The sequence below is a fragment of the Microcoleus sp. Pol12B3 genome, from assembly GCF_036701355.1.
In the GTDB taxonomy this organism is placed as follows: domain Bacteria; phylum Cyanobacteriota; class Cyanobacteriia; order Cyanobacteriales; family Microcoleaceae; genus Microcoleus.
In genome coordinates, this window is sequence record NZ_JAUBQS010000016.1 from 57672 (window position 1) to 115342 (window position 57671).

Consider the following 57671-nt stretch of genomic DNA (forward strand, 5'->3'; position numbering starts at 1 on the left):
ATGCGCTTTACAGCCGACACATCGGCGTTTTATAGCGCTTTTCAATTTGGTGAGCGTAGGTGAGGCTTTTCAATACCAGATCTGATTTACATAGGGTCTTTTTTCTGATTTTCTGGATTTCTCAAAGAGGTGTTATTTTTTTAACTGCAGATGGACGTAGATAGGTTAGCTTTTTGGGCATCGGATTTGGTATAGTTTTCTATCTCTCCATAAAATGGCTTTAAATCCTCGGCGTTTTGTTCGTGCAGCTTATTTAAAATGCCGTTATGTCTCATCAGTTTAACCCTAGCCAATTAAATTCCAGTGTTTCTAAAACTAAAAAAACAAACCCGACGGATTGTCTCGTTATTAATGAGTTTTATTTTAGTTTTGCTCCTCAATAATGGGCCTCGCTCCGCGCCTGAAATCGGCAATCAAATTCTTTGGGATACCTATGGAATTCCACACATTTACGGAGAGAATATTAAAAGCCTTTTCTACGCTTTTGGGTGGGCGCAGATGCAAAGTCACGGTAATCTGATTTTGCGTCTTTACGGGCAAGCTCGCGGGCAAGCTGCCGAGTTTTGGGGCGAAGATTATCTGGAATCCGATCGCTGGGTGAAAACTATGGGAATTCCTAATCGCGCCAATGCGTGGTATGAATCACAAAGTCCCATTTTTCGCAACTATCTCGATGCTTTTGTTGGCGGAATGAATGCCTATGCAAAAGAACACCCAGAGGCGCTCACCGAAGAATTAAAGATAGCATTGCCGCTCAAACCTGCAGATGTATTGGCACACGAGCAACGTGTAATCAATTTTACTTTTATAGTCGAGCCAGATAGCGTTGAAAATCTCGCTGAAAATGACACCCCTAAAGGCTCTAATGGTTGGGCGATCGCTCCTTCCCATTCTCAAAGCGGCAATGCTATGCTATTGGCAAATCCTCACCTTCCTTGGTCGGATTTATATTTATGGTACGAAGCGCAACTGATTGCCCCAGAAATTAACGCTTACGGAGCGACTCTCGTCGGATTTCCTGTATTAACGATCGCCTTTAATGACAACTTGGGATGGACTCATACTGTCAACACTCACGATGGCTGGGATGCCTACGAATTGTCCCTCGTTAACGATGGCTATCGCTTCAATGGCAAAATCCGAAGTTTTGACAGGGAAGAGAAGGTTTTAAAAGTCAAAGAAAAGAATGGGAATTTGCGCTCGGAATCTCTAGTAGTGCGACGTTCTGTTCACGGGCCGATTCTCACAGAAAAACAGGGCAAAGCGATCGCCCTGCGCGTTGTCGGACTGGATAAACCAGCAGCCCTCCAGCAGTGGTGGGATATGGCCCTCTCAAAGAATTTTTCTGAATTTGAAACCGCTTTAAAGCGCTTAGAAATTCCCATGTTTACCGTCATGTATGCCGATCGTCAGGGGCATATCATGCACTTGTTTAACGGTCAAGTTCCCATACGCAAAAATGGAGATTTTAAATACTGGTCAGGCACGATCGCAGGCAATACTTCAGAGACTTTGTGGAGCAAAAATCATCCCTATGCGGATTTGCCGCGCGTTGTCGATCCGCCCAGCGGTTGGTTGCAAAATACCAACGATCCGCCTTGGACGACGACGTTTCCCAGCCCGATCGCACCGGATAATTATCCCGCCTACATGGCACCGCGCGGCCCGATGGATTTGCGATCGCAGCGATCGGCAAAAATGCTCTTAGAAGATGAAAAAATCTCTTTCGATGAATTGATGCAATACAAACATTCCACTCAGTTAGAACTCGCCGATCGCCTCCTGGATGATTTAATTCCCGCCGCACGGCAAGGCAGTGAAAAAGCGCGCCGCGCTGCGGAAGTTCTCGCCACTTGGGATCGCAAAGTCGATGCTGACAGTCGCGGTGCGGTGCTGTTTGCCTTGTGGAAACAAGCGATGGATGCCGATCGGTTATTCGCTAAACCTTGGAGCGAAGATGCGCCGCTAACGACGCCAGACGGGTTGGCAAATCCTGCGGAGGCGGTGCAGGTGCTGGAAGCGACAGCAACCAAAGTTGAGGTAACTTATGGCGCGTTAGATGTGGCATGGGGGGAAGTCTTCCGATTGCCTGGGGAGGCGAATCTGCCTGCAAATGGAGCTGACGGTGATTTGGGTGTATTTCGCTCAGTATGGTTCGCTCCTGGGAAAGACAATCGCTTTCAAGCGGTTGCAGGCGATTCTTTTGTCGCTGCGATTGAGTTCTCGAATCCTGTGAAAGCGATGGCGCTAAACAGTTACGGCAACGCCACTCAACCTGGTTCCCCCCACGCAGGCGATCAGTTGCAGCTATTTGCTCGCAAGGAATTGCGCCCTGTATGGCGATCGCGATCGGAAATTGAAGCTCACCTGAGTTCGCGCCAGAAACTATAGCAGAAGGAAGAAGGAAGAAGGAAGAGGGAAGAAGGAAGAGGGAAGAGGGAAGAGGGAAGAGGGAAGAAGTTAAAAGACCTCTTTCCGTTTCCGCTTTAGCCATCGCGCAGCAGTCGGGAAGCATACCCACCGACTGCTACGAGCAATAAGCCTAGCGCGGAGATAGCGTATAACAAAGCCATGCCAGCACCGGCACCTGTCCCGATAATTGGGCCAAAAATAGCTGCTAAAAAACCGGACGGTTGCATGGCGGGTTCAAAGACGCGATCGGCAAGTGGCCCTGCGATCAATAAACCGATCGCTGACGCTAATTGCACGATAACTGCTCTGGTAGCAAAAACGCGCCCCTGTACCTCTGGTGGGACTTTCGCCAACCAGATCGCCTCGTTGGAACTGCCGAGGATGGGGAAATTGAAAGACGAACAAAATTGAGCGGGAATCCAGATGGAAAGCGCCTGACCGAAAGCAAAGACTATTTTACTCAAGCCCGCGCCTGCCATGCCGAGCAGGAAGCCCTGGATTCGGCGTTTGGGCCCGCCCCAAATACTGACGATCGATGCTCCTAAAACGCCGCCTGCGCCGGCGGCTGAAAGGATAGTACCTAGGATTCTGGCATTATTCCCGGTGCGTGCCAGAATCATCGGTGAGTAGAGGGCCGCGCCGATGTCGTGAGCAAACCAGAATAGCGAAACCGATACCAGCAAGGCAAGCAGGCTGGGACGCTCCACGATGTAGCGGAATCCGAAGCTGAGTTCTTGCAATAGGTGAAAGCGAGTCGGCTGGGGATTGGAGGCGATATTGCTCCGCAACGCTGGCGCGATCGCGGGCTGGGGTATTTTGACAGATACTAGCGTGGCGATCGCTATTGTAAAAGTTGCCAGGTCGATCGTAAAAATCCCGCTCAACCCGATCGCAGAATAGAGAATCCCCGCCAGTGTCGGAGCAATAATACTCGCACCGTAACTTGCCAAAAAACTTAAACTGCTAGCGCGGCTGTAATGCTTTTCTGGCATCATTGTGGCGATGGCTGCCGAGTAAGCTAACTGCTGAATTTGGTCAAAAATTCCGTTAATCGCAGCCGCTACATATATATGCCATATTTGCAGGTTTTGGCTGATATAAAGTAAGAGGATAGTGAGCGTTAACAAAGCTGAAACTGCATCACCGATTCCCATCAAAAATTTTCGATTCCAGCGATCGACGAGAATGCCAGCAACCGGAGCGAGAAAGATGCGCGGCAATTGAGTAAAAAACATCAACAAAGCCAAAGCTGTGGCTTGACTGGTGGACTCCCAAATCCAAATAGTCAGCGCAAACGCGGACATAGCGCTGCCAATCATCGAAGCCGTTTGTCCCAGCCATAGTTGAAGAAATTTTTGCATTAAATAGGCGATCGATAGGATTTAAAATTCAGAGAATCGGAGTTTTTAGGCAGGAGAATGACCGAAATCATCCAGGATATAAGCCCCCGGATTCATTCCGAAAGCAGACTCAGGACCCAGAAATAAAAAACGTGTATCCGAGAAACTTGCCCCCCGAATTTATCCGTGGGGTCAATGCTTCAATCTAAAATCTAAAATCGATTGACACCCGCATCAAACCGCTCGCAGCTCTCATTAAAACCAAGGCCATTGCTGGCTAAGGGGAGATAATTCTTCATATTGCTGTCTCGCCTCCTTGCGGTAAAATTTCGCTAAATGCCGCTGCCGCGACATCATTACACCCGTAACAAACAGTACAATTGCTGCTAATCCTGCGATCGCGTGTGCCAGCCGCAAGTAAATTCCGCCATAGCTGCCAATATGTAGCGGATAAAGCGAGTTGAGAATTCGATTTGCTACAGAAGCTGAATTTACACTGTCAGCCTGCAATATTTCGCCACTGTATTGGTCGAGATAAATGGTGCTAATCCCGTTTGGGTGCGGGTCATCGAGAAATTTTTTCCGTACCTTAAAAGTTTCTTCAGGTGTCAAAGGCAGAGAAATAAAAGTGGTTTTAGCTTCTGTCCAAACGGTATTAGCTTGCTGTAATATTTCGTCAAGGTTTTGCCTCGAACTGCTAGATTGGGGATGAGAAGTCAATGCTGGCTGTGGCTTTTCATTTGTTAGCCAATACAAAGCCGCTTCAACCGGCGTGTAAAAAATTATCGCTGTCCCTGTAGCAGAGATTAGTATGAGGAAAGCGACCGATACAATGCCAGAAACGTTATGTAAATCAAATACAGTCCGCTGCCAGTGCGCTTGCCAATCAATAGAAAATCCGCGAGCCAAATTGCGCCAACCACTCCACAATACCAAACCCGTAAAAGTTAGTCCTAGCATTACTAGACCGCAAGTACCGACAACAAGATGACCGAATTCTCCTCCCGCTAATTCCGCGTGCAACGTCAAAATAAAACCTGTAAAAGTTTGTTTCCCAAGCCGCGTACCCGTAATTTTTCCACTGTAAGGATTGACAAAAACGCTAACTATTTCCTCACTCTTTGACAGCATCCAAACTTGGCAAACTTCCTTCACTGAGCGCGGCAGCAAGATACTAAGAGCTTGATTTTGCGGATAAGCTTTTTCGACAATTTGCAGGACATTTTCCAGCGGTATCTGTTCGGATTGAGGAATGACTTGCAGGAGTTGGGGATTGAAGAGTCGCTCGATTTCGGGGCTGAAAACCAGCAAGCAGCCGGTTAAAGCTATTACTGCTAGAAATATTCCTACCACCAACCCCAAATACAAGTGCAGTTTGAATGCGAGTTTACGGAAATTCATCTCGAAATTTTCCTCGAAACCGTTAACTTTTCTCATTAAGGTAAAACCGATAGTCCGACCGGGTTTCAACCCCTGGCGAACTGGCGGACTAGCGGGTGGCCGCGAGGAGTGGCAGACTAACAGCTTAAATTGACACCAATGGGTTCTTGGAGTGTCCCTACGAGGGATATTGAATCTACCTCATAAAACTGCAATCTGCTGTAATTACCAGTTAAGGCGGTAATTAACACTGAGAGTCAAACCTCTGCCTGCATAATTAGAGCTGTCCGCGCCAAATCCAGCTAAGTATTGCGACAGCACGGGAAAATATTGATTATTCAATAAATTCTCCACTTTGACTTGTAGCAGCCCTTTTCCCAGTTGAATTGTGCTGATGTAATCCACTGTGAGATAGCTGCTAATTGGACCGCTATCTGAGCCGTCTTTAAAGGCTCGATCGCGATTTCCAGAATATAAAAACTGTAACCGATTGTTCCATCCCTGCAAAGTTTCGTTTTGGAGATAAGCTGTTAGCTTGAGCGGTGGAATTCGGCTGCTATCAAGCGCGATGTAACGGCCATTTTCGTCATATTCGCCTTGAATGTAAGTAGCCGTCCCGCCGAGTGACCATGCTCGTGCAGGTTGCCAATCCACAGTCCCTTCTAAGCCGTAAATGCGTTCTGGGGCGCGGATTAGTTCCAGGCGACCCGTGTTGCCAACCGGTTGAAAATTAACTCCTAGATCTGAGGTATTGTAAAAAGCGGCAAGCGACATTTGTACGGATTGCCACCCTCCTCGAATGCCAATTTCGTAGTTGTTGACTTTTTGCGGTTGAGTTACTTCTAACGAAGATTCTATTCCGACAAAATTGTCCGGAGGTTCGCGGAGGATGCGGCCGAAATCTGGAACTGAGAAACCTTGAGAAAAGTTGCCAAATACGTTGAAGTTGTCATTGAGTTTATAGACAGCCCCTGTATTAAATAGGGTGGCGTTAAATTTGCGATCGCCTCCTTGGATCTGGCGATCGTTAAAAGTGGTATAATCATTGACTTCTAACCCGATACGTTCGTGACGTATCCCGCCACTTAGAATGACGATATCGTCAATATTCCATTCCAATTGACCGAAAAGGCCAAGGCTGTTGTAAGTGTAAGGAGGAACGAAAGGACGCTCGGAGATTTTCCGGTAAACCCGGCCGCCACTTGCGTCAAATCTCTCCGTGTCGTACAAGTCGAAACGCTGTCTGCTATCTTCAGTAACATAGTCAGAACCCCAAGTTAATCGAAGATTTTCGGCGCGGGATAAAGGAGTGGTAATCGCCAATCTACCTCCTATCTGTTCGTTCTCGGCTCGCGAACGAGTAACGCCGAGAAATGGACCAAAGAACTCGGACGTGCGGTAATCTGAAGGAACACCTGAATTGGAATTTGTTCGATAGTAGATTTGACTTTGAAGGCTGCTGCCAAAAAGGTTTTGGTTGGTGTAACTTAGGTTGACCTGTGTACTTTTATTTCCCGGTGTTTCCCCGTCAATATCCAAATTTCCGGTTCGGATGGCGCGGGCTTTTTGCCGTCCTTCCTGGTCGTCAACCCTAAAGTCTGGAATCACATTGGGATCTTGGGTTTCCCGATAGTGATTGACAGTTAGTTGCAGCCGCTGTTCGCTGTCCAAATCTACCCCGACTTTGCCCATCACGTTGAAGAGCGTGCTGCTATCTCCGCCGAGTTCAAAAAAGGGAATACGATCGCCTTTGGCATCGTAAAAAGCTCCACTTCTAGAGAGCGAGACAGTGCCCGTCAGATCGAAATTGCCGGTTCGGCCAGAAATCGTCTGCTGAGCGTTAAAGCCTAGAGCATCATCTGTGTTTGTTAAAGCGCTACTGACTCCCACTTCAGTAACAGCAGTTAGCCTTTCCTCAGTTGGCCGGCGAGTAATAATATTAATCACGCCACCCGTAGCCTGAGCGCCGTAGATTGCAGTAGACCCCCGCACTACTTCAATGCGTTCGATCGCACTGGGGTCTATGTTTCTAAATTCTCTGCCAAAAGATTGAAGATTAGTCGTTTGTGGCACGCCGTCAATCAGAACGGAAACGTCGCGACCCCGCAAAGTTTGTCCATAAGTGGCCGTACTTTGAGTCGGGGGCGCGAAACCGGGAACCTGATTTGCCAAAGCTTCCCCGGTATTTCTCGATGACCCAATCTGCTGCTGAATTTCTTGTGAGTCTACCACCGTTATAGAGCGCGGCACGTTCGTAACTCTTTCTGCAGTTCGCGTTGCAGTGACGACGATTTCAATCGGGTTTCTCCCCACCTCTGGCGTTGCGGGTGGCTGTATCGGTGTTCCTGGTGGCTGTGCTGTAGGCGGTAAGGGTTCTCCGGGCGTTCCTGGCGGCTGTGCTGTAGGCGGTAAGGGTTCTCCGGGTGTTCCTGGCGGCTGTGCTGTAGGCGGTAAGGGTTCTCCGGGTATCCCTGGTGGCTGCGCTGTAGGTGGCAAAGGTTCTGCCGGTATCTCTACCTGCTGCCCTGTCGATGGCAAGGGTGCTGCGGGTGTCCCCGGCCGCTGTGTTGTAGGAGCCGGTGCAGGCGGGCGAGCAGTCATCTCCGAAGTGGGTTTTAAGCTGAGAATCAGACCCGCAGCACCCGGAATCACCCGTGCCACTGGTTGGCCCCTTTCGCCAATGACTTTGATTCGGATGCTGTTGTTATCTAAAGGAGTAACGGTGACAGAAGCAATTCCCGCCGCCGGCTTGTCTTGACGAAACTCATTTCCCCCCGGCAATCGCAGTTGAGCGGTGATGACATCAGCTTGTAAAGTTTCGCCAAAGCTGGCGCTGAAAACTTGTAGGGGCCTTCCATCTTCAGTGTCTAGGATAATTTCAATGCCTTCTGACGTGGGATTGAGGCGAACGCCTGTCACCTGCGCGATGTTGGAAGCGCACGCCGGCTGAGCGACTAACGCCGACACGACTCCTGCCAGCCCAAGGCTGCTTAGTAATTTCTGCGATCTATTCATTACTCTTTAATCAACAATTAATCGAACTTCGGATATGTGGTTTGCGTTGCTTGCACAACATGATTTGTGGCAGCGTTGCTGCTGTTCTCTGGCTCCTAAAACTGACCTGCGGAAGATACGACCCAGTTGTCGGGAGCAGTTCGAGCCGATTCTCCCGTCGCTAGTGGCCTTTGTCTGGGAATGCAGGAGGCGCGTGAGGGCGATCGCCTCAGTCAGGTGGCGCTCTGGACGATCGCCCGCGGTTGGCATCTTCCTCGGTTAAAGTAAGTAGTCGCCGGACGCTTAATGAGAAAGTGCCTTAATTAGATAACAGAGCACTTGCATCTGTCAAGAGTTAACTAATGAAAACTAATTGCATTTCAATATAGGGGGTTAAACCCCTCACTCTAGTGAGGTACCACTTGATTATTATGGTTTTTTGTCAGGGCTAGACAAACTACCGCCTAAAATGCTATGGCAAAAGTTAGAAAATATTCTCATATAGGGAATGAGAGGAGTCAATAAATCTCTCAACTACTCTTGACAATTAATATCATCTAGCATAGGATGCTTAAAGTCGATAGCCGTAAAGCCCCTGAAGCTGATATCGAAGCTGGCTCGGACTGAAATCGCCCCGGAGCCATTGCCGAACAGCCCGATCGACAAAAAACGTGAAAACAAGCGCTAATACCCGGATTGAAGACTCAAACGCGCTGATGGGAGACTCGTAACGCCCGACAACTGTTCACAGAACGTCTATGTGGAAAGAATTTGGCGGAACTGGTTGGCGTACTGCAAACAAGATTTATAGGTAAAAAGAATCGATGAGCGACGCAAGCATTAAGGGAGACCAACTCACCGAAAGTTCTACGAATTTAGTAGAACTCCTGCAAAACAGAGCATTACACCAACCAGAGCAGAAATATACATTTCTGTCAGACGGAAAAACTGAAACCGCCAGTTTGACTTATCGAGAGTTAGACGCGATCGCCCGATCGCACGCCGTGCGACTTCAGACGTTGGGAGTCACTGGCGAACGAGCCTTACTGCTTTTCCCGCCAGGATTCGACTATCTCGCGGCCTTTTTTGGATGCTTGTACGCCAAAGCGATCGCGGTTCCCCTCTATCCGCCGAAGCTGAAACGGAATTTAGCGAAAATTAGCGCGATCGCCCTAGATGCAGGAGCAACAGTTGCGATCGCTCCCGCGCGACACCTGGAAAATTTAGAGCAGCTATGCGAGCAATCGCCGGAGCTCAAAGCTATGCGCTGGCTGAGTGCAGAGGAGCTTTCCGATGACGGGGAAAAGTGGCAGCAGCCACCCATCCATCCCGACGAAGTGGCTTATCTTCAGTACACTTCCGGCTCAACCTCCACCCCCAAAGGCGTAATGGTGAGCCACGCCAACGTTTTGTACAACATCGAATACATTCACCGAGGCTTCGATCACGATTCCGAGAGCGTTGCGGTAACGTGGCTCCCCCCGTTTCACGACATGGGGTTAATTGACGGATTGCTCAAACCTTTGTATCTGGGAATTCCCTCTTACTTCATGCCGCCAGCGGCGTTTATTCAGAACCCGATGTGCTGGTTGGAAGCGATTTCGCGCTACAAAGGTACCCACAGCGGCGGGCCAAATTTTGCTTACGACTTGTGTGCTAGCAAAATCAGCAAAATCTTGGGCGATGGCGAAAAAATGCTCGACTTGAGTAGTTGGCGCGTGGCCTATAACGGCGCAGAACCCATCCACAAAGAAACCCTAGAGCGATTTACCAAAGCTTTTGAACGCTGGGGTTTTCAGGCAGATGCGTTTTGTCCTGCTTACGGAATGGCAGAAACTACGCTAAAAATTGCCACGGTTCGCAGCGGAATAACACCGACTTTCTTACCTGTTGATGCTGGGGCGCTGGAAAATAATCACATTGTAGAAGTTTTGGAAGGCGAGGGGGGCGCGAGAACTTTAGTCGGCTGCGGTTTCCCTGAATTTGGCACTAAAGTTGCGATCGTCAATCCCGAATCTCTGACACAATGCCAGCCGCAGGAAGTCGGAGAAATTTGGGTAGCTGGCGAAACTGTGGCGCGAGGCTATTGGAATCGCCCAGAAGAAACAGAAAAAACTTTCCAAGCATATCTTTCAGATACCAGCGAAGGACCCTTTTTGCGAACTGGAGATTTAGGCTTTTTACGCGATCGCGAACTGTTTGTTACAGGGCGACTCAAAGATTTGATTATCATCCGAGGCCGCAATCTTTACCCCCAAGATATAGAAAGAACGGCAGAACGCAGCCATCCCAGTTTGCGACAAGGGGCGATCGCGGCATTCTCGGTGGAAGTCGCAGGCGAAGAACAGCTCGTTATCGTGCCAGAATTACAATCTCGCAAAGCGCCGGATCATGCCGAGGAAATTATCAGCGCCATCCGCGAACGCATTGCGATCGAATATGAAGTACAAGTTTATGGAGTAGTGCTGATAAAGCCCGGAAGCATTCCGAAAACCACCAGCGGTAAAATTCAACGTCGCGCCGCCTGTGCTGACTTTCTAGCTGACAATTTGGAAGTTGTCGCCAGTAGCATTTTACAGATATCTGATGTTGTTGAAATAGAGAATCGCCTGACGCGAGAAATGCTGCTGTCAGCCGAGTTAGAAGAACGGCAGGCACAGTTAGAAACCTATTTGCGACAGCAGGTAGCGAGGGTGCTGAAAGTCAGCCTTTCCCAAATCCAATCGGCACAGGCTTTTAGTAATTTGGGTTTCGATTCATTGGCGGTATTTGAATTTAAAAATCAGATCGAAACCGCTCTAAAAATAGCGTTATCAATAGAAGACTTATTCCAGGAACTAAGCCTTGCTCAACGGGCAGCAAAAATTTTAGAAAAATTGGCAGAAGCGCCTAAAACTGCGTCTATCCAGCCAGTTTCTCGCTTGCCAAACATCCCCCTGTCTTTTGCCCAAGAGCGCTTGTGGTTCTTCGACCAATTGGAACCGGGAAACCCCTTCTACAACCTCTGCGGTGCGGTTCGGGTGACGGGGCAACTTAATGCAGAAGCACTCAGGCAAAGTATTGAGAAAATTATCGAGCGACACGAGGTTTTGAGAACTGCGTTTGCTGGTGGGGAAAAAGAACAGATACAAGTTATTTTTGATGCGAAAATTTTTCCATTACCGCTGATAGATTTGAGCCACTGCTCCCCTGAGGAACGCGAGAAAGAAGCGCAAAAAATGTCTGCGGAAGAAGCCGATTTGCCCTTTGATTTAACTCAACCAAATCTGCTTCGTGCCAAGCTTCTGCGTCTATCACCAACAGAACATACCCTGCTTTTATCCGCCCATCATATCATTTTTGATGGTTGGTCTCTGGGCGTATTTTTACGGGAACTAGCGGCATTTTATGAAGTATTTACTAATAAGAATTTAGCCTTGCTTTCACCGCTGCCAATCCAGTATGCAGACTTTGCAACTTGGCAGCGCCAACAAATGCAGGGAGAAATATTAGAAACTCAACTTACTTACTGGAAGCAGCAGTTAAGTGGCCGCGCAGCGGTTCTAAATTTACCAACAGACTTTTCTCGTCCCGCTGTTCAAAGTTACAAGGGAGGTCGGCAATTATTTGAATTGCCAGAGCGCTTAACCGAGGCAATTAGGCAATTGAGTCGCAGGGAAAAAACCACTGTATTTATGACATTGCTGGCCGCATTCAATACACTGCTTTACCGCTACACGGGACAAGAAGATATCCTCGTCGGTTCACCAATTGCCAGCCGCAACAGCAGCGAAACCGAATCATTAATTGGATTTTTTGTCAATACTTTAGTCCTGCGATCTGACTTAACCGGAAATCCCACTTTTCGAGAGTTGCTGAATCGAGTGCGAGAGGTTGCATTAGGCGCTTACGCGCATCAAGATGTACCGTTTGAGAAGTTGGTAGAAGAATTGCAGCCGAACCGAGATTTAAGTCACTCGCCTTTATTTCAGGTGATGTTTGCATTTCAAAATGCCTCCGAATTCGCCTTAGAATTACCGGATTTGAGCCTGAACTGCCAACAGATTCACAGCGGGACAGCAAATTTCGATTTAACATTGGAATTAGAAGCCACAGGAACAGGTATTAGAGGGTGGTTTGAATACAGATTAGACTTATTTGAATCGGCTACGATCGCGCGAATGGCAGGACACTTTCAGAACTTATTAGAAGGCATCGTTGCTAATTCTTCCGCACGACTGTCTGATTTGCCCATGCTTGCAGAAGCCGAACGCCAGCAAATTCTATTTGAGTGGAATAACACTCAAACAAATAACTTTCAAAATGCCTGTATTCATCGCTTATTTGAAGCGCAAGTGGCGAAAACCCCTGATGCGGTTGCGGTGCAATTTGAATGCCAAACTTTGACATACCAAGAATTAAATAGTCGCGCGAATCAACTTGCCTATTATTTGCACTCTTTCGGCGTAAAACCAGATGGGATAGTCGGCGTTTATATGGAGCGATCGCTCGATGCGATCGTCGGAATTTTAGGCATATTAAAAGCAGGCGGCGCTTATTTGCCCCTCGACCCCATCTATGCTAAAGAACGCCTCGCCTTCATGTTAGAAGACGCGGGAGTTAGGGTATTGCTAACGCAAACAGAATTAAAAGCAGAAACGCCAGCCCACAATAATATTTCTGTGATTTGCTTGGATGCAGACTGGCAGACGATCGCTCAACAAAATAAGTCAAATCCTGATAGCGCCGTTGAACCAGAAAACCTCGCTTATATCATCTATACATCCGGGTCTACCGGCAAGCCAAAAGGAGTGATGGTGCAGCATCAATCTTTGGCGAATTATACGCAGGCTGCAAGTGTTGAATATGGCATTAAAGCAGGCGATCACATTCTCCAATTTGCTTCCTTCAGCTTCGACGCCAGCGCCGAAGAAATCTATCCCTGTTTAACGCGAGGTGCCACTTTGGTACTGCGCGGAAATTCCATGTTAGACAGCATTTCTTCCTTCCTGCAAAAATGCCGGGAATGGCAAATCACCGTCTTAGATTTGCCAACCGCTTACTGGCGCGAATTAACTGCCAGACTCAGCGCCGAAAAAGCAGAATTTCCCCCGTCAGTGCGCTTGACAATTATTGGCGGAGAAGCAGCGCTTCCAGCGTCGCTGAATCAGTGGAGAAAGTGCGTATCAGAAAAAGTGCGGCTCGTCAATACTTACGGGCCCACAGAAACAACAATTGTAGCGACTTGGTGCGAGTTACCTGGGAATATTCCTACTGCAAAATCGCTGCTGATCGGTCGTCCAATTCCAAATGCCCGCACCTATGTACTCGATGCTAACTTGCAACCCGTTCCCATCGGAATTCCCGGCGAATTATATATCGGAGGTGCCGGCATTTCCAGAGGATATATCAACCGTTCGGATCTGAATCGAGAAAAATTTATTCCCGATATTTTTAGCAACGTGCAAGGCGCTCGCCTTTACAAAACAGGCGATTTAGTCCGCTATCTTCCCGACGGGAATTTAGAATTTATCGATCGCACAGATCGCCAAGTGAAAATTCGCGGTTTCCGCATAGAGTTAGGAGAAATCGAATCCACACTCAGCCAACATCCAGACGTGCAAGAAGCAGTCATTCTGGCGCATGAGGAAGATTCAGGCAGTAAGCGCTTAGTTGCTTACCTCGTTTTAAACTCAGCAGTCGCGGGCGGGCACGGAGGCACCGCCCCTACGCACTCTGCACTGATTAAAAATCTGCGCTCTTTTCTCCGGGAACAACTGCCAGATTATATGGTTCCTGCCAGTTTCATGTTTTTAGAAGCGATGCCATTAACGCCAAACGGCAAGGTAGATTTTAAGGCACTTCCCGCACCGGAAACCAACAACTCAAACGCCGATTTTATCGCACCTCAAACTTTAGAAGAACAAGTATTAGCGGAGATTTGGGCGGAGGTTCTGGGTTTAAAACAGGTGGGAATCAATGACAATTTCTTCGAGTTGGGAGGTCACTCTTTGCTGGCAACTCAACTGATTGCCAAGGTGCGCGACCGCTTTCACGTCGAGCTATCATTGCGCTGCTTGTTTCAATCCCCTAGTGTCGCCAGTCTGGCAGTTGCGATCGCACAAGCTAAGAGCCAGCAGTCGCCCGAACCCCTGATTTCACTGCCCGCGATCGCCCCCGACCCTCACAATCGCTACCAACCATTTCCGCTCAACGAAATGCAGCAGGCGTACTGGATCGGGAGAAATAGCTTTTTTGAAATGGGCAATGTTGCCATTCACGGCTATGTAGAAATTGAGAGCGACGAGTTAGATTTAGAGCGGTTTAGCCTCGCGTGGCAGCGAGTTGTAGAGCGTCACGATATGCTGCGGGCGATCGTACTTCCGAACGGAAAGCAGCAAATTCTGGAAAACGTACCCGCTTATAAAATTGAGGTTTTGGATTTGCGATCGCTCGATTCAAAAGTTGCCGATGAACAACTCGAAGCAATTCGCGATCGCCTTTCTCACCAAGTGCTGCCGCTCGATAGCTGGCCGCTATTTGAAATTTGCGCTTCGCAAAGGGGCGATCGCCGCATCCGCCTCCACATCAGCATTGACGCCTTGTGCATAGACGGCTGGAGTTTTCAAATTTTGTTTGGCGATTTGGTAAAGTTTTACCGCAATCCCCATACTGCGATCGCGCCCTTGCAACTGTCTTTCCGCGACTGCGTGTTAGCCGCGATCGCCTTAGAAAAGTCCCCACTCTTTCAGCAATCCTTAGATTACTGGCGAAATCGCCTCAAAACCCTGCCACCAGCGCCGGAATTACCCCTCGCCAAACACCCGAATTCCTTAACGCAGCCGCGATTTAAACGCTGGAGCGATCGCTTAGACTTGCAAACCTGGCAGCGCCTCAAAACGCGCACAGCTCGCGCCAGCCTCACTCCTACGGGTTTATTGCTGGCAGCCTATGCGGAGGTTCTGTCTCTGTGGAGCAAAACACCTCGGTTTACCCTCAACGTGCCGCGCTTTAATCGGTTGCCTTTGCATTCTCAAGTTGAGGAAATTATCGGAGAATTTGCCTCGTTTACTTTGCTAGAAATAGATAACTCCAAGCGAGAGAGTTTTGAAATACGAGCCAAGCGATTGCAAGAACAGCTTTGGCAAGATTTAGAACACCAATATGTCAGCGGCGTGCGGGTTTTGCGAGAACTCGCTCAAGCGCAAGGTACAACCGCAGCGCTGATGCCAGTCGTGTTTACGATCGATCCGCAAAACGCGCCAGGGGAAGATTCCTCTATCTTTTCTCTGATTCAAGAATTGGGAGAACTGATTCACATTATCGGTCAAACTCCGCAAGTTTGGATTGACGCGCAATTTACCGAAACCGCTCAGGGGCTGTCTTTTAGCTGGGATGCGGTGGAAGAACTCTTCCCCCAAGGGCTAATCGACGATATGTTTGACGCCTACTGCCGCCTGTTGCAGCGCCTCGCTAACGAAGAGGAAACTTGGCAGGAAACCGTGTCGTTTCAGCAAGCTTTTGCTAACAGCATTGAAGCACCCATTCCCGATGGATTGCTGCACGAATTGTTTGCTGAGAAAGTCGCCTTGCGATCGCACGAACCCGCCGTCATTACGCGCGATCGTACCCTCACCTACGAGGAAGTATACCGGCGATCGAATCAAGTCGCTCACCGATTGCGGAAGCTGGGAACTCGCCCTAACCAGTTGGTTGCCGTCGTCATGGAAAAAGGATGGGAGCAAATAGTCGCTGTCCTGGGAATTCTAGCCTCTGGAGCCGCTTATTTACCTATCGATGCGGCGCTGCCAAAAGAGCGGCTTTGGTATTTGTTGGAAAATGGCGAAGTTGAGATTGTTTTGACGCAATCTCAGTTAAATCAACGCTTGGAATGGCCGGAAAATGTGCGGCGAATTTGTCTTGATACTGAGGAATTAGCAACAGAAAGCGGCGAAGCTTTGGAATCAGTGCAGGAAGCAGAAGATTTAGCGTATGTGATTTACACATCCGGCTCAACTGGCTTGCCGAAAGGCGTGGCGATCGCGCACCGCGGTGCAGTCAATGCGATCGCTCAGACCAACCAAGTGTTTAATGTGGCCGAGTGCGATCGCGCGATCGCAGTCACCGCACTGCACCACGATATGTCGGTTTACGATATCTTCGGCATCCTAGCGGCCGGGGGAGCGATCGTCATTCCCGATGCCGCACAACGGCTAGACCCCGCTCACTGGACTCAATTGATGGTAAAAGAGCGCGTCACCATTTGGAACTCGGTTCCGCCGATGATGGAAATGCTGCTCGATTACGCTGGCGGACGTTCTGAGGTGTTGCCGGAGTGCTTGCGCTGGGCGTTTCTCGGCGGTGACTGGATACCGATAACCCTGCCCCAGAGGTTAAGGGCGATGGTCACAGAATGTCGCGTTGTCAGTGTCGGCGGGCCAACCGAAACTACCCTTTGGAACATCTGGTATCCGGTAGAAACTGTTGACCCTTCTTGGAAGAGCATTCCCTACGGATCGCCGATCGCCAATACACGCTATTACATTTTGAATGAAAGGCTGGAAGACTGTCCCGTCTGGGTTGCCGGCGAGATGTGCTGTGCCGGAGTTGGGCTGACAAAAGGATACTGGCGCAATGAAGAAAAAACTCGCGCCAGTTGCCTCACGCACCCCGTCACGGGCGATCGCTTGTACCGAACGGGAGATTTAGGGCGCTTCCTCCCTGACGGCAACATCGAATTTTTAGGACGAGAAGATTTCCGCCTTAAAATTCGAGGATTCCGCATCGAAGCAGGAGAAATTGAAGCTGCTTTGAACGAGCACCCAGCAGTCAAAGCATCCATTGTCACCGCATTCGGAGAAAATCACAGTCAAAAGCGCTTAGTAGCATATATCGTTCCACAACAAAACGCGGCCCCTGCGGTTGAAGAATTGCGACAATTTCTGAGCGAAAAACTGCCAGATTATATGGTGCCGTCTGCATTTATAGTTCTGGACGCGCTGCCGCTTTCGGCGAACGGCAAAGTTAACCGCAAGGCACTGCCCGAACCGGATGCCGCAATTCCAGAAGCAAAGATTTTTGTCGCACCGCGCACGCCTATTGAGGCAATGTTAGCGAGAATTTGCTGTGAGGTTCTCGGCATCGAACAGTTAAGCATTGCCGAGAACTTTTTTGAACTAGGAGGAAATTCCCTGCTGGCAATTCAATTAGCAGCAAAGATACGAGAATCTTGTCAGATAGAATTGCCTTTGTGCGATATTTTTGCAGGACGATCGCTCGCCGTACTTGCAGAAAATATTTCTGCAGCCAAAAACAAAAACGCGACAGTTGAAGAACCCGCGATCGCGCCCGTTTCGCGATCGGCGTACCGCATGAAACTGTCATCTTTGCGCTAACCACAAATCAGTGATTAGTCATAGGTTAGCAGCCAATAACTCATAACCAATCCCTAAATATCGGCTGCAATCCCAATTACCAATTATCAGTTACTAATCCAATGACGGTGCATTTTTCCGAAAAACCTCCAACAGATACTCGCGATTCGGCAAATACTGCGGAAGAAGAAGTATTTGCATTTCCCACCTCTTTTGCCCAGCAAAGACTGTGGTTTATTGACCAATTTGAACCGGGAAACCCTTTTTACAACCTTCCGGCGGCTGTGTTACTAAAAGGCAGGCTAAATGTAGTAGTGCTAGAGCTAAGTTTGAAGGAAATTGTGCGCCGTCACGAAGCTTTGCGGACGACATTTGCCACTGTAGACGGTCAACCTGTGCAGGTGGTTGGTCAGAAATTTAATTTCGGGCTGCAAGTTTTAGAGTTGCAAAAATTGGCGAAAACTGAGCGAGAAGAAAAAGTAAAACAACTGGCGGCAGAAGAAGCTAGCAAACCTTTTGATTTAACCAAAGGGCCGCTGTTGCGAGCTAGTTTGCTACAGTTAGATGCTGAGGAATATGTCTTGCTGCTGACGCTACACCACATTATTTTTGATGGCTGGTCAATCGGAGTATTTCTGCAAGAATTAGCAGCACTTTACGAAGCGTTTTCTATTGGCAAACCATCCCCACTTCCCGAACTTTCCATACAGTACGCCGATTTTGCTATTTGGCAGCGGGAATGGCTTGCGGGCGATCACTTGCAAACTCAACTTAACTACTGGAAAAAACAGCTTAGTGGCGCTCCCCCCTTGCTGGAATTGCCAGCCGATCGCCCCCGTCCCCCGGTGCAAACCTATCGGGGCGCGAAAGAATCATTCCTCATCCCGAAAACGCTAACGGAAGCCCTCAAAAAGCTCAGCCGCCAGGAAAATGTCACCCTGTTTATGACGCTGCTAGCAGCCTTTAAAACGTTGCTCTATCGCTATACAGGACAGGCAGATATCCCCGTTGGCTCTCCCATCGCCAACCGCAACCGAGCGGAAATTCAAGGGCTAATCGGGTTTTTTGTCAATACTTTGGTATTGCGAACTGATTTGTCAGGCGATCGCACTTTTCGGCAGTTGCTCGATCGCATTCGGGAGGTGAGTTTAGAAGCTTACGCTCACCAGGATTTGCCGTTTGAGAAACTGGTTGAAGAGTTGCAACCCGAGCGAAATTTGAGCTACAATCCACTGTTCCAAGTCGCTTTTGTTTTGCAAACTCCACCTGTTGCTGCCGAGTCAATCGCCGGACTAAATCTCACTCTTTTAGATGTTGAGAATCAGACAGCAAAAGTTGACTTAACGCTGTATTTAGAAGAAAAGCAGGAAGAAATTAGCGGTCAGTTTGAATACAGTACGGATTTATTTGATGCGGTCACTATTAGGCGGATGGCGGGGCATTTTCTCACCTTGCTGGAGGGCATAGCTGCCAACCCAGAGCGGCGGATTGAAGAGCTACCGTTGCTGGGGGAAAAAGAGCGGCATCAGTTATTAGTAGAGTGGAATGATACCCGCGCCGATTATTCGAGCGATCGCTGCATTCATCAATTATTTGAAGCGCAGGTCGAGCGAACTCCCGATGCCATTGGAGTCGTATTTGAAGACCAAAAACTCACCTACCGCGAGCTGAATGAACGAGCCAACCAACTCGCGCATTACCTGCAACAACTCGGCGTTAAACCAGAAGTTTTGGTGGGAATTTGTGTCGAGCGATCGCTCGATACAATTATCGGCATTCTCGGTATTCTCAAAGCCGGGGGCGCTTACGTTCCCCTCGATCCAGCCAACCCGCGCGATCGCCTCGCTTTTATACTCGAAGACGCGCAGGTAAATGTGCTGCTGACTGAGGAAAAGTTGTTGCAAACCCTTCCCAAATGTAGCGCCCAAATCCTTTGCCTCGATGGGGATAAAAGTGCTTTCTCCCAACACAGCAAAGAAAATCCCGCCAGCGGCACCACTGCCGAAAATCTCGCCTATATCATCTACACTTCTGGCTCAACTGGCATCCCCAAAGGCGTTTTAGTTCCTCACTCAAACGTCGTCCGCCTGTTTACTGCTACCCAGTCGCGGTACAACTTCAACGAGCAAGATGTGTGGACGCTGTTTCACTCTTATGCTTTTGACTTCTCAGTGTGGGAAATTTGGGGCGCTTTGCTATACGGCGGGCGACTTGCGATCGTGCCTTATTCAGTCAGCCGATCGCCCCAAGATTTTTACAGCTTGCTATGCCAAGAAAAGGTCACAGTTCTCAACCAAACTCCTTCTGCATTTTACCAGTTGATAAAAACAGAAGAATCTGTCGGAATTGGCGAAGATTTAAGCCTGCGCTTAGTAATTTTTGGCGGGGAAGCTTTAGACTTGCAAAGCTTAAAACCTTGGTTCGATCGGCACGGCGATCGGCACCCTCAACTTGTCAATATGTATGGCATTACAGAAACAACTGTCCACGTCACTTATCAGCCGCTGACTGCCGCTGATTTAAGTAAAAATGCCAGCCTTATTGGCCGTCCAATTCCTGACTTGCAAGTTTACCTGCTCGATCGCAACTCCCAACCCGTTCCGATCGGCATCCCTGGGGAAATTTACGTTGGTGGTGCTGGCATCGCGCGGGGCTATCTCAATCAGCCAGAATTAACGGTCGATCGGTTTATTCCGAACCCTTTTAATGACAGTTTGAAAGCGCGCTTGTACAAATCGGGAGACTTAGCTCGCTATCTGCCAAATGGCGATATTGAATACTTGGGACGAATTGACCACCAAGTAAAAGTGCGCGGTTTCCGCATCGAGTTAGGAGAAATTGAAGCAGCGCTAGGACAGCATCCAGATGTCACCCAGGCTGTGGTTGTAGTGCGAGAAGATGTACCGGGCGATAAGCGCTTGGTAGCTTATATCATTGCTAACTCAGCAGCACAAAATAAGCATTCAATACTGATTCACGAACTCCGCTGCTTTCTGAAACAAAAATTGCCGGAATACATGGTGCCTGCTGCTTTCGTGACGCTGGAGGCGCTGCCTTTAACAAACAACGGCAAAGTCGATCGCAAGGCACTACCTGCACCGGATCGCGATCGGCCAGAACTCGAAGAGGCATTCGCCGCGCCCAGCACGGCTATTGAGAAAATTTTGGCAGAAATTTGGGCGCAAGTATTGGGGTTAGAACAAGTGGGAATTGACGACAATTTCTTTGAATTGGGCGGCGATTCTATCCTCAGCATTCAAGTCATTTCTCAAGCCAATCGAGCGGGGTTGCAACTTACACCAAAACAACTGTTTCAGCACCAAACCATTGCACAGCTAGCAGCCGTTGCCGATACAGATGGAACCCAACAATCGGAACAAGGATTAATCACTGGCGAAGTTCCGCTCACGCCGATTCAGCACTGGTTTTTTGAACAAAATCTCTCCGATCCACACCACTGGAATCAGGCGGTGCTTTTAGAGTTACAGCAACCTCTCGAACCTGCATTAATTGAGTCAGTTTTGCAAGAATTGCTGAAGCACCACGACGCGCTGCGCCTGCGTTTTGCGCGAGGAGAATCTGGCTGGCAGCAAGCAATTTCCCATCCAGAAAAGATTGCTCCGTTTACCTGCATTGATTTGTCGTCGCTACCTCCAGAGGAACGAGAAGCCGCTTTCCAAACCGCCGCCACTCAGTTGCAAGCTAGTTTGAATTTGTCAGAGGGGCCATTACTTCGCGCTGCCCTATTTGACTTGGGCAAACATCAGCCAAATCGCTTGTTATTGGCCATTCATCACTTAGCGGTTGATGGGGTTTCGTGGCGAATTTTAATTGAGGATTTCCAGACAGCTTATGAGCAAATTAGCCGCAGCGAAACAGTCGCCTTCCCGCCCAAAACAACCTCATTTAAGCAGTGGGCAGAACGCTTGCATGAGTGGGCGCGATCGCCCGAATTGCAGGGAGAGTTCGATTACTGGTTCGCCCTTTCTCACCAACCAACTTCTCGCTTGCCGGTGGATTTCCCAAACGCAGCCAATTTAGTTGCATCTGAAAAGACAGTATCCGTTGCTTTGAGTGTTGAAGAAACCAAACTGCTCTTACAAGAAGTACCTGCCGCTTACCGCACTCAAATTAATGATGTATTGCTAGCTGCTTTAGGCCAAGCATTTGAACGCTGGACTGGCAATAACTCACTTTTACTGGACTTAGAAGGTCACGGGCGCGAAGATATATTTGAAGGAGTAGATTTGTCGCGCACAATCGGCTGGTTTACAGCAGTTTTTCCCGTCCTGCTAAATTTAGAAAAACATTCCGATTTAGGGGGTACCATCAAATCAGTGAAAGAGCAGTTACGCGCAGTGCCAAATCGCGGTATGGGGTGCGGTGTTCTAGGATATTTAAACCCAGAATTTGCTACACAATTGCACAAATTGCCACGAGCAGAGGTAAACTTTAACTATCTCGGACAGTTTGACCAAGTGCTGCCGAAATCTTCTTTATTCATGCTGTCCTCCGAGCCTAGTGGCCCCATTCGCAGCCCGCGCGGAAATCGGCGTTATCTGCTGGAAATTAACGGATTTATTGCCAGCAGCAAGCTGCAATTAGATTGGACGTACAGCGAAAGCATTCACCGACGAGAAAGCATTGAAAATTTAGCAACGGGCTTTATAGAATCGCTGCGATCGCTAATTCAATACTGTCAGTCCCCCGACGCCGGCGGCTGCACTCCTTCTGACTTTGCAGAGTTTAAGTGGAGCCAGTGGAGCCAGGGCGATTTAGACAACATTACCGCAATTTTGGGAGAGCTTTAATATGAGCAAAGGCAATATCGAAGATTTTTATCCCCTCTCCCCAGCGCAGCAGGGCATTCTCTTTCATTCCCTTTACCAGCCAGAATCGGGCGTATATTTCGGGCAACTGCTGTGCGTTTTGCGCGGCGATCTCAATGTTTCTGGGTTTAGAAATAGTTGGCAAAAAGTTGTAGAGCGGCATCCCATATTGCGGACTTGTTTTTTGTGGGAAAAATTGAAAGATCCCGTGCAAGCGGTGCGTAAAGAGGCGGCATTATCTTGGCAGCAGATGGACTGGCGCTCGCTATCTGCATCCGCACAACAACAGCAGCTAGAAACGTTCCTAAAAGCCGATCGAGAGCAGGGCTTTGACTTGACATCAGCTCCCTTGATTCGCATTGCACTGGCGCAGTTAGAAACAGATACTTTTCAGTTTATTTTGAGCCACCACCACTTAGTTTTAGATGGGTGGTCGCTGGCGATCGTTCTTGATGAAGTTTTTGCATTTTATCAAGCCTTCTCCCAGGGGGAGGAATTGCACCTCAAACGCCCTCGTCCTTATCGAGATTACATCGCGTGGCTGCACCAGCAAGATTTATCTGCGGCTGAGTCATTTTGGCGGCAAACTCTCAAAGGTTTGGCAGCCCCAACTGCGATCGCCCGGGGCAATATTGTCGCGGGAAACCGTTTAGAAAGTAGTGGCGAACAGCAGGTGATATTTTCTGCAACAGCCACCGCCGCACTGCAATCCTTAGCGCGGCAGCATCAGCTAACATTAAATACCCTCGTACAGGCAGCTTGGGCGCTACTTTTGAGCCGATACAGCGGCGAGGAAGATGTGGTTTTTGGTACGGTTGTCTCCGGGCGGCCACCAGAGTTAATGGGTGCTGAATCGGTAGTGGGGCTGTTCGTAAATCCTCTGCCAGTGCGCGTAAAAATTGACCCACAGGATTCTATTTTATCCTGCTTGAAAGAACTCCAAGCGCAACAAGTTGAGGCGCGGCAGTATGAGTACAGCCCCCTCGTTGAGGTGCAGGGGTGGAGTGAAGTTCCTCGGAGTTTACCTCTATTTGAGAGTTTGGTCGTTTTTGAAAATTATCCTTCGGATGCTTCTTTGCAAGACAAGATTCAAAACTTAAAAGTAGAGAATATTCGCTCCTTGGAAACAACGAATTATCCTCTAACGGTGATGGCGATGCCCGGTGCCGAATTGACGCTGAAAATTATTTTCGATCGCAGCCGCTTTGAGGACAGCGCGATTGTGCGGATGCTCGGACACCTGCAAACTTTACTGGAAGGAATGACTGCCAATCCTCACCAAAAACTATCGAATTTATGCTTATTGAGCGTTGCTGAACAACAACAATTACTTGTCCAGTGGAACGACACCCAAGCGGATTACCCCAAAAATTCCTCAATTCACGAATTATTTGCAGCGCAAACAGAGCGAACCCCAGATGCAGTGGCTGCAATTTGCGAAAATGAACAATTGACTTACCGCGAATTGAATGCCAAAGCCAACCAAATCGCGCATTACCTGCAATCTCTAGGTGTAAAACCAGAAGTTTTGGTGGGAATTTGCTTAGAGCGATCGCTGTCGATGCTGGTGGCCATTTTGGGCATTTTAAAAGTTGGTGCCGCTTACGTTCCTCTCGATCCTGCTTATCCCCAAGAACGCCGCTCCTTCATGCTAGCCGACGCAAAAGTTCCGGTGCTTTTGACTCAAAAAAACCTCCTAGAAACCCTCCCCGAACACAGCGCTAAAGTCGTCTGTATCGACGCCGAATGGAAAGAAATTTCCCGCGAGAGCGATCGCAACCCCGCTGTTAAAGTAGAAGCTGAAAACCTCGCTTACGTCCTCTACACTTCTGGCTCCACAGGCACTCCCAAAGGGGTACTCGGCACCCACCGAGGCACAGTCAATCGCTGTTTTTGGAACCCCTACCCTTTTATCGAACAAGATATTTGCTGTCAAAAAACATCCTTAAATTTTGTCGATTCGGTTTGGGAAATTTTTGCTCCTTTGCTGCATGGGTTGCCGACTGTCATTATTCCCGATCGAGCCGTCAAAGATATTAACCAATTCCTTCAAACCTTATCAAAGCAAAATGTAACGCGACTGGTGCTAGTTCCTTCTTTGTTGCGCGCTATCTTAGATTCCTTCCCTGATTTAGACAGGCGTTTGCCTCAATTAAAATATTGGATTTGCAGCGGAGAAACTCTGGCGGTGGAACTTTGCCAGCAATTTCGAGAGCAGATGGCCCAGCGGGTATTAATCAACCTTTATGGCTCTTCTGAAGTAGCAGCAGACGTGACGTGGTACGATGCAACTCACTGTGTCGAGAAAGTTCCAATCGGTCGCCCGATCGCCAACACGCAAATTTATCTGCTCGATCGCAATTTGCAACCCGTTCCCATAGGAATTCCCGGCGAGATTTACGTCGGCGGCGATGGATTGGCACAGGGCTACTTAAACCGCCCCGACTTAACCTCGGAGAAATTCATTTCTCACCCCTTTGGGCAACAAAAATTAGATTCTCTCGGTAATACTCCTGAAAAACTTTTGTTCAAAACAGGCGATATCGGTTGTTACCTGCCGGATGGTAATATAGAATTTCTGGGTCGTGGCGATTGCCAAGTAAAAATTCGCGGTTTCCGGATCGAACTAGGAGAAATAGAGGCAGCACTTTCTCAACATTCTTCTGTATCCACCGCTGCTGTTTTGCTTCAGGAAAATACACCGGGCAGTCAACGCCTAGTCGCTTACTTAGTTGCTAACTCAGGGTTCAGAAATCAGTCAGAACTTATTTCCGAACTGCGTTCATTCTTGAAGCACAAACTGCCCGATTACATGATGCCTTCAGCTTTTGTGCTATTAGATGCGCTGCCGCTAACGCCCAACGGAAAAATTGACCGCCTCGCCTTATCTCAAAGGTGCGATCGCGTTTCTGATGAAACAGCCTTCACTGAGCCACAAACGCCCACAGAGGAAAAAATTGCTGAGATTTGGACGGCTCTTTTAGGGCTAGAAAAAGTAGGAACCAACCAAAACTTTTTTGACCTCGGCGGTCACTCTCTGATGGCAACGCAGTTAATATCGCGAGTGCGATCGTGCTTTGGAGTAGAGTTAGCGCTGTGCGATTTTTTTGCCGCTCCCACTATTCAGAACTTAGCTGAACTAATCGAGGAAGAAATTCTGGCAAACGCCGATTCTAACCAGATAGATGAATTGCTAGACATCTTAGAAAAAGTGGATGGAGAGTCAGCACAAACTGTGATGGCGTCTGAGCAAATAGCGCGTTTGTAAAAAAGCATAAAAAGCCCTATCTCCATAAAGCTTTGCTTGGGATAGGAATAAAAAAGCCATTAAAAAGGAGGGATTAGGGATGAGTAAACTAACAGTAAAGACCAAAGATTATCAAGATGTAATGGAGTCCGTAAAAGCCTCTGTTGCCCCACTTGAAGAAAAGTTGATGGAGCTATTCAGTGCCTCAGAAAAGTCATTTTTGGCAGAAGAAGCAATGGAGGAGCGAATTTCTGCCCTAGTTGAAGATTTTTTGTACGCAAAAACCGCTAGTACAGATATTGACTTAGAGTTAATTATTCAGGAGTTTACGGAAAACAAAATTCCCGCCCTTCCGGCAGATGTTGGAAATTATATCGATGATTTGGCCCAAACCCTCGTTGCCCATTCCATTCACACATCTTCCCCGCGATATATCGGTCACATGACGAGCGCACTTCCCTATTTTGTGCGCCCGATCGCGAAGCTGTTAATCGCGATGAATCAAAATTTAGTCAAGATGGAAACTGCCAAAGTTTTAAGCCCCTGCGAGCGCCAGACTTTGGCAATGATGCACCGATTAATTTACGATTTTTCTGAAGATTTTTATAACCAGCACATTCAAAAAAGCGATAGCACGCTCGGTATCGTGGTAACGGGCGGCACCCTAGCTAATATCACAGCCCTGTGGTGCGCTCGCAACGCTTCTTTAGGGCCAAAAAATAACTTTAGTGGCATTGAAAAAGAAGGCTTGTACGCAGCTTTAGAGTTTTACGGCTACAAGGGAATGGTGATAATCGGCTCCAGTTTGATGCACTATTCTTTTGAAAAGGCTGCCGGTTTATTAGGCATTGGCGATCGCAATCTCCTAAAAGTCCCCACCGATTCCAATCACCGCATGGATTTGGCAGCGCTGCGCCAAACTGTAGCCGAATGCCGCGATCGCAATCTGCACATTCTGGCAATTATCGGTATTGCAGGCAGCACCGATTCGGGAAGTATCGATCCGCTTCCAGAAATAGCAGCGATCGCGCAAGAAGCAAACGCTCACTTTCACGTCGATGCCGCTTGGGGCGGCCCCGTGCTTTTTTCCGAACGTCACCGGCACAAATTCGCAGGCATTCAACTAGCAGATTCCGTCACCATAGATGGACACAAACAAATGTATTTGCCAATGGGAATCGGTCTGGTTTTATTCCGCAATCCCCAAACCGCCAAAGTTATTGAAAAAAACGCGCCCTACACGGTGCGAAAAGACTCCATCGATCTAGGCAAGCGCTCTCTCGAAGGCTCTCGACCAGGTGCGAGTTTGTTCTTGCAAGCCGCCTTGAATATCATCGGCCATCAAGGCTATGAGTTTTTGATAGATGCAGGCATCCATAAAACGCAGCACTTGGCCAATTTAATTCGGGAAAATCCAGCATTTGAATTGCTGATAGAACCAGAAATTAATATTCTTTTATACCGCTACATTCCAGAAACCTTCAGGGAAAAAGCAGCCAAAAAACAACTAACCGAAGCAGACAACTACTTCATTAATCAATTTAACGAGCGCCTTCAAGAGGCCCAGCGGCAAGCCGGTCGCACCTTCGTATCGCGAACAACCGTGCAAAACACCTGTTATGGCAAAACCATTCCGATTGTTGCTTTTCGAGTCGTCCTTGCCAACCCCCTCACCACTGAAGCAGATATCAACGTTGTTTTAAACGACCAGCTAAACATAGCAGCAAAGCTTTCCTTAACTATCGCAAACAGCGATCGCTGCGAGGAGGTGAATCATCATGTCTACTAATCGTTCAGAACGACTGAAAAACCTCTCGCCCCAGAAGCGAGCGCTCCTCCTCAAAGCATTGGGCAAAGAGGCAGTACAGGCTGAGCAATCTAAGCGCATTCCCAGGCGATCGCAGCCAAATTCTGCTCCCCTTTCTTTTGCCCAGCAACGGCTGTGGTTTCTCGATCGATTGTCTCCCGAAAACGCTGCCTACAACCTTCCTGCTGCTGTGCGTTTGCAAGGACAATTGAATTTGTCGGCACTGCAACAAACACTCAATGAAATTGTCAGGCGTCACGAAGTTTTACGGACTGCTTTTGCAGAAGTGGACGGGCAACCTGTCCAACTGATTTCTCCTTCCTTGGATTTCGCTTTGTCGGTGGTAAACTTGCAACATTTACCAGAAACTGAGCAGCAAGCTGAAATTGAGCAGCGTACTCTAGAAGAAGCCCAACGCCCCTTTGACTTAACGCGATCGCCCTTACTGCGCGGCACTCTGCTGCAACTTGGTGCGGCAGAATATGTGTTGCTGCTGACGATACACCACATTATTTCAGATGGTTGGTCTATGGGGGTTTTGGTGCGAGAAGTGGCCGCGCTTTATGAAGCTTTTTCCACTGACAAACCCTCTGGGCTGCCTGAACTTCCCCTACAGTATGCCGACTTCGCCAGTTGGCAGCGGCAGCATTTCCAGGGAGAGAAATTAGAAAAACAGCTCGCTTATTGGAAACAGCAATTGGGAAGCAATTTAGCTGTGCTGTCAACAGATAAGCAGCGCTCTCCCGTGCAAACTTTCCGAGGGTCGCAGCAATCTTTTGTGATTTCTGCTTCTTTAACTGAAAAAATTAAAAAGCTAGCCCAGCAACAAGATGTCACCCTATTTATGACGTTGCTGGCAGCATTTCAATCCTTGCTGTACTGCCAAATAAAGCAGGACAACCTCGCTATTGGGTCTCCTATTGCCAACCGCAACCTCCTTGAATTAGAGGAACTAATTGGATTTTTTGTCAATACTTTAGTGCTGCGAATCGACACGGCAGGCAATCCAACTTTCCGCGAACTACTCCGTCGAACACGCGAGGTAGCGTTAGCAGCTTACGCTCACCCGGATGTTCCTTTTGAAAAGCTAGTGGAGGAATTGCAGCCGGAGCGAAATCTTAGCTATAACCCGCTGTTTCAAGTGTGGTTTGTACTCCAGAATGCGCCCATGCCACCCCTGGAGTTAGCTGGTTTGACCTTGAGCATTCTGGAATTCGATGTCGGTATGTCGAGACACGACTTAAGCCTGACTCTCTGGGAGGTTTCAGAAGGAATTCAAGGCTTATTTGAGTACAAAACCGACTTATTTGAGGCTGCGACTATTGCCCGAATCGTGAGAGGTTGGGAAACTCTTCTCCACCAAGTAGTTGCCCAGCCAGATATCAGGATCGACGACTTGGCCGAAATTATTGCCGAAGCAGAAAGGCAGCACCAAATCGAGCAGGAAAAACAAATTCATCATTCGGGAATTCAAAAATTAAAAACCGCTAAACGCCAAGTTATGAAAAGTGTGAAGTAATGGATCGATCTCTCATGTTTTCTATAAAAAAAGGGATAAAATTTTCACCCAATTTGCCAAAATCATGACAAATACAGAAACAAAGAATCTCAATTCCCAAAAGTTAGGAGCAGTTAGGCGAAAAGCCGTCAGCCTGTCCTCAGAGGAATTAGTCAAAACCGCCTACCTCCAGCCCGAAAACCTTCTACCTCTATTTGTTCAGCCAACAGTAGAAAAATTAAATCTCGCAGGTTGGGCTGCAAACAATCGCTCATCAATCGAAACGCAGTTATGGAAGCATGGAGGAATACTTTTTCGAGGCTTTGAAGTCGGCGGGGTGAATGGTTTCGAGCAGTTTATTCAAACTCTTGCTGGCGACTTGTTGGAATATTCTTTTCGCTCGACTCCGCGTAGCCTGGTGAGCGGAAATATCTACACTTCCACCGAGTATCCTGCCGAGCAATTCATCCCGCTGCACAATGAAATGGCTTATTCTCGAAATTGGCCGCTGAAAATCGCTTTTTTCTGCGTCAAGAAAGCTGAACAGGGAGGAGAAACTCCGATCGCTAACAGTCGCAAAGTGTTTGAAAGCCTGGATTCAAAGATTAGAGAAAAGTTTGCCCAACAAAAGGTTATGTATGTGCGAAATTACGGCGGAGGCGTAGATTTACCCTGGCAAAATGTCTTCAATACTGATAGCAAAATTGAGGTAGAAGAGTATTGCAAAAAAGCGGGAATTGAGTTAGAATGGAAAAGTGACGATAGCTTGAGAACTCGGCAAATATGTCAAGCTGTCGCTAGGCACCCACAAACGCAGGAAATGGTGTGGTTTAATCAAGCTCACCTCTTCCACATTTCCAATCTCGAACCCGTCGTTCGCAAAGAGCTTTTAACTTCTTTTAAACCGGAAGATTTACCCCGCAATGCTTATTACGGCGATGGCTCGCCCATTGAAGATTTTATATTAGACGAAATTCGTCGCTGCTATCAGCAAGAAACAACTGTTTTTCCTTGGGAAGAAGGAGATGTCTTGCTGCTAGATAATATGCTAGCCGCGCACGGACGCACCCCATTCTATGGTTCGCGTCGAGTTGTTGTCGGGATGGCAGGACCGTTTAGCTGTCAAGACATTTAGACCCATGAAAGGAACAGTAGATATGCAAAAGGAAACAATTGAAGGGTTTAGACTTTCTCCACAGCAACGGCACCTGTGGGGGTTACAGGAAAATAATCCTAAACAGACCTATCGCGTTCGAGGTGCAATTTTAATTACAGGAAACCTCGATCGAGAGATTCTTAAAAGTGCGCTGCAAAATGTCGTGAATCGGCACGAAATCCTGCGGACTAGCTTTCACTGCTTGCCTGGGATGACACTACCCCTGCAAGCGATCGCCAGCACTGGTGAAGTTCCTATCTCGGAATACAATCTGATCGGTTTGTCTCCAGAAGAACAAGAAGCTAAAATCGCAGCGCTTTTTCAGCAACTAAACCTGCTTCCTTTTGATTTTGAGCGCGGCCCACTTTGGCACATCTCTTTAGTCACTCTCGCCCAAGACAAGCACCTATTGCTGGCGAACTTCTCTGCCTTAATTGCAGATAGCGTCACCCTGAAAAATTTCACCCGCGAACTCAGTCTTTCCTACTGGGCCTGTGCGTGCGGGGAAGAGTTCTCTGATGAGTCAATGCAATATGCCGATATTGCTGAGTGGCAAAATGAGTTACTCGAATCAGAAGAAACGGCAATTGGCAAAGAATACTGGCGAAAGCTGAACATTGAATCTTTGGACTCTTTAACGTTTCCTTGGGAAAAGAAGAATTCAGAAGCGAAATTTCAGCCACAAGTAGAAACGGCGATCGTTCGGGGTGATTTGTTCGACAGCCTGGAAGCGATCGCCCAAAAACACCAAAGCGATATTTCTACATTTCTGCTGACTTGCTGGCAAATTCTGATTGGGCGGCTTACCAGACAGCCAAACCCGATCGTCGGCGTAGCTGGAAACGGCAGGAAATATGAAGAATTAGAGCCAGCGCTGGGGCTGTTGAGTACCTATTTACCACTACAGTGCGACTTGCAAGACGAATTCAGTTTTGCCAAAATTTGGCAGCAAGTTGAGCTAAATCTCAAAGATATTCACACTTGGCAAGAATATTTCACCTGGGAAGAAACTCTAGAATCCGATAAAAGTAACGCTTTTTTGCCTATCTGCTTTGAGTATGAAACAAAGCCAGAGAAATATGGCGAGTCTGGCGTTTCATTTTTCCTCTATCGGCAAGATGCCTGCGTAGAACCCTTCAAACTTAAACTTTCCTGCCTTTCACGAGGCAATTGCTTAATCGCCGAGTTTCGCTACGATTCGGCTTTATTTGAAGCTGAAGATGTCAAGCGCTTGTCAGAACACTTCCAGGCTGTGTTAGAAAGTGCCTTAAAAAATCCACAAATACCCATCAGTCAATTAAATATACTGAGCGATCGCGATCGTCAGCAGCTTCTCGTCGAGTTCAACCAAACTCAGAAAGATTACCCGACAGACAAATGCGTTCACCAGCTTTTTGAAGAACAAGCCGATCGCGCGCCAGACACCATTGCCGTCATCTTTGAAAACCAAAAAATCACCTACCGAGAACTCAACGATCGCGCCAATCAACTCGCCCATCACCTGCAAAACTTGGGAGTTGAACCAGAGGTCGTTGTTGGCATTTGCCTTGATCGCTCCTTAGAAACAATCGTAGGAATGCTAGGCATTCTCAAAGCAGGTGCCGCGTATTTACCCATAGACCCGGCAACCCCAGCAGATCGCAAGGCACTCATGCTAGAAGATGCCCTAGTTCAGGTGCTGATAACGCAACAGCGACTCGCTGAAAGCTTGCCGAAAACTCAGGTAAATATTGTTTGCATCGATACAGACATTCCCACTGTTTCTGCCTCTTACACGCCTCGCGCTTCTTCTGAAAATTTAGCTTACGTCATCTATACTTCCGGTTCCACTGGCACGCCCAAGGGAGTAGCCATCGAACACCAGCAACTGCTCAATTACCTGTACAGCATTCAAGAAAGGTTAAACCTGCCATCAGGTGCTAGTTTCGCCACCGTTTCTACCTTCGCAGCAGACTTGGGCAATACAGCGATTTTCCCGGCACTTTGTTCGGGTGGATGCCTCCATATAGTATCCCAAGAACGCGCCACCGATCCAGAAGCGCTGGGTGAATATTTCCGCCGCCATTCTATCGATTGCCTCAAGATTGTTCCCTCGCACCTTGCTGCTCTTTTAACTTCTTCTCAAGCCGAGTCTATTTTGCCACGAAGACGGCTAATTTTAGGCGGTGAAGCTGCAAGCTGGGAATTGATTGAAGAAATTCGTAAAATCAATCCAGATTGCCTTATTTTCAATCACTACGGGCCAACAGAAGCGACGGTGGGCGTACTAACCTATCAAGTGTATGGCGAGGAATTGAAAGGAATTTCCGAGACAGTTCCCCTCGGCCAACCTATAGCAAATACCCAGATTTATCTACTGGATTCCCATTTGCAGCCAGTGCCAGTAGGCGTGCCTGGGGAACTGCACATAGGCGGCAGCAGCCTGGCGCGGGGCTATCTCAACCGCCCCGAATTGACGGCAGAAAAATTTATTCCGAACCCATTCGGTGCGCCTGAAGCACATCTTTATAAAACGGGTGATTTGGCTCGTTATTTGCCAGACGGAAACATCGAATTTATCGGGCGAATTGACAATCAAGTAAAAATCCGGGGCTTCCGCATTGAATTGGGAGAAATTGAGGCAGCGTTAGGGCAGCACCCAGATATCGCGCAGGCTGTAGTGGTGGCGCGGGAAGATGCGCCTGGTGAAAAGCGCGTCGTGGCTTATTTTGTTTCTCATCAGAAACAAGCACCAAGCAGCAGCGAACTTCGCCGTTTTTTAGCGACAAAATTGCCTGAGTACATGGTGCCTTGGGCTTTTGTAACGCTCAAAAGTTTGCCTTTAACTCCTAACGGAAAAGTAGACCGGCGATCGCTGCCAGAACCCGACAGTGCCAGAGCGAAATTAGAAGGAACTTTCGCAGAACCTCGCACGCCTGCCGAGGAAACTATCGCCCAGATTTGGGGGCAACTGCTAGAGCTCGAAAAAGTAGGAATTTATGATAACTTTTTCGAGTTAGGCGGAGATTCGATATCAAGCATTCGCATCGTCGCCAAAATCAATCAAGCCGGCTTGCGCGTGACGCCCAAACAACTGTTTGAGTGTCCCACTGTGGCGGAGCTTGCAGCCGTTGCAGCCACAATTGAGACGACTGAAAAACTGCTGCCTATTCTCCCCATACAGCAGGAATTTTTAGAAGAAAAAATTTCGGGTAAATGCCAGAGCTTTTTATTTAAAACAGACTCGGAAATCGCTCCTGAATTATGGCAGCAAGCGGTGCAAAAATTGCTCGATCGCCACGACATTCTTCGCCTGCGATTTATCCATACAGAATCGGGCTGGCAGCAAATGTATGGTAGTTTAGAGGAAATTCAAACAGAACCTTTCTCATACATCGATTTATCGGCGTTGCCAGCGAGCGAAGGAGAAATTACTTTAGAAAAAACGGCAGCCGATCTCAAAGAAAGTTTGAATCCAGCCGAGGGAATTCTCTGGCGAGTGGCTTTGTTTAACCAGGGAAACGATCGGCCCAATAGCCTGCTATTAACGATTCATCAACTGGTGGCAGATAGCGTTTCCTGGCAAATTTTGCTAGAGGAACTTTCTGCGGCGATCGCACAGCTCAGTCAGGGGCAATCTGTAGAATTACCGCCCACAACAGCAACTTTTAAACGGTGGTCAGAATTTCTGCAAGAGTACGCCAAATCGCCACAAATTCAGCAAGAGCGAGATTACTGGCTCGCTGCGCGTCAAGAAGTCTCGAAACTGCCCGTTGATTCTCCAAGCAACGATCGGGCGAGCATTGTATTAGTTTCGCTCGATGTTGAAGAAACTCGCACTTTACTGCAAAAAGTTCCAGCAGCTTATGGAACCCAAACGAGCGAAGTATTGCTGACTGCATTGGTGCAAACTTTTAATCAATGGACGAAAGCGGATTCCTTGCTGGTGGATTTGGAGGCTTCGGGGCGAGAAATTTTTGCCAAAGATATCGATTTGTCGCGCACGATCGGCTGCTTTGCGGCGATTTTCCCGGTGCAGCTCATTCTCAAGGGCATCTCTGGGCCTGGGGAAGCTTTAAAGGCGATTAAAGAGCAGGTGCGGGGCGTACCCAATCGAGGCGCTGGCTTTGGGGTACTGCGCTATTTCGGCGATGGCGCAGAAGTAGCGGCGCATCTGCAAGCCTTGGATCGATCGCAGATTAGATTTAACTACCGCGAGCAATTCGCTCCGATTGTGCCTGAACCTTTTGCGTTTGAGCTAGTAGAAAGCGCGAGCAGCAGCCTGCTAGGAAATCGGCGCTATTCGATCGAAATTGACGGAGGCGTGCGAGAAAATAGGCTGCAACTAGAGTGGAGGTATAGCGAAGCAGTCTACCGGCGAACCACCATCGAAAAACTAGCTAAAGATTTTGTGGATAATTTGCGATCGCTTGCTGCCCACTGTCAGTCTGCCGAAGCAGGAACCTACACGCCTTCTGACTTCCCAAAAGCAAATTTGAGTCAAAAAGACCTCGATCGCTTCTTAGCGAAAATCAACCAACGCAGGTAAAAATTCATGCAAGTAGAAAACATTGAGGATATTTACGAACTTTCGCCGATTCAGAAAGGCATTCTATTTCATAGCTTATTCGCTCCGGAATTGGGACTGTATTTTTTCCAAATGCCCTTTTTGTTGCGGGGCAATCTCAACGTTGACGCTTTCTCTAGCGCTTGGGAGCAAGTAGCGAACCGACACGCGAGTTTGCGGACAGGCTTTTTCTGGCAAGATATCAACAAACCGTTACAAGTTGTATATCAGCAAGTAACAGTTCCCTTAGAGCTATGCGACTGGCGGGGGCTAAATCCTGCGGAACAGGAGGAGCAATTAAATACTTTTCTGGATAGCGATCGCGCCTTAGGGTTCGATTTTTCCCAAGAGTGTTTGATGCGCCTGACTTTGTTTCGCCTTGCTGACAACTGTTACCAATTTATTTGGAGCAGACATTTTATTGTGATGGATGGGTGGTCAATCCCCACGATACTCGCGGAAGTGCTTCAAATTTACGAGGCGATTTGTGAGGGGAAAAAGGTAAATTTAGCGCCCAGCATTCCCTACCGAGACTACATAGAATGGTTGCAAAAGCAAGATGTAGCGAAAGCCCAGACGTATTGGAGGCAAGCGATCGGAGAATTGCGATCGCCTACTTCCCTCACCAATCTAGATGCTAGCAGCGCCTTCAATTCCGAGGAAAAATACGACGAACAGAGAATCTATTTATCCCCAGAAACTACAGCAGCGCTGCAATCTTTTTCGCGGCAGCACCAGCTTACATTGAGTACAATCTTTCAGGGAGCGTGGGCGATGCTGCTCAGTTACTACAGCGGCGCGAGCAAAGTAGTCTACGGATGTACAGTGGCGGGACGCCCAGTAGAATTACTACAAGACGAGCCGCTAATTGGGCTATTTGTTAACAGCTTGCCCGTATGGATCGAGGTAGCTTCTGACCAATCTCTGCTAGTTTGGCTGAGGCAGCTTCAAGAACAATTACTGAAAATGCGCCAGTACGAGTGGAGTCCGCTAGTTGATATTCAAGGGTGGAGTCAAGTGCCGCGAAGCAGGCCTTTGTTCGAGAGTATCTTGGTGTATGAAAACGCGCCAGTGGATTCACTCTTGGAAAAATGGGAAGGCAATCTAGAAATCTCGAACTCGACGATTTTCTCCAATGCGCCGAATTTTTACAAGACTAACTATCCCCTGACTGTTGCCGTGTATCCGGATCTAAAGTTCTGCATCGGCATCAATTACGATTTCCGCCGCTTCGAGCTAGCCACAATTACTCAGATTCTGGAGGATTTTGAGAGATTGATTCAGGGCATCTTGGCGCAACCAAACGCCCTCCTGAAGGACTTGCTGTTGCCGATCGATCGCGAGTATCCCATAACGTTAAGTCTGGAAAGAGAAGTAACGTTTAATTTTGAATTGTCCGCCGCGTAACTAACAAATTAACTAGAGTGAGAAAGTTGCCATGCATCGCATCGCCCTACAAAAGCCAAGTCAGCCAGCGAATATTTTTGAAAGTCGCGAGTCTAATGTCAGAAGCTATTGCAGAAATTTTCCTGATATATTCCATCGGGCAAAAGATTCTATCATATATTCCGAAACAGGAGCGGAATATATCGATTTTTTAGCAGGGGCAGGGGCGCTGAATTACGGGCACAACAATGACTATATCAAGCAGAAGGTAATAGCGTATCTGGCATCGGACGCGATCGCGCACGGGTTAGATATGCACACCTCAGCCAAAAAAGAATTTTTAGAAAAATTCTTTTCGTCTGTCTTAGAACCGAAAAAGCTGGATTATAAAGTTCAGTTTTGCGGCCCAACGGGAACGAATGCCGTGGAAGCGGCTTTGAAATTAGCCAGAAAAATCAAGAAAAGACCGGGCATTTTCTCATTCATGGGAGCCTATCACGGCATGACGTTAGGCAGTTTAGCTGCGACTGGCAATATCGCAGCGAGAGCGGGGGCAGGCGTAACATCAAATAATGTAACTTTTATGCCCTATCCCTATGGGTTCATGGAAAGTTTTAATACCATAGGGTATATCGAAGCCGTCCTAAATGATGTCAATTCTGGAATCGAAAAACCAGCGGCAATTATTTTTGAAACGGTGCAAGCTGAAGGGGGAGTAATTGTCGCGCCCGTCGAGTGGATGCAACAACTCAGAGACTTGTGCTCACGCCACGACATTTTATTAATTTGCGACGACATTCAAGTGGGTTGCGGACGGACAGGGTCATTCTTCTCATTTGAAAGAGCTAATATCGTTCCCGATATGGTAATCCTCTCGAAATCGATCAGCGGTTACGGATTTCCGATGTCGCTTTTGTTGATTAAACCTGAGTTAGATATTTGGGAACCGGGCGAACATACGGGTACATTTCGTGGAAATCAACTCGCTTTCGTAGGAGCTACCGCTGCTCTAGAGTATCGAGAAAATATCAATCTCGAACGCGAAGTCCAATTGAAAGAGTTCTTTTTACAAAAATTTCTGGCGGAGGAAATTGCCCCGATCGACGAAAAAATAGATATCCGAGGAATTGGTTTAATTTGGGGCATCGATTTTGAAAAATGTGGCGCTGCTAGTTTTGCTAAAAAAGTCACTTCGCGGTGTTTCGAGTTGGGATTAATTGTGGAAAGAGTTGGGAGAAATGATACGGCTATAAAAATATTGCCTCCCCTGACTATCGAATGGTCAATTCTGCAAAAAGGCTGTGCGATTTTGCAACAAGCCTTGTCCGATTGCTTGAATTCCTAATTGCTCTAATTTTTTCCAATTTTTAAAATGTGAGGAGACGATCGATGATAGCCGTAGCGAATCAAATCAGACCAATTACCCCCATTTCAGATAACTTGTTGTCTCAAAAAATTTATTGGTTAAACAAGCTTTCCGGGGAACTGCCGGAGACAACTTTGATAGCCGATTATGTAAGACCTGTGCTAGATAGCGGCAAAGAGCGAGAGGTCGCATTTGAACTGTCGAGCCAACTGTCTGAAGCGATTTTTAAGTTGGCGAAAAAATCCGATTTGTCAATTTATCTAATTCTCCTCGCTACCGCTAAAATACTGCTCCACAAATATACTAGCAATAGCGATGTTATTGTCGGCTCGCCGATTTATAACCCAGAAAAAAGCGCTCGCTTAATTAATCGAGTGGTTCCGCTGCGCTCCACTGTAAATCCTCAATTGACTTTCAAAGAGTTTCTGCTGCAAGTCAAAGATACTGCGATCGCGGCATACAGCCACCAAAATTATCCGTTTGCTGAATTAGTGCGGTTGTTAAAAATTTCCGAAACTCAGAGCCGCTGTCCAATTTTTGACGTAGCCGTCTTATGGGAAAACATTCACTCTGCAAGCGATCTCGCGGAACTCGGCAATGATTTAACAATTGCTTTGAAAGTCGATGGCAATCGGATTGTCGGCAAAATTGAGTACAGCGGCTTGCTTTTCAAAGATGAAACCATCAGAAGACTGACATCACATTATATCAATCTTTTGGAAAGCGTTACCAACAACATTCACCTGAAAATTGCGGATCTTAGTTTTTTAAGTCAATCTGAAGTCCGCCAAATATTAGAAAGTTTTAACGACAATGCTAGAGAGTATCCTGTCGAGCGAACGATTCACGATTTATTTGAAAGCCAGGTCAAAAAAACGCCCGATCGCATAGCTGTTGTTTTTGAAGAAACTCAGTTAACTTATCGCGAACTGAACGTAAAAGCGAATCAAGTCGCCAGACTTTTGCAGAGTTTAGGAGTCAAAAATCGACAACTGGTGGGAATTCTGCAAAAACGGAGTCCGAATTTTCTCATCGCTATTCTCGCTATTTTAAAGGCGGGGGGAGTCTACGTTCCCATTGACAGCACTTATCCTCCGGAGAGAATTCGCTATATGCTTTCTCACAGCGAAGTGGGAATTCTCTTAACAGACGCTTCATTTTTAGAGATTTTGGCAAGCCAAATCGAGTATTGCCCTGAGTTAAAATATTTGGCTTGTTTAGATTTCAAGCCGGAGGGCGCGGCGAGATCCGCCGCCGAGGTTCAGATATGCGATCGCCGCGATTTCGATAAACTGCCCGCAGCCAATCTAGAAACTAGCAATCGCGGCACCGATCCAGCTTACGCGATTTATACCTCGGGTTCCACCGGATTGCCCAAAGCAGCTATTATCCGACACGGCGGCGCGATCAATCACATTTACGCTCAATTTGAGGCGCTGGGATTGACTGAAGAATTTACCTTTTTGCAAAGCGCTCCCGCTTCATCGGATATTTCGGTTTGGCAATTTTTAGCGCCTCTTTTAATTGGCGGAAAAACCGTAATTGCCGGCGCGGAAACAATTTGCAATCCCGAAAAATTGTTTGAGGTAATTCAAAAACACAAATTAACCCTCGTCGAACTCGTTCCCACCGTTGTCCGAGGATTGACAGACTATCTTTCCAAATTATCGCCGCAGCAACGAGCATTTCCCAATTTAAAATGGATGATGGTAACGGGAGAATCAGTCTCGGTAGAGTTGGCGAATCAGTGGTTGCGCCTGTATCCCTCGATCGGCGTTGTCAATGCTTACGGCCCTACAGAAGCGGCTGACGATATTACGCAGGCAATTATTCAAAAACCTTTGCCGGAAAATCAGCGATCGCTATCCATCGGCCAACCCCTCGCCAATTTAAATCTTTACATCCTCGACTCTCAGATGAAGTTAGTGCCCGTGGGAGTGCCGGGAGAGATTTGCGTGTCGGGATTTGGCGTCGGCGAGGGCTATTGGAAAGATGAAAAGAATACTCAATTAAGCTTTGTTGAAAATCCCTTTCCAAATACGGCAAAACCGCTGCCAGGAATTGACAAAGATTCAATGTACAAAACCGGAGATTTAGGGCGGTGGCTTCCGGATGGAACGATCGAATTTCTAGGGCGCATCGATCGCCAGGTAAAAATTCGGGGTTTCCGCATCGAACTAGGAGAAATAGAGGCTGTATTGGAGCGACATCCAGCCGTGCGGGAGACGGCGGTTATTGTCAGAGAAGATAACCCCGGCAACAAGCGTTTAGTTGCTTATATCGCTGCGTACAAGGATAGTTTTTCAGAGTTTCAATCGTCGAGCCTGGCAGATGAATTATGCGGCGATTTAAAACAAAAATTGCCTCAGTATATGGTGCCTTCAGCCTTCGTGCTGCTGGAGGCGCTGCCGCTTTTGCCGAATGGCAAGGTCGATCGCCGATCGCTGCCTGCACCGGAAAAAAGCGCGATCTCTGCGCTGCGATCGCCCGTTGAGGAAATGGTTGGTGGCATCTGGAGCGAAGTGTTAGGCATCGAGGGAATTGGCAGCGAGGATAACTTCTTTGAATTGGGAGGACATTCCCTATTAGCTACTCAGGCGATCGCGCGCCTGCGAGAAGCATTTAAAATTGAATTGCCCCTGCGCGTCTTATTTGAATCGCCAACAGTGGCAAGTTTGAGCGAGCGCATTTCCCAAATCAGCAGCAGCGAGCAAAAACTAAAAGCACCCCCCATCGATCGCGCACCGCGAGGCCCAGAATTGCCCCTTTCTTTCCCCCAACAGCGCCTCTGGTTCGTCGATCGGTTGCAACCGGGCGATCCGGCTTACAATATCCCCGCAGCCGTGCGCTTGAAAGGTGCGATCGACGTGACAGCATTAGAGCGCAGTTTCCAAGCAGTTATCAATCGCCACGAAGCCTTGCGGACAACTTTTGGCGCGGTGGAAGGGCGGCCCATTCAGTTGATAATTCCCGAACCGACTTTCGCCCTCTCAGTTATAGATTTGCAGCACTTTCCTCAATCTCAGCGAGAAGCAGAAGCTGTGCGGCTCGCCGCCGAGGAAGCGCAACAACCTTTTGACTTAGCAAACTGGCCATTAATGCGAGTCACTTTGCTGCAGTTAGGCGACACAGAATTTATCTTATTGCTAACCATCCATCACATCGTTGCCGATGGCTGGTCTCTCGGGGTACTCGTGCGGGAAATGGCCACCCTCTACGAAGCTTTTTGCAGTGGCAAACCCTCCCCACTTCCCGAACTTCCAATCCAATACGCCGATTATGCCGTGTGGCAGCGAAACTGGCTCTCTGGGGAAGTTTTAGAAGAAAAACTTGCCTATTGGAAGCAACATTTAGGCGATCGCTTACCAGTGCTGCAACTGCCTGCAAAACAACCGCGCGCCGCTGTTTCTACCTATCGCGCTGCCCTTCAACCTTTCCAGCTTTCCCCAAACCTTTCTGCCGCGCTCAACAAGCTGAGCCGCCAACAAAATGTCACCCTATTTATGACGTTGCTAGCGGCTCTGGAAACGCTGCTATATCGATCGACAAATCAGGATGACATGGTAGTCGGCACCGACCTCGCCAACCGCACCCAATTGGAAACAGAGGCTCTGATTGGTTTCTTTGTCAATATCTTGCTTTTGCGCGGCGATCTCAGTGGCAATCCTACTTTTATTGAATTGCTCGATCGCGTGCGCGAAGTCACCTTAAAAGCCTACGCTCACCAGGATTTACCCTTCGACAAATTGGTGGAGGAATTGCGGCCCGATCGCAGCCTGAATCAAACACCGCTCTTTCAAGTCTTATTCGTCATGCAAAATATGCCCATGCCTGCTTTAGAGCTAGGCGGGTTAACTTTGACTCCCTTAGAACTTGACAGCGGAATTGCGAAATTTGATTTAGTTCTCTTCGTGGGAGAAACAGAGCAAGGAATTGCAGGCGCTTGGAAGTACAACGCTGACCTTTTCGAGGCCGCAGCCATCGAGCAAATGTCCAGCCGTTTTGAAACCTTACTCAACAGCATTGTGGCGCAGCCTGAGACTCGGTTAAATAACTTAGAAATTCTCACGGAAGCGGAAAAAGAACAACAAGCCATGCAAGAAGTCAAGCGCGAACAGCTAAATTTTAGCAAGTTTAAGAGCGTTAAACCAAAAGTAGTCACTCTGCCAGACGGCGAGTTGATAAAAACCGAATTTCTCCAGCCTGGAGAACTATTTCCGCTAGTCATTAAACCCGCTGCCAGCGATGTCGATATCATTGATTGGGCGAAAAACAACCGAACATCGATCGAGACTAAATTGCAGCAACACGGGGCAATTTTGTTTCGAGGCTTCACCGAACCCTTAGTTTCTACTTTCGAGCAGTTTGCCTTGGGGATTTGTCCAGAATTGTTCGGCGAGTACGGAGATTTGCCGCGCGAAGGAATCGGCGGAAAAGTTTACGGTTCGACCCCTTATCCCGCTGAGCAAACTATCTTCTTTCACAGCGAAAGTTCGCACCTGCACCGCTGGCCCATGAAAATCTGGTTTTTCTGCGTTCAACCCGCGCACTCAGGCGGCGAAACCCCGATCGTGGATTGCCGGAAAATTTACCAGTTGCTCGACCCCAAACTCCGAGAAAAATTCGCCCAAAAGCAACTGATGTACGTCCGCAATTACACAGATGGACTCGATGTAAGCTGGCAAGAATTTTTCAAAACGGCGCATAAAACTGAGGTGGAACAATATTGCCGTCAAGCGGGGATAGAATTTGAGTGGAAAGACGGAAATAAGCTCAGAACTAGCAAGCGAAGGCCGGCGATCGCCAAGCACCCCAAAACTGGAGAGATGGTATTTTTTAACCAACTTCTCTTGCACCACATTTCCTGCTTAGATCCGGCCGTCCGCAACTCTTTATTATCTGTCTTTGGAGAAGGAAACCTGCCTCGCAATGTTTATTACGGCGACGGCACTCCCATTGAAGACTCGGTAATGGCAGAAATTCAGGCAGTCTATCAGCAGACAACCGTTAGTTTCCCTTGGCAAGCTGGCGACATATTAATGTTAGATAATATGTTGGCTGCTCACAGCCGCAATCCATTTGTCGGGCCGCGCAAAATTGTGGTATCGATGGGCGAAATGATCGGTGAAGCAGAGATTTAAAAGCTGACTTTTATCCCGCAAAATTCGGCTTTATCCGACTCTGCTACGAATTGATAATTGCCAGTATTCGCCACTTCAAAGCCTTGACCACAGTCTGTTTTAACGGACTCGATATATTAGCCAGGGACTTAATTCCCTGGCTATCCTAAAACATTAATCAATATAACCAATGCAAACAATTAATGGATTTCGGCTTTCTCCTCAACAAAAATATCTGTGGCTGTTGCAACAAGAGAGTCCCGCTTATCGCGCTCAATGTGCGATTCAGATAGATGGTAATCTCCAAGCAAATGCCTTAAAAGAAGCGCTGGAAAAAGTCAGCGATAGCCACGAAATTCTGCGGACGAGCTTTCAGCGACGTTCTGGGATTAAATTTCCGATTCAAGTGATAAACGAGCGCAGCTTAATTTCCTGGCAGATCGTTAATCTCGAATGCTTGACACCGCCAGAACAAGCAGCTAAACTCCCTGAAATTTTTCAAAACGAAAAGCGCTCAGCTTTCAACTTTGAACAAAATCCAATTTGGCGCTTATCCTTAATTTCTCTATCAGCAAACAGGCACATTTTGGTTGTCAGCCTGCCTTCTCTGTGCGCCGATTCCCGCACCCTCAAAAATCTAATTCGAGAAATTAGCCAGTGTTATGCCGCTTGCTTGCAAGGTGAGGAACTGGCCGACGAAGTGGTGCAATATGTCCAATATTCGGAATGGCAGAATGAATTGATTGAGGATGAAGAGGCTGCAGAGGGCAAAAAATATTGGACTGAGCGGGACTACTCGGCGCTAGCCAGTTTAAAATTGCCTTTTGAAAATAAAAATAGCAGCCCGTCCGATCGATTTGAACCGAATTTTTTTGAGGTTAAAATAGAACTGAGTTTACTAGAAGAAATAGAAGCGATCGCCCGCCGCTACGATACCTCAATATCTGCTTTCTTTCTAGCTTGCTGGAAAACGTTGCTCTGGCGGCGGTTGGGAAAGGCAGAAATCATTATTGGCACCGCCTTCGACAATCGCAAATATGAAGAATTAGAGCCAGCACTCGGTCTATTTGCCAAGTTTTTACCGCTTCGCAGCCAACTGCAAGAAAATTTTACCTTTCAGGAATTATGGCAGGAAATTCAGGAATCCCAAAGCGATGCTTATAAATGGCAGGAATATTTCAACCGGGAAGATATAAACGCCTCGGCTGGATTTCCATTTTGTTTTGAGTTTGAGGAACAACTAGAAAAGTATGCCGCGCCTGGCGTAGATTTTTCAATTTACCAGCAATATGTCTGCGGCGATCGCTTCAAAGTTAAACTCTCCTGCGTGCGCCGAGAGGATGCTCTCATTGCTGAGTTTCACTACGATCCGGCCTTGATAGGAGAACAAGCGATCGAATGTTTAGCAGATCAATTCTACACCTTAATAAAAAGTGCAGCTAATCACCCAGAAACCGCTCTCGGCGAGTTGGAAATTCTGAGCGATCGCGCCCGCCAGAAAGTTTTAGTTGAGTTCCACCAAACACAGAAAGATTACCCAAAAGACAAGTGCATTCACCAGCTATTTGAGCAACAAGTGGAGCGCGTACCAGATCGCCTTGCGGTTGTCTGTGAAAATCAGCAGCTCACCTACCGAGAACTCAACGCCCGCGCCAACCAAATCGCTGATTACTTACAACAATTAGGAGTTAAATCCGAAGAATTAGTCGGAATTTGTGCTGAGCGGTCTGTGGATGCGATCGCCGGAATGCTCGGCATTCTCAAAGCAGGCGGCGCGTACTTGCCACTCGATCCGACCATGCCAAAAGAGCGCCTCGCCTTGATGTTGCAGGATGCCGGAGTCGCAGTGCTATTAACGCAACAACAGCTAATCGAAAACTTGCCAAAAACTCAGGCAAAAATCCTTTGCTTAGACGCAGAAATTCCCTCTGTCTCCCCCTCTCCGTCTCCTCCTCTCTCTCCTGAAAATTTAGCTTATGTCATTTATACTTCCGGTTCCACTGGCACGCCAAAGGGAGTGGCAATTGAACACCGATCGCTCCTCAATTACCTCTACAGCATTCAGGAACGGCTAAACCTGCCATCAGGAGCCAGTTTCGCAACCGTTTCTACCTTAGCAGCCGACTTAGGAAATACAGTAATTTTTCCAGCTTTATGTACGGGAGGAAGCCTTCACATAATTTCCCAGGAACGCGCCACCGATCCAGAGGCGATCGCTGCTTACTTTCAGCAGCATGCCATTGACTGTCTCAAAATCGTTCCCTCCCATCTAAAAGCTTTATTAACTGCTGCTGATCCGGCGCAGGTTTTGCCGAAAAAGCGATTAATCCTTGGCGGCGAAGCCTTAAGTTGGAATTTGCTCGAAACTATTGAGAAATACGCCCCCGACTGTTCAGTATTCAACCATTACGGGCCAACAGAAGCTACCGTAGGCGTGCTGGCTTATCCCATCAAAGACCGAGAAAATTGCATTTCTGAAACAGTTCCTCTCGGTCGCCCTATCAATAACGCGCAGATTTATTTACTTGATTCGCACTTGCAGCCAGTTGCCATTGGCGTGTCCGGCGAGTTATACATCGGCGGTCTTTCTTTAGCTCGCGGCTATCTAAACAAACCCCAATTAACCGAAGAAAAATTTATCCTCAACCCCTTCGACACCGAACCAGGATCGCGTCTGTATAAAACAGGAGATTTGGCTCGGTATTTGCTGGACGGAAATATTGAGTTTTTAGGGCGGACCGACAGCCAAGTTAAACTGCGAGGGTTCCGCATTGAATTGGGGGAAATAGAAGCAGCGCTATCTCAACATTCTGCTGTTGTGCGCGAAGCAGTAGTTTTGCTACTGGAAAATGAACCGGGGAATCAGCGCTTAGTTGCCTATGTTGTACCCGCGAGGGAATCAGCGATCGCTATTAACGAGCTGCGGTCATTTTTAAAAGAAAAACTGCCCGAGTACATGGTTCCTTCTGCTTTTGTCGTACTGAAAGCATTGCCCCTCACGGCTAATGGAAAAATAGACCGGCGGGCGCTGCCAGCGCCGGAGGAGGCGAGAGCCGATTTAGCAGATACTTTTGTCCCTCCTAGCACTCCCATTGAGAAAATGCTTGCTGAGATTTGGGCTGAGTTGCTAGGGCTGAAAAAAGTGGGAATTTATGACAATTTCTTTGATTTGGGGGGACATTCATTACTGATTACTCAGTTGCTAGCAAAGGTAAGAGATTCTTTCCAAAAGGAATTGCCCTTGCGCCGTTTTTTTGAAGCGCCTACCATCGCTGCTTTAGCAAAGAATATTGAGGTGAAGCACGGGGCGGATTCTGCGGGCGATCGCACTGCAAGTTTCGATATTAACGCTGAAGTTGTTTTAGATCCGGCAATTCGCCCTGCAACTCCATTGAGCGAGGCAAAAACTGAACCAGCTTGCATTCTCTTAACAGGGGCGACGGGCTTTTTGGGAGCCTTTTTACTCCGCGACCTCTTGCAACAAACTCAAGCAGAAATTTATTGCCTAGTCCGTTCTGCCGATTCAGAATCAGCCAAAAAGCGGATTCAAAGCAGCCTCGAATCCTATTTAATTTGGGATGAAAGCAGCAGCGATCGGATTATCCCAATTGCTGGAGATTTGTCTCAACCAATTTTGGGACTTTCCGAGGATCAGTTCCGAGTTTTAGCCAGTAAAATTGATGTCATTTACCACAATGGCGCGTTTGTCAAGTTTACTTATCCCTACTCGGTTCTCAAACCCGCTAACGTTTTGGGGACGCAGGAAGTTCTGAGATTGGCGAGTCACAGTAAGCTAAAACCAGTCCATTTTATTTCTACGATTTCCGTTTTCTCGGCAATGGGAGAATCTGGGATTAAGCTCGTGCGAGAGGAGGATGAACTCACTGCGGGAGAGGGTCTAAAAGGCGCTTACACTCAGACTAAGTGGGTGGCAGAAAAGTTAGTAGAGGTGGCGCGCGGTCGGGGCATTCCTGTTAGCATTTACAGGCCAGGTCGCATTTCTGGGGACAGCCAAACAGGGGCCTGCAATCCCAGCGATTTACTGTACAGGTTAATCGCTGGTTGCGTGCAACTTGGATGTGCGCCCGATGACGATAAGCTGATGAATGTAGCGCCTGTTGACTATGTGAGCCGAGCGATCGTTCATCTTTCGAGCCAAAAAGAATTGCTCGGAAAGACTTTTCATTTAGTCAACCCTCAGTCCTTTCAAATGAGTGAATTGCTTGGCTGGATTTGCTCAATGGGTTATCCAATCAAACGAGTTTCTTCTGAGACTTGGCAAGCAGAAATAATCAATCGCGCTGGATATTCTCCAGAAAATGCGTTGTATCCGCTTGTCGGTCTTTTCTCCGAAAAAGTTTCGGAAGCAGAAATGGTTAAATCTGCCACGCTGCAATTCGATTGCCAGAATGCGTTGAAGGGACTTTCTGGAACGGACATTATCTGCCCGCAAGCGGATGCGAGTTTGTTTCGGACTTATTTTTCCTATCTCGTCGATCGCCAGTTAATAGAGGCTCCCAAACATCTGGTCTAAAAATGTAGAGGCGCGAGCGATCGCGTTTCTACCTTGCTCACTTTGAGGAGAATTTGAAATCAAGCATCACTTAGACTTGCGGAAGTCCTGATTAGTTTATTTAAGAGAAGGCAAAAGATTTTTATGTTAGGAAGTAGTAATGCGATCGCGATCGCAGGCAGAGCTACCGCAGAAGGAACGCAGCGTTACAGGGAACGGCACAACAAAAACTGTGCAGCCGATCACTTCCGAGAAACTGGTTCGCTTGTTGCCAGCTCGATTGGAATTGGCACTTACCTTGGCGAACCAGATGAGTATACTGACACTCTTGTGGCGGAAGCTGTAGTTGAATCGGTTCGGCGGGGTGCCAACGTAATTGACTCAGCAATCAACTACCGCTACCAGTACGGAGAGCGGAGTGTCGGAAAGGCTATCCGGCGTCTCCTGGAATCGGGAGAAGCCTCAAGAGATGAACTAATTATCTGTACAAAAGGCGGCGTTGTTCCGCATCCAACTCCAAACCATGTAGAGTGGTTTTATCAGCAGTACGTCGAGCCAAACAACTCTACTGTCAGCATGGGAGATTTGGCTGAGGAGCGTTACTGCATCCACCCAGAATACATTCAAGATCAGCTTAATTGGAGCCTCGCCAACCTCGGCATCGAGACGATCGATGTCTACTACCTTCACAATCCAGAAAAGCTACTGTCTCAAGTTGAACCCGATACTTTTTACAATCGGTTGCGAGAGGTTTTTGAGGTACTTGAAGGTGCGGTTTTAGCTGGAAAAATTGCCGATTACGGTCTGGCAACTTGGAATGCTTTCCGCGTAGCTCCAACTCAAAGGTACCATATCGATCTGGCGCGTGCGAAGTCAATTGCTCGGGAAGTAGCTGGGAACAAAGAGGATGGGTTTCGGTTTATCCAGCTTCCTTTGAATATGGGGATGCAGGAAGCGGTGCTAACTCCAACTCAAACAATCGAAGGAGAACAAGTTTCAGTATTGGAAGCTGCAGATCGCTTAGGCATTTGGGCGATCGCCAGTATGTCGCTTTGTCCAGCGCAGGTTATCGGTCAGATCCCAGAAAAGATTGCTTCTGCCTTTGGCGATCGTTTGCGGACAGACTGCCAGCGGGCGCTCCAATATACCCGCAGCGCCCCTGGCATCCTGAGTGCCCTTGTAGGGATGAAAGCGCCAAAACATATAGAAGAGAACCTAGCCCTTGCTGCTGTCGGGCGGCTTGGGAGAGCAAGCTTTCAGGAACTTACTGATTCAATTGTTCAAGTGTTAAACGGAAATTGAAATCTCCCTTGCCGGAGAACGGCTGAACTTAAAATCTTGAATGGCATTATGGAATAGTTTCAGTTAATGTTTATGGTTCTTCGGTACTTAGTTTGCTAAAATTGGATATTATTGTAACATTTTAGCCGACCAAGTACCGAAAATCCCTGATTACTGACTAAATCAATCATTAATAAATTCACCTTCACAGATAATCGAGTCTCTGTTCTCCAAATCTTCTTGATTCCATACCGCGTTTAATGCTGCTGAACTTAAGGAAGTTGACATCGTATTTAATGTTGTGTTGTAGTATTCGGCAGCATTATTAAGTTCGACCTGTGGCGCTTCCTTGAAGTACGAATTAATATCAGGCGTACACCTCTGTGCTTGGTAGTATAAATAAGCTTCAGCATTAATGCACATTACATGGTAGAAATCCTTATTGGCTGCCGTAATATCTCCAAGTTTATACAGCGCTAAACCCCGGTTGAGATAAGCTTTAACATAGTTCGGATCGAGTTCCACTGCTTTATCAAAGTCTTCAATTGCAAGCTGCATTTGTCTTAATTTATAGCGAACGCAACCTCTGTTATAATAGGCATAAACATTTTGTGGATCGATGCCGAGTGCAGTGTTGTAATCGGCGATCGCCTGCGTATTGTCTCCTAATTGGTGGTAACAGAGACCTCGATTTATGTAAGCTTTGATATATTTAGGATTCAACCGCAGCGTTTCGTTAAAGTTTTCCGTTGCTGCCTCTTTTTCTCCCAAAAGGTAGTAAGCGCGCCCCCGGTTGTAATAGGTTTTATAATTGTGGGAATTGATAGATATAGCTCGATCGTAGTCTTCTATTGCTTCTTCGTAATTTCCTAAATTAGCAAGTACAAGTCCTCGGTTGTTGTAGATAGCGTGGCTGTTAGGCTTATTTGCTAAAGCGCAGTTGAGATCTTCAATGGCTTTTTCGTGTTCTCCGAGATGACGCCAAGCATTGCCTCGATTCAAGTAAGCCTCGAAGAAATTAGGATTGATATCTAGGGCTTTGCTGAGGTCGGCTATCGCTTTTTGGTAGTCTTTCATGTAATAGTAAACCAAGCCGCGATTGTTGTAGGCTTTGGCATCGGCGGGATTGACTTGCAGTATCTCATCGAAGTCCTCAAGTGCCGCTTCATAGTTTCCCTTCTTAGCGCTGTGCAAACCACGCTTGTAAAATTGTTTGAGGTTCATAGGTCAACTTTCAGGATTGCTTGATGCTGGGGAGTGATTCCTGTGCAGTCAGTTTTGAGTTCGACAGCCGTTAATCTGTTGAAAGAGCATCCACCCGCACTCAGAGTAACTCTTAAATGATTCCCGGCAATCTACCCTAGACAGGATTTTTGGTTTATTTTAACAGTAGTAAATCCTGTTGAAAGGCTCTGCACGTCGGCTGGATTGACTTATTAGTCAGTTCGATTGTTTACCCGATCGACTTTCGCTTAAAAGTCTAGTTTTACTTGGTGCTGTGTGTTTCTTGATGCGGCTGCGATCGGCTCGATCGCGCAATTAAGTTTGAGACCGCTACTCAGTATAAATTGTTGCCAGCAGTCCCACCGAGTAAACTCTATATTTTTTTGACAAACTTCGTCTCAGTATTTGCAGCAGCACGCCTCTACAAACTTTTGTTGCCTAATTACCAATTACCGATTGATTTCCTCTTCGACATAAACCCTCAATTTCTCCAAATCTGGAAGTTCGATCAATTCTTGTTCCTTTTCCTTAACCGAGACGGGCATCATCACAGGTTTACGCTGCTCGATCCAGCAACTTGCCAGCGGTAAAGTTTGTTCCAAATCTTCCAAAGGCCTCGGAATAACCATCACCGCGTTCAACTCGCCAATTCGCTCAGCTTCGTACATCCCGGCCTCTACGGCTACTGCTACATCTGCAACTGCACCGCGAATAATTGCCGTGCACAAACCTGCGCCAATTTTCTCGTAAGCTGCCAAGTGTACGTCTGCGGATTTGAGCATAGCATCGCAAGCACCGACCATGGCCGGAAACCCCCGGGTTTCGAGCAAACCGATCGCCTGATTGCTAAGCCGAGAATAATTGCCACTTTCGGAAAGTTCAGTCAGCCGAAAGCCGATCGGCAAAACCACTTCCAAATTAGCCAAAGGTCTAGGAATTACCAACTTAGAAACAAACTGCCCGAACTGTTCGGCAGTTTGAGCTCCCGCTTCCACAGCCAAACGCACATCCGAAATTCTGCCCCGGACGATCGCCGTACAGTGACCGGAACCAATTTTTTCGTATCCTACTAAAATCACTCCTGCCGACTTCAGCATCATGTCAGCAGTCCCCACAATCGCCGGAAAACTCTTGGTGGATACCAAACCCAAAGCAGTGTCTTTGAAGTATTCCTGGCGCTGCGATCGTTCTTCGTGACTGTTACGATCCGTTTGTCCGTCCATCTTCTATTACCCTTAGAAACTTCCCAAAATAAAAATTTGTTGATAGTTTATAGTTTCTCAGATGAGAAGACAGACTGCACGAGCTACAAGACACAGATTGCTGCTGCAAGGCCTTACAAATTGCTGAGCTACCAATAATATGAGATTACCTATTTATATTTGATCTATCTGCCTTCAGCATAGCTGCCTTTTGGCGAAATGACGGCTACCCGGAACCACCCGATAGAGTTTGGCCGTTTTCCTCCGATCGATTAAAAGCTTGCCTGTGCGGAAACAGTGTCCCCAACAGCCGATTGATGTGAGCTTGACCGTACAGAATAGTTGGCGTTTCCCCTGGTTCGGGAGGCTCTGGGGCGGTGGATTCCGGCGGCTCTGGGGCAGTCTCTGGCGCAGTGTGAGGCGGTGTTTGGGCGGGTTGTGGTGGCTCGATCGGCTCGATCGGCTCGATCGGCTCGATCGGTCGATCGACTGGTGGCGTAGTGGCTTCGGGGGTTTCGGGTGATGTTGGCGATGCTGTTGGCGCTGTTGCGGTTGCTTCTGCTGCGGCGGCTTGGCGGCTGGTATCTCCCATTAGAGAACCTGCTGGCATAATTTGCATTTTTTCGATAGAAGGATTGATTAGGGTCGTCCCGGCCCCAATACAGGCATTTTCCCCGATCGTTCCCGCACCTACCACCAGCACCCCTGCACCCAGAATAACTCCCGCCGCGATTTCCAGAGTACCTTCACGGGCGTGAAGGATAACTCCCATACCGATACAGGCACCGGCGGCGATCGAGATCCGGCTGCCCGGATCTGCTTGCATGATTGCTCCAGGGGCGATCGCCGCACCCTCATTCACAACTACATCGCCACTCATCAAAATCTGAGAGTTGCTACTTAATTGCAGTGGCGATAAATACATTCAACTTCACCATGAAAGGAGCTATTTTTTTAGATCAAAGGACTTTAAATTATGGGGTTTATCGACTAATAAATTTAACCCTCTCAATCTAATAAACGATTATTTACTAATACTGAGAAGATCGATACTTTAACGTTTTCTAGAAAGTTCCAGAAGATTCTAGATTTTGACTAACCCTTCTCAATCGAGCTTTTCAACTATCTCAAATCCAACTTCAATCCGTTTGGATTTCTCCCGTGGACACCTGTGCGACGGCTTAACGGGAGAAACAAGCTAATTACCAGGCAAATTAAGGTCGTTGGATAATTTCTTCGAGTACCCGGCGCTTCGCCTTGGAGTCGATGCCAAGCAAACGGACGTACTCGCCGCTGTGTTCTTTGAGACAGCTTTCGAGGGCAGAAATCACTTCAGATTCGCGGTTGGATGAGATCGGGGCGCAACTGCTCCAAGAACCGGTGCGGAAACGGCGCGCGTCGGCGTGTTCCGTGCCAATTTTGTAGCCTTGGGAAAGCAGGTTGCGGATTTGGTCGATCGTCTTGCCGGTCAAACTTCCGCTGCTGGCCGAACCAGTCGAAGCTGCTTTGTATCCCGAAGTTGCTGCTGGCTTAGCCGATTGAGCAACGGGTCCGTCTGGACGCTGAATAAGTTCTTCAACGACACGCCGCTTAGCTTTCGGGTCAATCCCGATCAAGCGCACGTACTCGCCCGGGTACTGATTCATCACAGATTCCAAAGCGGCGATCGCCTCAGATTCGTTTCTGACTTGCAGCGAAGCCCCGCTTTGCCAAGAACTGGTGCGGAAGCGGCGCGCGTCGGCGTGTTCCGTACCCACTTTGTAGCCTTGAGCTAGCAAGCTGCGAACCTGAGCCACTGTTTCGGCACTCAATTTTCCATTCGACACGGAACCGCTATTGTGGTATGAAGCTTGTGCAACTTTACCGTTAGATTGGTGAGTTTTCGCACCGTTAGAACCGTTAGAGCCGTTGTCTCCCGGTCTTTGGACGATTTCTTCTAGTACGCGGCGCTTGGCTTTGGTGTCAATCCCGATCAAGCGCACATATTCTCCTTGGTGTTCAGCCATGCAAGCTGACAAAGCCGCGATTACTTCTGAGTCGCGGGTTGAGGAAATCGGGCCGCAAGTACGCCAAGAACCGGTACGGAAGCGGCGTGCGTCGGCGTGTTCTGCTCCCACGCTGTATCCTTGGGCTAGTAAATTGCGGATGCTATCGGCAAGAGTTGGACTCAATTGGGTGCCGGCAGGGGTAGAATATTTGGTTTGAGTCATATTTGGGTTGGTACTTTTCTCGTTGCGAATTGGTGCTAGACAGGCGATGTTCTCAGCGCAGCGATAACCCGTTCTCAGAGCGTCATTGATGCCGATGACATGGGTCGCAAATTGAATGTCAGAATCTTGAACGTCAGGCAAGCGATCGGCTTGCTTCTGATTAGTGATGATGGCTCCCGAAGGTACGTACTTACCGGCGGGAATCTCCACATCTTTAATTAGTACGTGCATCATGACAATGCAGCCGTTGCCCACTCTGGCATTGAACACCGTAGAGCGAAAGCCGATAAAGCAGTTGTCGCCCACGTAGGCAGGGCCGTGAATTAAACTCATGTGGGTGAGGGAAGTATTTTTCCCCACCCACACAGAATAGGATTTGTCGTCGTCTCCTGTAACTCTGCCTTGTTCTAGACCGTGAATCACTACTCCGTCTTGAATGTTGCTTCCTTGTCCGATATAAAAAGGAGTTCCTTCATCAGCGCGGATAGATGTTCCGGGGGCAATCATCACATTAGAACCGATATGCACATCCCCAATAATGTTAGAAAAGGAATGTACGAAGGCGGTATCGTGAATTTTGGGCTCAGCCAAGTTTTTCGACCAAGGCGTCGGGGGAGCCGCAACGTTGCGGACTGCCATAAATTAAGTTCTCCTAAACTGAAAAATCTTTTTGTTAGTTGTTAGTTGTTAGTTGTTAGTTGTTAGGTGTTAGTTGTTAGTTATTTTTCCACTAACTGCTAACTGCTAACGGTTGCAACTAGCCGTATGGGTCGTCTTTTTTACTGTAAATGAGGCGGTTTTCTACATTGACAGTATCTATAATGCCTACTACCAGAGCATCGATCGGACGGTTTTCGCTTCCGGGCGCGATCCGGGCTGCGCTGCCTCGAGTCACTAAAACCCATTCATCGATACCAGCGCCCACACAGTCAGCGGCTACCTCATAGCCGGGAACTGGCGAACCTTCCTCATCAATGAATTGCAGCAGTAGAAATTTCGATCCTCTCAGCGTCGGCTCTTTTTGGGTACTGACAACTGTGCCGAGAACTTTGGCCATTTGCATTTTAGGTAATAGGTAATAGGTAATTGGTAATTGTCATTTTTACACTGTCACTTGTCTTTTTTTAATTAGCTTTCCTCAGTCCGCTGTCCGCCTTTTAGAGCTTCTTCTAGTAACTAATCACTCATGACCGATGACTGATGACTAATAACCAATATCCCATACCCACCTCAATTAAAAATTAAAAATGCTAAATCAAAAACATCGCGATTTTTAATTTTTAATTACCAAACGCCCCTAACAGCCGTGAAGCGAAGCTATCCCGTAGGGAATCGCCTATCTTATGATCTGTTGAGAGGGCGAATGCCGCTGACGCCTTCACGGAACTGTTCTACAGCTTCGGTATAGCGAATCGGCAACACGTATTCTAAATTTTCGTGAGGGCGGGCGATAATGTGGGTGGACATCACTTGTCCGCCGTTAACACGCTTCACTGACTCTACTCCGGCTGCGACAGAAGCTTGCACTTCCGAGACATCTCCTCTTACAATGACCGTAACCCGAGCGCTACCGATTTTTTCGTAGCCTACCAAGGTGACGCGGGCTGCTTTGACCATCGCGTCAGCGGCTTCTACCACTGCGGGGAAGCCTAAGGTTTCGATCATGCCAACTGCAATTGCCATTGGTTTTACTCCTGATTGAATATTTGGGGAACTAAACAGTTAATTTTTGACGCTTGCACAAATTTTCCTTAAAAGAAATTTTTGTGCGTTAAGAACTTAGTAGCCTCGGAACTGTTCTACTGCTTCTGTATATCGAATCGGCAGAACATATTCTAGGTTTTCGTGGGGGCGAGCGATGATGTGGGTAGAGACGACTTCTCCGCCGTTCACCCGCTTGACGGATTCCACTCCTGCTGCGACTGAGGCTTGGACTTCCGACACGTTGCCGCGCACAATTACGGTGACGCGGGCGCTGCCAATTTTTTCATAGCCCACGAGGGTAACGCGGGCAGCTTTGACCATAGCATCGGCAGCTTCCACAACAGCGGGAAAACCTTTTGTCTCAATCATTCCCACGGCAATTGACATTTTTGAATCTCCTTTGAGGATGAGCGAAATTACCGTTACAAATCTTTGAGAAATCTAAAAATTTGGACGGGGAGGCCCACATTTTTTAGTAATGCAGTGTAAAGCTTCCTATCCTATAAGAATAGGGGAAGCTGTCCACCTTGACAATATAAACTAACATCATAATGTTTAATAACAAAAATTAAAATTTTTTATGTTACTTAAAATAATTTAATATTTATTTAATAATCTTAATATAGAGCGGGGTAGATGCCGACGGCGAGAGAGATTAAAGTAAGTAATAATACCCATATAAAGTAGAGTTCGGTATGTAAAGCCGGAGCCGATCGCTGCCGGGAAACTTGGGGATTCCAAAAGGGGGATCGCGGGGAAATCGGCAAAAAAGGCAGTCTTGGACCATCGGCAGGCATTTTTTTCTTGGAGTGCCTCTTCTACTCAACAAGTAATTTTGTGTTGAGAGAATTCTCAGTTTTGATGCTTTAATGTATAGTGAATCTTGGGTGCAAATTATTTTGCCAGAACTATACGATCGGGTTTAGTCAAAGTTTTAGGGTATCACGCGATCGCCCGCGACTGTTTTTGTATAAAGGCAGCCCGTAATTTGAAGTTTAAGGGATAAATTAAATGACTCAATTTCTCCTCCAAGCCTGTTGGTGGGTACCTTTATATGGCTTGATAGGCGCAATTTTAACTTTGCCGTGGTCTACGGGAACCGTTCGCAGAACAGGCCCGAGACCGGCAGCTTACTTCAATTTGCTGATGACTGTGTTGGCTTTCATACACGGGTCAGTTATTTTTACAGCGACTTGGGATCAACCCCCCCAACAATTGCTCGTGCACTGGGTGCAAGCAGCCGATTTAGATTTGTCTTTTGCAATAGAAATCTCCACCGTCAGCGTCGGAGCAATGGAGTTAGTTAGTGTTCTGAGTTTGTTAGCACAAATTTACGCTCTCGGCTACATGGAAAAAGACTGGGCGCTAGCTCGATTTTTTGGGCTGATGGGTTTTTTTGAAGCGGCAATTAGTGGCATTGCCATTAGCGACTCGCTGCTTATAACTTACGCTTTGTTGGAAGTGCTGACGCTTTCAACTTACTTGCTAGTAGGGTTTTGGTACGCTCAACCCCTGGTAGTAACAGCCGCTAGAGATGCGTTTTTAACAAAGCGTGTAGGAGACGTGCCACTGCTGATGGGAGTAGTGACCCTCTCAAATTTAGCGGGAAGTTTAAATTTTTCCGATTTGGAAACATGGGCTGAAACTGCAACTTTGTCTCCTGTAGTGGCGACTCTTTTAGGTTTGGCTTTAATCTCCGCACCTACGGCAAAGTGCGCTCAATTTCCGTTCCATTTGTGGCTTGATGAGGCGATGGAAGGGCCCAACCCGGCTTCGATTATGAGGAATACCGTAGTTGTGGGCGCTGGGGCTTATGTTTTGATTAAACTTCAGCCTGTTTTAGCGCTTTCCCCGGTCGCAGATGCGGTCCTCGTGGTTTTGGGTGCGGTAACGGCTGTTGGCGCTTCCTTGGTGGCGATCGCCCAAATCGACATCAAAAGAGCCCTATCGCATTCTACCAGCGCTTCTATGGGTTTGGTGTTTATCGCCGTGGGGCTAAATCAAGTTGACATTGCTTTGCTGTTGCTTTTCGCGCACTCGATCGCCAAAGGTCTATTATTCATGAGCGTAGGGTCAATTATTACCACAACTAACACTCAAGATTTAACAGAAATGGGTGGGTTGTGGTCGAAGATGCCTGCCACGACTACCGCTTATTTAGTAGGCGCTGCGGGGATGGTAGCGCTGTTGCCTCTGGGCAACTTTTGGGCGATGCGACGCTGGCTCAACGGTTTTTGGACGGTGCCTTTGTGGCTGGTAATAGTGCTGCTTTTAGTTAACGGTTTGACAGCGCTAAATTTAACTCGCATATTCGGTTTAGTGTTTGTGGGAAAACCGCAGCCGAAAACTCGCAGAGCTCCAGAAGTTGGTTGGCCGATGGCTTTGCCGATGGTAATTTTGACGGTAATGGGGCTATTAGTGCCTTGGATGTTGCAGGAGTGGCAACTATTAATTAGTTGGACTGGGCCTTGGGCCGAAACGGGAGATTTTGATGCTTTAAATTTGCTTTTGAAGACGCTGGATACGCCGCTGTTGTTGTTATCTGGGTTGATTGGCGTTGCGGTTGGGGTGGCGATTTATTGGTACGGGGTATTACCTCGACCTGTACGGCTGCCGGTGCCGGCGTTGCAGGATTTGTTTGCTTACGATTTTTATATCGATCGAGTTTACCGCTTGACAGTCGTTTGGGCTGTGGCTTTTATTTCTAAAATCAGCGCTTGGACTGATAAGTATGTGGTGGATGGGGCGGTGAATTTGTTCGGTTTTGCCACAATTTTCAGCGGTGAAGGGTTGAAGTACACCGGCACTGGTCAGTCGCAGTTTTATGTGTTGACTATTGCGGGGGGGGTTGCTGTGTTGCTGGCGTTGATTATTTGGCAGTTTTAAACTGTAGAGGTTGGCAGATTTTTCTGGGTTTGTCTGCTTTTGGTCTGATGTTATTTAATTTTTAACCCCAGATGAGGGGGGATGAACGCAGATGAACGCAGATGATTTTAGTCTGGGTTTGTCTGCTTTTTTATCTAGTTTTATTCAAAATCGATCGGCCACAATTCTGTCACCGCAACTTCCCAACCGGGCAAAAGTTCGGGAATTGAAATCATGT

At 47.7% G+C, this 57671-nt stretch carries 26 protein-coding genes (1 of these 26 only partly in view); 15 read left to right on the forward strand and 11 right to left on the reverse strand.

What is annotated here, in order from left to right; translation table 11 throughout:
* Window positions 1-351: 351 nt before the first annotated feature.
* Complete coding sequence (locus tag QUA53_RS10790; protein ID WP_333248839.1) at window positions 352-2391, forward strand: acylase; 2040 nt, start codon at window positions 352-354, stop codon at window positions 2389-2391.
* 95 nt (window positions 2392-2486) lie between these two features.
* On the opposite strand, the gene QUA53_RS10795 is transcribed toward QUA53_RS10790, so the two are convergent.
* From QUA53_RS10795 to QUA53_RS10805, 3 genes are all read right to left on the reverse strand, one after another.
* Window positions 2487-3773: an MFS transporter gene (locus tag QUA53_RS10795; protein WP_333097001.1), complete on the reverse strand. Its 1287-nt coding sequence runs from the start codon at window positions 3771-3773 to the stop codon at window positions 2487-2489.
* Between the two features lie 234 nt (window positions 3774-4007).
* Window positions 4008-5153 carry a PepSY-associated TM helix domain-containing protein gene (locus QUA53_RS10800; RefSeq protein ID WP_333096999.1) on the reverse strand — a complete coding sequence of 382 codons (1146 nt, stop codon included), beginning with the start codon at window positions 5151-5153 and terminating at the stop codon, window positions 4008-4010.
* 204 nt (window positions 5154-5357) lie between these two features.
* Window positions 5358-8147, reverse strand: coding sequence for a TonB-dependent receptor domain-containing protein (locus QUA53_RS10805; protein WP_333096996.1), 2790 nt, complete (start codon window positions 8145-8147; stop codon window positions 5358-5360).
* Between the two features lie 126 nt (window positions 8148-8273).
* Between QUA53_RS10805 and QUA53_RS10810 the strand changes: the two genes are divergently transcribed.
* The 13 genes from QUA53_RS10810 (at window position 8274) to QUA53_RS10870 (ending at window position 48249) form a co-directional block, all read left to right on the forward strand.
* The gene (locus QUA53_RS10810) at window positions 8274-8414 is read left to right on the forward strand and encodes a hypothetical protein (protein WP_333096995.1); all 141 of its coding nucleotides are present in this window, start codon (window positions 8274-8276) and stop codon (window positions 8412-8414) included.
* Window positions 8415-8950: 536 nt separating this feature from the next.
* Window positions 8951-17500, forward strand: a complete 8550-nt coding sequence (locus QUA53_RS10815) for an amino acid adenylation domain-containing protein (protein WP_333096994.1) — start codon at window positions 8951-8953, stop codon at window positions 17498-17500.
* 101 nt (window positions 17501-17601) lie between these two features.
* Complete coding sequence (locus QUA53_RS10820; RefSeq protein WP_333096991.1) at window positions 17602-22290, forward strand: amino acid adenylation domain-containing protein; 4689 nt, start codon at window positions 17602-17604, stop codon at window positions 22288-22290.
* Between the two features lies 1 nt (window position 22291).
* Entirely contained in the window at window positions 22292-25576 is a 3285-nt protein-coding gene (locus tag QUA53_RS10825) for an amino acid adenylation domain-containing protein (protein ID WP_333096988.1), read from the forward strand.
* 79 nt (window positions 25577-25655) lie between these two features.
* Entirely contained in the window at window positions 25656-27344 is a 1689-nt protein-coding gene (gene panP / locus QUA53_RS10830; protein ID WP_333096987.1) for a pyridoxal-dependent aspartate 1-decarboxylase PanP, read from the forward strand.
* Window positions 27334-28881, forward strand: a complete 1548-nt coding sequence (locus tag QUA53_RS10835) for a condensation domain-containing protein (RefSeq protein ID WP_333096984.1) — start codon at window positions 27334-27336, stop codon at window positions 28879-28881. Before panP ends, QUA53_RS10835 begins: the two co-directional genes overlap by 11 nt.
* A 64-nt stretch (window positions 28882-28945) precedes the next feature.
* Window positions 28946-29995 (forward strand): TauD/TfdA family dioxygenase, encoded by a 1050-nt coding sequence (locus tag QUA53_RS10840; protein ID WP_333096982.1) that lies wholly within the window; start codon window positions 28946-28948, stop codon window positions 29993-29995.
* Window positions 29996-30017: 22 nt separating this feature from the next.
* Window positions 30018-34544, forward strand: coding sequence for an amino acid adenylation domain-containing protein (locus QUA53_RS10845; RefSeq protein ID WP_333096980.1), 4527 nt, complete (start codon window positions 30018-30020; stop codon window positions 34542-34544).
* Between the two features lie 6 nt (window positions 34545-34550).
* A complete protein-coding gene (locus QUA53_RS10850) occupies window positions 34551-35969 on the forward strand; it encodes a condensation domain-containing protein (RefSeq protein ID WP_333096978.1) in 1419 nt (472 codons plus the stop codon).
* A gap of 31 nt (window positions 35970-36000) precedes the next feature.
* The gene (gene ectB / locus QUA53_RS10855) at window positions 36001-37293 is read left to right on the forward strand and encodes a diaminobutyrate--2-oxoglutarate transaminase (RefSeq protein WP_333096977.1); all 1293 of its coding nucleotides are present in this window, start codon (window positions 36001-36003) and stop codon (window positions 37291-37293) included.
* Window positions 37294-37337: 44 nt separating this feature from the next.
* Window positions 37338-42455 carry an amino acid adenylation domain-containing protein gene (locus QUA53_RS10860; RefSeq protein WP_333096976.1) on the forward strand — a complete coding sequence of 1706 codons (5118 nt, stop codon included), beginning with the start codon at window positions 37338-37340 and terminating at the stop codon, window positions 42453-42455.
* A gap of 169 nt (window positions 42456-42624) precedes the next feature.
* Window positions 42625-46968, forward strand: coding sequence for an amino acid adenylation domain-containing protein (locus tag QUA53_RS10865; protein WP_333096974.1), 4344 nt, complete (start codon window positions 42625-42627; stop codon window positions 46966-46968).
* A 123-nt stretch (window positions 46969-47091) separates the two neighbouring features.
* A complete protein-coding gene (locus QUA53_RS10870) occupies window positions 47092-48249 on the forward strand; it encodes an aldo/keto reductase (protein ID WP_333096972.1) in 1158 nt (385 codons plus the stop codon).
* Between the two features lie 162 nt (window positions 48250-48411).
* Here the strand turns inward: QUA53_RS10870 and QUA53_RS10875 are convergent, their stop codons facing one another.
* The 7 genes from QUA53_RS10875 to QUA53_RS10905 form a co-directional block, all read right to left on the reverse strand.
* Window positions 48412-49452 carry a tetratricopeptide repeat protein gene (locus QUA53_RS10875; RefSeq protein WP_333067958.1) on the reverse strand — a complete coding sequence of 347 codons (1041 nt, stop codon included), beginning with the start codon at window positions 49450-49452 and terminating at the stop codon, window positions 48412-48414.
* 449 nt (window positions 49453-49901) lie between these two features.
* Window positions 49902-50675 carry a BMC domain-containing protein gene (locus tag QUA53_RS10880; protein ID WP_333096970.1) on the reverse strand — a complete coding sequence of 258 codons (774 nt, stop codon included), beginning with the start codon at window positions 50673-50675 and terminating at the stop codon, window positions 49902-49904.
* 205 nt (window positions 50676-50880) lie between these two features.
* The gene (locus QUA53_RS10885; RefSeq protein ID WP_333096968.1) at window positions 50881-51579 is read right to left on the reverse strand and encodes a carbon dioxide concentrating mechanism protein; all 699 of its coding nucleotides are present in this window, start codon (window positions 51577-51579) and stop codon (window positions 50881-50883) included.
* 289 nt (window positions 51580-51868) lie between these two features.
* Window positions 51869-53503 carry a ribulose bisphosphate carboxylase small subunit gene (locus QUA53_RS10890; protein ID WP_333096966.1) on the reverse strand — a complete coding sequence of 545 codons (1635 nt, stop codon included), beginning with the start codon at window positions 53501-53503 and terminating at the stop codon, window positions 51869-51871.
* 118 nt (window positions 53504-53621) lie between these two features.
* The gene (locus QUA53_RS10895) at window positions 53622-53927 is read right to left on the reverse strand and encodes a EutN/CcmL family microcompartment protein (protein WP_006635057.1); all 306 of its coding nucleotides are present in this window, start codon (window positions 53925-53927) and stop codon (window positions 53622-53624) included.
* Between the two features lie 278 nt (window positions 53928-54205).
* Entirely contained in the window at window positions 54206-54547 is a 342-nt protein-coding gene (locus QUA53_RS10900; protein ID WP_006635058.1) for a carbon dioxide-concentrating mechanism protein CcmK, read from the reverse strand.
* Window positions 54548-54643: 96 nt separating this feature from the next.
* The gene (locus tag QUA53_RS10905) at window positions 54644-54955 is read right to left on the reverse strand and encodes a carbon dioxide-concentrating mechanism protein CcmK (RefSeq protein ID WP_006635059.1); all 312 of its coding nucleotides are present in this window, start codon (window positions 54953-54955) and stop codon (window positions 54644-54646) included.
* A 624-nt stretch (window positions 54956-55579) separates the two neighbouring features.
* Here QUA53_RS10905 and QUA53_RS10910 point away from each other — a divergent pair.
* Complete coding sequence (locus QUA53_RS10910) at window positions 55580-57454, forward strand: NAD(P)H-quinone oxidoreductase subunit F (RefSeq protein ID WP_333096964.1); 1875 nt, start codon at window positions 55580-55582, stop codon at window positions 57452-57454.
* Between the two features lie 140 nt (window positions 57455-57594).
* Here the strand turns inward: QUA53_RS10910 and QUA53_RS10915 are convergent, their stop codons facing one another.
* Window positions 57595-57671: the end of a Uma2 family endonuclease gene (locus tag QUA53_RS10915; RefSeq protein ID WP_333096962.1), read on the reverse strand. It continues 535 nt past the right edge of the window; the window shows 77 of its 612 coding nt (coding positions 536-612); the start codon falls outside the window, past its right edge; the stop codon is at window positions 57595-57597.

Excerpts from the sequence above, each read along its gene's own strand:
- QUA53_RS10790 (WP_333248839.1), top strand. The coding sequence starts at position 352 with ATGAGTTTTATTTTAGTTTTGCTCCTCAATAATGGGCCTCGCTCCGCG.
- QUA53_RS10795 (WP_333097001.1), bottom strand. The coding sequence starts at position 3,773 with ATGCAAAAATTTCTTCAACTATGGCTGGGACAAACGGCTTCGATGATT.
- QUA53_RS10800 (WP_333096999.1), bottom strand. The coding sequence starts at position 5,153 with ATGAATTTCCGTAAACTCGCATTCAAACTGCACTTGTATTTGGGGTTG.
- QUA53_RS10805 (WP_333096996.1), bottom strand. The coding sequence starts at position 8,147 with ATGAATAGATCGCAGAAATTACTAAGCAGCCTTGGGCTGGCAGGAGTC.
- QUA53_RS10815 (WP_333096994.1), top strand. The coding sequence starts at position 8,951 with ATGAGCGACGCAAGCATTAAGGGAGACCAACTCACCGAAAGTTCTACG.
- QUA53_RS10820 (WP_333096991.1), top strand. The coding sequence starts at position 17,602 with ATGACGGTGCATTTTTCCGAAAAACCTCCAACAGATACTCGCGATTCG.
- QUA53_RS10825 (WP_333096988.1), top strand. The coding sequence starts at position 22,292 with ATGAGCAAAGGCAATATCGAAGATTTTTATCCCCTCTCCCCAGCGCAG.
- panP (WP_333096987.1), top strand. The coding sequence starts at position 25,656 with ATGAGTAAACTAACAGTAAAGACCAAAGATTATCAAGATGTAATGGAG.
- QUA53_RS10835 (WP_333096984.1), top strand. The coding sequence starts at position 27,334 with ATGTCTACTAATCGTTCAGAACGACTGAAAAACCTCTCGCCCCAGAAG.
- QUA53_RS10840 (WP_333096982.1), top strand. The coding sequence starts at position 28,946 with ATGACAAATACAGAAACAAAGAATCTCAATTCCCAAAAGTTAGGAGCA.
- QUA53_RS10845 (WP_333096980.1), top strand. The coding sequence starts at position 30,018 with ATGCAAAAGGAAACAATTGAAGGGTTTAGACTTTCTCCACAGCAACGG.
- QUA53_RS10850 (WP_333096978.1), top strand. The coding sequence starts at position 34,551 with ATGCAAGTAGAAAACATTGAGGATATTTACGAACTTTCGCCGATTCAG.
- ectB (WP_333096977.1), top strand. The coding sequence starts at position 36,001 with ATGCATCGCATCGCCCTACAAAAGCCAAGTCAGCCAGCGAATATTTTT.
- QUA53_RS10860 (WP_333096976.1), top strand. The coding sequence starts at position 37,338 with ATGATAGCCGTAGCGAATCAAATCAGACCAATTACCCCCATTTCAGAT.
- QUA53_RS10865 (WP_333096974.1), top strand. The coding sequence starts at position 42,625 with ATGCAAACAATTAATGGATTTCGGCTTTCTCCTCAACAAAAATATCTG.
- QUA53_RS10870 (WP_333096972.1), top strand. The coding sequence starts at position 47,092 with ATGTTAGGAAGTAGTAATGCGATCGCGATCGCAGGCAGAGCTACCGCA.
- QUA53_RS10875 (WP_333067958.1), bottom strand. The coding sequence starts at position 49,452 with ATGAACCTCAAACAATTTTACAAGCGTGGTTTGCACAGCGCTAAGAAG.
- QUA53_RS10880 (WP_333096970.1), bottom strand. The coding sequence starts at position 50,675 with ATGGACGGACAAACGGATCGTAACAGTCACGAAGAACGATCGCAGCGC.
- QUA53_RS10885 (WP_333096968.1), bottom strand. The coding sequence starts at position 51,579 with ATGTATTTATCGCCACTGCAATTAAGTAGCAACTCTCAGATTTTGATG.
- QUA53_RS10890 (WP_333096966.1), bottom strand. The coding sequence starts at position 53,503 with ATGGCAGTCCGCAACGTTGCGGCTCCCCCGACGCCTTGGTCGAAAAAC.
- QUA53_RS10895 (WP_006635057.1), bottom strand. The coding sequence starts at position 53,927 with ATGCAAATGGCCAAAGTTCTCGGCACAGTTGTCAGTACCCAAAAAGAG.
- QUA53_RS10900 (WP_006635058.1), bottom strand. The coding sequence starts at position 54,547 with ATGGCAATTGCAGTTGGCATGATCGAAACCTTAGGCTTCCCCGCAGTG.
- QUA53_RS10905 (WP_006635059.1), bottom strand. The coding sequence starts at position 54,955 with ATGTCAATTGCCGTGGGAATGATTGAGACAAAAGGTTTTCCCGCTGTT.
- QUA53_RS10910 (WP_333096964.1), top strand. The coding sequence starts at position 55,580 with ATGACTCAATTTCTCCTCCAAGCCTGTTGGTGGGTACCTTTATATGGC.